Source organism: Streptomyces sp. NPDC053474, from assembly GCF_044544845.1.
Lineage (GTDB): Bacteria > Actinomycetota > Actinomycetes > Streptomycetales > Streptomycetaceae > Streptomyces.
In genome coordinates, this window is the sequence record NZ_JBITXV010000006.1 from 450272 (window position 1) to 504730 (window position 54459).

Genomic DNA, 54459 nt, shown 5'->3' on the forward strand with positions numbered 1-54459 from the left:
GTTCGCGCTTCTCGACGGCGGCGCGGAAGCGGTCGACGGCGGACGCGGCAGGGTGCGCGGTCACGGTGGAACCTCCTGAGGGACGGTGGGCGGCGCCGGGGCCGGGCCCCGGTCTCCATAGTCAAGAATCTGACTAGTCAGATCGATGACTATGATGGGGGAGCCGACCGGCAAAGGGAAGAGGCGACGAGGAGAAGGGGAGGCGGTGGCTCATGGCCCTGCGGCACGCGGTGCTCGCGGCGCTGCTCGACGGCGAGTTCAGCGGCTATCAGCTCGCCAAGGGGTTCGACATCGGCGTCGCCAACTTCTGGCACGCGCTGCCGCAGCAGCTGTACGCCGAGCTGTCGCGCCTGGAGGGCGAAGGCCTGGTCGCCGGGCGCGAGGTGGTGCAGGAAGGGCGTCCGAACAAGCGGCTGTTCACAGTCACGGACGCGGGCGTCGCCGAGCTGGAGCGGTTCGCGGCGGACACCGCCAAGCCCTCGTTCATCCGCGACGACCTGCTGGTCAAGGTGCAGGCCGTGGACGGGGTCGACGCGACCCCGGTGATCGCGCAGCTCCGGGAGCGCGCGGCGGTCGCCGAGGCCAAGACCGAGGTCCTCACCGCGCTCCTGCGACGGCTGCGCGGCGACCTGGACGAGGAGGAGTTCCTGCGCACCGGACGGCGGATCGGACCGTATCTGACGTGTCTGCGCGGGCTCGCCTTCGAGCGGGAGACGCGGGAGTGGTGCGAGCGGTCGGCGGACCTGCTGGCGGCGCGGGGCGAGGGGGCCGTGCGGCGGGGGAGCGGCCGGGCGGAGGCCTGAGCGGCCGCCCGGGACCCCGCGCTCCTTGCCCGGGAGTACGGCCCGCGATGCCCTTGCGCGGGCCCTTCGCCGTGTAGTCGGCTAGGCCTCATGAGGAGCACGCGAAGCACGAGGCGTACGAGAAGCACACGAGGCGCAGGAACGACAGGGGCCGCAAAGGGCGTGCGGAGGACCGGCGTTGCCACCGTGGCCGCCGCGCTCGTCGCGGGCACGCTCTGGGCGGGGACGCCCGCCGTGCACGCCGAGGACGGCGCCGGGGGACGGGCGTCGGCCGCGGGCCTCGGCGTCGACCTCGACACGGTGACGATCCCGCAGCTCCAGGCGCGGATGACGAAGGGCTCGCTGACCTCGAAGGCGCTGACCTCCGCCTATCTGCGGCGCATCGACACGGTCGACCCCAAGGTCAACGCGGTGCTGCGCACCGACCCGACGGCCCTGCGCCAGGCGGCCGCGAGCGACGAGCGGCACCGCGCGGGCCGCGCCCTCGGCCCGCTCGACGGCATCCCCGTCCTGCTCAAGGACAACGTGGACACCCGCGGCATGCCCACGACGGCCGGGTCGCTCGCCCTCGCCGGAAGCCCGCCGGACGCCGACGCGCCGCTGGTGCAGCGGCTGCGGAAGGCCGGGGCGGTGATCCTCGGCAAGACCAATCTGTCCGAGTGGGCCAACTTCCGCGCGGCCAAGCCGACCTCGGGCTGGTCGGCGGTGGGCGGCCAGACCCACAACCCGTACGTCCTGGACCGCAACCCGTGCGGGTCGTCCGCCGGTTCGGGCGCGGCCCTCGCGGCGTCCCTCGCCCAGGTGGCCATCGGCACCGAGACGGACGGCTCCATCGTGTGCCCGGCCGGGATGAACGGCGTGGTCGGGCTCAAGCCCAGCCTGGGCGTGGTCAGCCAGTCCGGCGTGGTCCCGATCTCCGCCGAGCAGGACACCGCGGGGCCGATGGCGCGCAACGTCGTCGACACCGCGCTCACGCTCGCCGTCCTCAGCGGCGGCGACGGCGCCCGCCCGGCCGTGTCCCAGGGCCTTCCGGACGCGCGGCCGCGCCCGGGCGGCCTGCGCGGCAAGCGCATCGGCCTGTGGCGGCTGCCCGAGCTCGGCCCGGACGTGGACGCCGTGATGACGCGCACCGCCCGGAAGCTGCGGACCGCCGGGGCCGAGGTCGTCGAGGTGACGCCCCCGTACCAGAAGCGGCTCGCGGAGCTCGAATTCCCGGCGCTGCTCAGCGAGTTCCACCGTGACATCGACGCCTACCTCGGCACCCGCAAGGGCCCGCGCGACCTCGCCGGGCTGATCGAGTTCAACCGCACCCACCCCGCGGAGCAGACCTGCTTCGCCGGGCAGGAGCTGTTCGAGCAGGCGCTCGCCGCGCCGCCCACCACCGACCCCGCCTACCGGGCCATGCGCGCCGAGCTGAAGGACCTCTCCCGGCGCTCGATCGACGAGACCCTGGCCGCCCACGACCTCGACGCCATCGCCGCGCCGACCAACCCGCCGGCCTGGACCACCGACTGCAAGCGGGGCGACAACGACGTCATCCCGTCCTCCACCCCGGCGGCCGTCGCCGGATACCCGTCCCTTTCGGTGCCCGCCGGGTTCGTGAAGGAGCTGCCCGTCGGCGTGCTCCTGACCGCGGGCGACCACCAGGACGCGCGACTCCTGTCGCTGGGCGCCGCGGTGGAACAGCGCCTGCGGGCCTGGCGCGCCCCGCGCTACCTGCCGACGATCGACTCCGGCAGCACCCGCTGAGGCCGTGCGGTCGCCACCCGCGTGCGTGGCGACCGCACGCCCCTCACCGCGTGGTGACCGTGCGCCGCGCCGAGAAGGCGCCCCAGGTGCCGTCGGGCAGCTTGGCGCGCAGCCGCACGCGGTGCGTCTCGCCGGGCTTCTTGCCCACGTAGAAGCTGTGCTTCATCCGGCCCCGCGGGACCGTGCCGCCGAAGACGAGCGAGGTGGCGCTCTCCCCGTCCAGATGGATCTGATACTCCGTCACCGAGCCGCCGGTGTGCGGCGGCTTCCAGGACAGGTCGATGTAGTACGCCCCGTCCTTGAGGTGCGTCGCCGCGCGGAGGTCGGCGGGCGCGGTGCCGCGCCCGCTGTCCTTGCTGCCCGAGGTGGTCACGCGCGCGGAGGGGCTCGCGGGCGAGAAGTTGTCGGCGGCGTCCCGCGCCTTCACGCTGAACGTGTACGTCCGGCCCGGCCGCAGCCCCGTGATGAGCGTGTCCGTGGTGCCGCCGCCCACACTGTGGATCTTCGTCCCGCCCTGGTAGATCTCGTACGAGGCGACGCTCCGGTTGTCCTTCGAGGCGCCCCACGACAGGGTCGCGGCGTGCCCGCCCTCGGCCTCGCCGCGCAGGGTGCGCGGGCGCGAGGGCGCCTTGGTGTCGGCGGCGACCGCGGCGGGCGTGGTGACCGTCAGCTTCTTGCTGTCCGCGCTGAGGTTCCCGTCGGCGTCGCGGGCCCGGACGGAGAAGGTGTACGTGGCGGACGGCCGGAGCCCGGTGATGTCGACCATGTGCTGCGCGGCCGGGACGCGTTTGACGCGGGTGGCGCCCCGGTACACCTCGTACCCGTTGATCTCGGCGCGGCCGGTGGACCGGTTCCACATCACGTGCACGGAGGTGGCGCTGCCCGCCTGCACGGTGACCCCGCGCGGCGCGTCCGGCGGCGCCGCGCCCCCGCCCTCCTCGCCGCCCCAGGCGCAGGCGCTCAGCAGACAGGCGACGGTGACGGTGAGACAGACGGGCGGCAGATGACGTGTGTGGGGGGTCCGTCGCACGGGTGTGCCTTCCACTCGACGGCAATTGGTCCGGACCAATGTGGCAGGCGTGACCGGGGCACATCAAGAGGTGCGGCGGATCAACCGCCCCGCCGGACGTCAGAGGCAGCCCGGGGGCAGGACGGCCCCGGCGGCGCGGAGGTGCCGGAGAGCCGCCGCGAAGGAGTAGCAGTCGAAGAGCGCCGCATGCTCCTGCCCGGCAGCGGGCTTGGGCAGCCCGAGCACCTGCCACAGCCGCCCCACGTTCACGCCGGTCGTCGTCGGCGCCAGGGCGTTGATCCAGGGCCGCACGTTCAGGAAGGGGGTGTCGAAGTAGCTGCCGCCGATCCGCTCGCCGCGCGCCCGCGCCCATCCCACGTTCTCCCCGATGACGACCATGTCGTTGCCGTACGAGAGCGTGGTCCGGCCCTTGCAGAACCCCAGGAAGTCACCGATCGCCCGGGCGGGGGAGAGGCCCTCCCGGTCGACCTCCTCCTGCTCGATCCCGGTGAGTTCGGTGAAGAACGACGAGAGCCGCGGATGGACCACCGGCCGCACCAACGCCTCGTACTCCTCGACGACCGAGAGGTCCGCGTCCAGGCGCAGCGCCCCGATCTGCACGATCTCCCGCAACTGCCCGGGACCCGACCAGTCCTCCTCAAGCGCTCCAGGCCACGTGGTGAACTCCAGGTCGAAAACCACGAAGGTGGACACCGTGCCGTTCTCCTTGCCCTGCGGGGAGGCCGCGCGCCGTTCGGGGAGCGGCCGGGTGCCCATCATCGCGCCCGGCGAAGGTGACCGGTTCGGCGGAAACGGCCTTCTCCGAAGCCTCGCTGTGATGATCTGGGCGTCCGCGTCCGAGCCCAGGGAGGCCGTCATGTCCCCCACGCCGCAGGAGATCTTTGAGCGGTACGTCTACGCCGGAAGCATGACCCACAACGCCGACGCCGTCGCCGAGACCTTCACCGAGGACGGCGTCTTCGAGGCGCCGCTCGTGCCTGCCGACGCCGCCTTCCCCAGGAGGCTGGTGGGCCGCGCGGAGATCCGTACCGCGCTGGCGGCGTACTACGAACGGCAGCAGCAGGGCGGCCGCGCGCCGAACCTGGAGAAGTCCGGATACGTGCTGCACACCACCGCCGACCCCGACGTGTTCATCGCCGAGATCGACACGGTCTTCGACGGGCCCGCGGGGGAGGACGACATCAGCGTGTCGCTGGTGCAGATCTTCCGCGTCCGCGACGGCAAGATCGCCCGGCTGCGGGACTACTTCGCACCCGACCTGGTGAGCTGAGGCCGCCCGCCGGACCGGCGGGCGGCGAGGCCGAAGGCCAGCCCTCCGGCGATGAACCACGGGTTCCACAGGGCCAGCGTCCAGGCCCGCTGCTCCTGGCTCACCGAGGCGTCCAGGTGCGCCGCGCCGGTCAGGAGCAGCACCTCGACGCCGACGCCGCGCATCAGCAGGAGGGCGCTGACGGCCCACCCCAGCCGCCGCGCCACCCGGGCGGGAGCGCCCCGCGGTTCGGGCCGGGCGAGCAGCCGCGCCAGCAGGGCGCCGAGGAGGCAGAGCCCGCCCACACCCCACAGACCGCCCACGACGAACCACAGCGGGCGCTCGGTGGCCAGCGGCCCCGCGGAGACACTCAGCCCGACGTCACCACCGACGGCCCAGTACAAGTGCAGCGCGGCGAACGCGACCGCCCAGAGGCAGGCGACCCACCCCCAGCACGTGGACGACTCCGCGCCCGTCGCCTCTGGCTGCCGCCTCACCGCCCACGCCCACCGGCATCTCTAGAGGGCTCGGCCCCCTGGCCCTGTGGCACCACGATGAACGCGGTGCCCTTGGACAGGTCGATGCTGGACCGAGGCGGCGCCCCGTCACTCTCATCGTCCCGCAGCAGCAGCTCGACCCGCCGCTCCTCCAGCTCCATCGTCTTGTTCCCGTTCACGACCGCCGTGAATTCATCGAAGGCGATGTTCGACAACGACCGCCCCGAGCGCCTGCGCAGCCACGGGGTCAGACCGAGCCCCGTGAACCACCGCCAGAAGCTCTCCACCAGGGCGAACAAGGCCAACACACACGCGAACGCCGGGAACGACATGAGCCAGATCGTCACGAACGGCTCCCCGGCCCACGCGCGACAGCCGCCCCCCGGAAAGCGACACCCCCCTGCCGAAGCAACCCGGGCCACTCGCTCCCCTCAGCCACCGCCGCCCTCGCCTCGCTGATCGCCATGGGGCCACTCTTCTGGCTCCCGCCGCCCGCGGGGATCGGCCCGCCGGATGATCCGCCTCCCCCGCGCGGCGGAGGCGGGTTCCCGGTCGAACCGCCAGGTCCCCCGGTCACGGCTCGCCGCGCCGATCGGAGGCGTAAACCGCTGGACAGCCCTGTGGCGCTCAGCGAGCATCACCGCGATGAACAGCGAACTTCTCTCCACCCCCCGCCGCGTGCGCTTTGTCGAGCTCAGCGTGGTGGCGCTGCGGGCGCTTGCCGACGGGGACCTCGCAGGGGGCAGCGCCGAGGCCGGGGTCGCCCTCGACGCGCACTTCGTCGGCGACCGGGCCCGGTCGATCTTCGCCTATCGCGCGGACCAGGTCGCCCGCGACCCGTCGGCCGCGCCGTGGATCACGCGGGCCGCGGTGTCCGAGCCGGACGGCACCGTCGTCGGCGACGCCGGGTTCCACGGGCCCCCGGACGCGGCCGGTGTGGTCGAGGTCGGCTACACCGTCGTGCCGGGGCACCGACGCCGGGGCTACGCCCGCGCCATGCTGAAGGCGCTGCTCGTCAGGGCCGCCGCCGAACCCGGTGTCAGGACCGTGCGGGCCACCATCAGGTCCGACAACAGCGCGTCCCTGGCCACCATCGCGGGCTTCGGCTTCACCCGTGTCGGCGAGCGGGACGACGGACACGGCGGGCTCGTGCTCGTCTTCGAGGTCCCGGCGGACGCGGTCCGGGCCGCGTAGCCGCACGACCTCGGCGCCGTCGCTTCACCTGGGCAGCGCGGCCAGCCAGTCGGTCAGGATCTCGTTGACCTCGGTGGGGCGTTCCTGCTGGATCCAGTGGCCGCAGCCGTCGATGAGGTGGGAGGCGACCAGGCCCGGGAGCGTGACCGGGTAGGCGTCGATCGCGTCGGCCAGCCAGGTCGTGGAGGCGTCCAGGGCGCCGCCGACGAACAGCGAGGGCTGGGGTATGGGCGCGCCCTCGAACGCGCTGAGGTCCTCCCAGTCGCGGTCCATGTTCCGGTAGCGGTTGAGCGCGCCGGTCAGGCCGGTGCGTTCGAACTCCGCGGCGTAGAAGTCGAGGTCGCGCCCGGTGAGCCAGCCGGGCAGGGGGCCGGTGGGGAACCGGTCGCGCAGGGTCCCGCCCTTGCTGACGAAGTGCGGGTCCGGGGCGTCGGCCGGGGGCATGGTGTCGGCGGACAGCGCCGCGTAGAAGCCCGCGAGCCAGCCGCGTACGTCGGGTTCGATCTCGGCTTCGGCGCGGCCGGGCTCCTGGAAGTACGAGACGTAGAACTCCTCGTCCCCGCCCATCTGGGCGAAGACGCTGCTCGGGCGGGGGCCGCCGGGCGGGGTGTAGGGAACGCTCAGGAGTCCCACCGCGCGGAAGACCTCCGGCCTGAGCAGGGCGGAGTGCGCGGCGATGGTCGCACCCCAGTCGTGGCCGACGACCACGGCCGACTCCTCGCCCAGGGCGCGGACCACCGCGACGTTGTCCTCGACGAGGTCGAGCATCCGGTACGCGTGCGGCGCGGCGGGCTTGGCGGAGCGGCCGTAGCCGCGGACGTCCAGGGCGACGGCTCGGTAGCCCGCCGCCGCGAGGGCGGGCAGCTGGTGGCGCCAGGAGTACCAGGACTCGGGGAAGCCGTGGACGAGCAGCACCAGCGGCCCGGTTCCCTGCTCGACGACGTGCATCCGGCCTGCCGGTGCGGAAACCGACCGGTGCGTGAACTGCGGACTGGGCTGCGTCATGCGTTCCCTCCAGTTCCGGCCGCCGAGGGCGGGTCGGATCGTGGTGTCACGGTGGTTCGTACCGATCATGAGCGAGGTGCCGCTGGCGGGACGAACTTGTTTGCCGGTTCGGCAAATCGGGCCCGGCGCTCATCAGTTGGTGTGCAGGGCGGGGACGATGCGCCAGTCCCGTTGGAAGACGAGGTTGTGCAGGTCGGCGGCGATGATGGCGCGGAAGGTGGGGAGGAGTTCGGCAGCCTGGGCGGGGGTGAAGACGTTGAGGGGCCACTCGGCGACGGTGGCGCCGCGCAGGTGGGGGTGGTGGAAGCCCGCGTCGTAGTGGGCGTGGAGGGCGAGGGCGGGAAGGTCGGCGCGGACTTGCTCGGGCCAGGTCAGGCGCCAGGTGGCGTAGCTGCCGCCGTGCCGGTCGCGGCGCAGGCCGGTGGCGTGGAGGGTGCCGGTGCCGAGCAGCAGATGGGTGTCGTACTCGGTGAGGGCCTGGCGGGCGGGGCCGTCGAGCAGGTCGGTCGTGGTGGCGAAGACGGCTTCCTTGGCGGGGCGTTCGGTGCGCCCGGCGTGGGTGCCGTCGCGCAGGTCGGTGAAGTGGCGGACGAGGGCCTCGATGGGGGCGGGCGGTGCGGTCATGGTGGGGCGTCCGTTCCGGGAGAGTCGGTCAGGGGAGGCGGCGCAGGGCGTCGGCCAGGTGGGGCAGGAGGCGGCTTCGCGGGCGGAGGAGGTCGGCGTGCGCGGTGTCGGGCGCGTGGATGAGGCGGGCGGGGACGCTCGCTGCCCGCAGGAGGTCGGCGTAGGCGAGGACGTCGTCGGCGACGGGGTCCAGGGCGCCGACGGCGAGCACCGCGGGGGCAAGACCCCGTAGGTCGGGGGCGTCGAGCGGCGTGCTGTGCAGGGCCGTGCCGTCGGGCGCGACAGCCGTGGCGGGCCCGGTGCCGCGCCAGGTGCGCCAGGCCCGGCGCAGCGCGGCGGGTTGGGGGAAGGCGGCGGGGTCCCGCAGGTGACTGGGCGTGGCGCAGTCCGGGTCGAGGGGTGGGTAGGCCAACAGCTGGGCGTCCAGGCGGCGGCCGCGGTCGCGTCGCGCGAGGGCGGCGCCCGCGGCCAGGGTGGCACCCGCGCTGTCCCCGCCGACCGCGACGCGGGCATCGGTCTGCTCGGCCGCCCAGTCCAGTACGGCGAGGACGTCTTCGAGCGCGGCCGGGTGGCGGTGCGCGGGGGCGAGCCGGTAGTCGACGCTCACCACGTTCCAGCCGCTCAGGGCGGCGAGGCGGTGGGTGACCGGGTGCCAGTCGGCGGCGGAGCCGTACTGCCAGCTCCCGCCGTGCGCCCAGACGAGCCAGCCGCCGGGGCGGCCCCCGGGCTCGTACACGCGGACGGGGACGGGGTGCGGCGCCGGGACGGTCCGGTGCCGCCAGGCGAGGTCGCCCGCGCGGACTGCGCTACTCGTGATCATGCGGAGGGTCCTCTCGGCATCCGTGCGTGTCCATGTATGCCCATGTATGTCTGGTCGTGTGCGGGTCACAGCTGGCGGAGGGCCCCGCCGTCGACGCTCCACTCGGCGCCGGTGACCTGGGCGGCGCGCGGCGAGAGGAGGTAGGCGATCAGATCGGCGACCTGCTCGGGGGCGCCGATGCGGCCGGTGGGCAGGCGGCGCTCGTGGCGGATGAAGTGGTCGACGGCCTGGTCCGCGGGCAGGGAGAAGCGGTCGGCGAGCTGTTCGGCGAAGCCGCCGGGGGCGTCGAAGAGGGCGGTGCGGGTGGGGCCGGGCGAGACGACGTTGGAGCGGACGCCGCAGGCGCCGAGGCTCGTGGCGAGGGACTTGGAGACGGAGAGCAGGGCGGCCTTGGAGGCGGCGTAGTCGGCGATGGTGGCGTCGGGCAGCCGGGCGGCCTCGCTGGCGACGTGCACGACGCTCGCGCCGCGCGGGTTGTCCTGGAGCAGGGGCAGCGCGGCGCGGGTGAGGCGGACGGCGGCGTGCAGGTTGAGTTCGAAGGTGGTGTGCCACTGGTCGTCGTCGATGGCGGCGAAGGACGGCTGGGAGACCAGGGCGGCGGCGTTGTTGACCAGGCCGTCCAGGCGGCCGTGGGCGGAGCGTGCGTGCTCGACGATCCGCTCGGCGGCCGCCGGGTCTGTGAGGTCGGCGGCGAGGAAGTCGGCTTTCGCGGGCACGGCGGCGGTGCCGGTGGTGCCGCGGGCCACGGCGATGACGTGGGCGCCCTCTTCGGCGAGCAGGCGGGCGGTGGCGTGGCCGATGCCGCTGGTGGCGCCGGTGACGACGATGACCTTGTCGGTGAGCTGGAGGTCCATGAACTGCTCCTTCGGTGAGTGGATGTGGAGGTGGGTGTGGGGGCCCTCGGGCCGCCACGCCGCTCTGCGCGCGCGGGGGCCGTACCGGGTGCCCGCCGCCGGGTGATACGTGCCCGCCGTGCCGCCAGGCGTTCCGCGCTTGCGGCCCGGCCCCGCGCCGAGAGGCGCGGGCCTCAGGCCCGCACGCCCCCGGCCCCGCGCCGCGGCCGGAGGAACACCGCCGCGAACACGACTCCGAGGAGCACGAGAGCGGCGTTGACGGCGATGGCGACCGTGACGCCGTGGTGGACGGCGGAGGCGGTGGCCGCGCCCGTGGTGGTGGCGGTGACGACCGCGGACATGATCGGGGTGCCCATGGTGATGCCGACCTGCTGGGACATCGAGGCGAGACCGGTGGCGAGGCCCTGTTCGGCGTCCGGGAGCCCGCTGGTGGCGGTCACCATGAAGCCGACGATGACGAGCATGTTGCCGATGCCGCCGAAGAAGGTGGCGGGCAGCAGCAGGGCGAGGGACGCCCCCGTCGTCGTCCCGAGGAAGAGGAGCGCGGCGGTGAACACCGTCTGGACGACACCGCCCGCCACCAGGGCCGTCAGGGTCGAGCGGCGCGCGATCACCTTGGGCGCGAGGAGCCCGCCGACGACGGTGCCCGCGCCCAGGACGCCGAAGGTGACACCGGCGGCGAGCGGGGTGAAGCCGAGGGTCTTCTGGAGGTAGAGGGTGAGGAGGTAGACCAGCGAGGTCTCGGTGACGAAGGCGAGCAGACCGAGGACGTTGCCCCAGGCGACGGTGCGGCGGCCCAGCGTCTGGAGCGGGACGAGCGGCTCGGCGACCTTGCGCTCGACGGCGAAGAACGCGGCGAGCAGGGCGGCGCCCACGGCGAGGCCGGTCAGGGCGTGGGCGTCGGTCCAGCCGTGTTCGCCCGCCTGGGTCAGGCCGTAGACGAGGGCGAGCAGGCCGAGGGTGACGGTGAGGGCGCCGGGCAGGTCGAGCTTCGGCCGGACCGCGGGCTTGGACTCCTTGATGACGGCGGGGGCGATCACGATCACGGCCAGGGCGACGGGCACGTTGATGAAGAAGGCCCAGCGCCAGGAGAGCAGGTCGGTCAGGACGCCGCCGAGGATCGCGCCGGTGGTGAACCCGGCGGACATCAGGGCGCCGTTGATGCCCAGCGCCTTCTGCCGCAGGGGCCCTTCGGGGAAGGAGGTGGTGAGCAGCGAGAGCCCGGCCGGGGTGGCGGCGGCCGTGGCGAGACCCTGGGCGACGCGGGCGGCGAGCAGCACCTCCGGGCTCGTGGCAAGGCCGCCGACGAGCGAGGCGAGGCCCAGCAGGGCCAGGCTGCCGATGAAGATCTTCTTCCGGCCGATCAGGTCGCCGATGCGGCCGAAGAAGAGGGTGAAGCCCGCCGCGCTCAGGGCGAAGGTGGTGGCGATCCACTGCAGGTTGGAGAGCGAGAAGCCGAGGCCGTCGCCGATGGCGGGCAGGGCCACGTTCAGGATCGAGAAGTCGACGGCCAGCATGAACTGGGCGACCAGCAGCACGGCCAGGGTCAGCTTCAACTCGCCGGTGAGCCGCTGGGGTTGAGGCGCGGGCTGGTGCGCGGGCGCGGTGGTGTCGGCGCGGCGCGGCGCCGGGCGCGCCGCGAGCTTCGGTGCGGACATGGGAGGGCTTCCTTTCGGCTTCACCGCGACAGCGCGGGAAGTCTTCCTTTCGGCTTCACCGCGGCGGTGCGGGAAGTGCCTGCCCGGCGGCGAGCGCGCCGGGGCAGGGCGGGGGATCCCGGAGCGATCCGCCCTAATGGGTCTGTCGTTCCGTTACGGCTGAGAAGTTAGCACGCCGAATGCGGTAAGGGAACTGGAGTCCCGATACGATGGGGCGCACGCCGTGAAGCACTGCTCGACACCCTTAGGAGGGGACCCATGCCCGACGCCCCGGCCCCCGGCACCGTCCGGCCGGGCGGACGCACCGCCCGCGTACGCGAGGCCGTCCTGCGGGCGGCCGGTGACGCGCTGGCCGCCGACGGGTTCGACGCGCTCGACCTCGCCGAGATCGCGCACCGCGCGGGCGTCGGCAAGACCACGGTCTACCGCCGCTGGGGCACCCCCGGCGCGCTCGCCGCCGACCTGCTGGCCGACATGGCCGAGCAGTCGCTGCGGCGCGCCGACACCGGCAGCCTGGACGGGGACCTCGGGGCGAACGCCCGGCTCGTCGTGAAGACCCTCACCGACCCCCGGCAGGGCCGCCTGTTCACGGCGTTGATCGCCGCGTCCCTCTGCGACGAGCAGGCCGCGCAGGCCCTGCACCGCTTCTACGAGGTACGCGTCGAGGAGTGGTCCGGCTGCGTCCGCGACGCGATCGCGCGCGGCGAACTCCCCACCGGCACCGACCCGCACGCCGTCGTCGCCGCCGTCTCGGCACCGCTGTACTACGCCCTGCTCAACCAGGGCCGCGCCCTGACCGAGGCCGACGCGGACGCGGCCGCGCGGGCGGCGGCCACCGCGGCGCGGGCGGGGGTCTGGGCCCCGTCGCCGGAGTGACGACGGGGCCGGGTACGGCGTACGGCTAACGGCCCGTCAGCCAGTCGATCAGCGAGCGGACGGCAGCGGACAGGACCGCCCCCGCCACCAGACGGACGACGGGCTTCGACGCGCGTTCGCTGCGGGGTGTGTGGGGCATGGTGTCCTCCGGTGCTCCGTGGGCGAAGAGGGGCCTGTTCCGGCCCGCCGACGGCTACGCTCGCAAGGGGCCCCGACGGGGGTCCCGGTTCTGGAACGGACCCGAACGGCCCGGCCGTATCCCCTGGTGGACGCCAGGCGCGGAACGCGGAAGGCCGAACGATCCCGAAGGACCCGGACCGGTGCGTACGCGCGGTGGCGGTGAGGAGTGCATCCGGCCGATGGTGGTGACGCCTCAGGAGAGGTTCGCCGACTGGCTCGTCCAGCTGCGCGTGGCGGTCGGGAACCCGAGCTACGGCGACCTGGTGACGCACAACGCGACCGCCGCGCCCGGCCGGCTGCGCGGACAGCTCAACCGCGCGGGCCTGAGCGCTCTGCTGAACGCCACCTTCGTACGCCCGCCGAGGTGGGAGGTCATCGAGGCGTTCGTCGACGCCTGCCGCGCGGCCGCCGTCGAACGGTACGGCGACCTCACGCCGGAGGCCGCGCCGCAGCTGCGCCGGTCCCTGTGGCGCGAACGGCACGCCGATCTCGTGCGGGCCGTCGGCCCCCGGCGCCCCCGCGCCGCCGCCGCGCCCCAGGAGCCCGCCGCCAAGGAAGCGGACCCGGGCGGCCCAGGGCCTGTGCCGGAAAGCGTCCACGACCGCTACGGCGCCACCCGCAGCGCCTTCGAGAGCTACCACTCCGTCGTCCTCGACCGCGAGGAGGACCTGGCGCGGCTGCTCGCGGCCCTCCAGGGGCCGGGCGCGTACCACGTCATCGAGGCCCCCGCGTTCGCAGGGAAGACGGCCTTCACCGTCGAGCTGTACCGCCGTCTGCGCGCGCAGGGCTGCCCCACCGCCGTGTTCTACGTCGTGGACCGCTACGCGCACCGGTCGCAGGACTTCCTGGAAGCGGCCATCGGGCAGCTCCTGACCGCCCTGCGCTCGCGGGAACCCCTCGCGCAGCCCGAGGAGCGGCCCGCCCAGTTCGCCCGTCTGTGGACGGGCTTCGCCGCCCTCGGCACGGCCGGGCGTCCGGCGGTGCTCCTGGTGGACGGCCTCGACGAGCAGCTCACCGCGGACGGCGTCAGCCCGCTGCTGCCCGTGCACGTCCACGGCCACGCCCACGTCGTCGTCGCGACCCGGAACCTGCCCGACTTCCGCGCGGCGGTGCCCCGCCACCACGCCCTGGCGGCTACCCCGGTGCACATCGTCCCGCTCAAGACCAGCCCGCACGCCGAGTCCAGGCACGACGACGCGAAGCGGCACCTTGAGCACTGGCTGTCCTCGGCGGAGCCGCTGCCGGAGCGCATCGCCACGCTGCTGCGGGTCGCGGCCGCGCCCCTGACGCGGCACGACCTCGCCGATCTGCTGGACATCGGAGTCGGCCGCGTCGCCCGGCACCTGCACGGCATCGAGCGCTGTCTGCTGCCGCTGGCCCTGGAGTGCGGCGGGACCGGCTACCAGTGGGCGCACGCCACGTACGGCGAGTTCGTCGACGACTGGGTGGGCACAGCGCGCTGCGCGCAGGAGGTCCACCAGGTCATCGCGTGGGCGGACCGGTACGCGGACGACGGCTGGCCCGGGGCGACACCGCCCTTCCTGCTGCACGGCCTCCACCACTTCGTCCGCGCGCACCGCGAACTCGTGGGCGGCACGCGCCTGGTGGACCTGGTGAACACCGCGCGCCGCCGACGCCTCCTCGCCGCGTACGGCCACGAAGCGACGTTCCTGGAGACCATCGCGTTCGCGCGCGAAGCACTGCGCGCGCCGGACGGGCCCGCGTCCGACCGCGACCTGGAACTCCAGTTCAGACTCGACCTGCACCATCTGACGGCCACCGCGAGCACGGCCGGTCTGCCCTCGGGGCTGCTCGGGCTCCTCGTGCGCTCCGGGCAGGCGCGGCAGGCGGAGGGCATCGCCCTGTGCGTCGAGGAGACCCATCGCGCGGAGGCGCTCGCTGAGGTGGCCGAGGCGCGTCTCGACACCGGGGCCGCCGAGCGGGCGCGGGAACTCGCCGACCGGGCCTGGGCGTTCGCCCCGGCCCGCGGCGATGCGTACTGGCAGCTCGTCGCCCTCGGCGCCTGCGCGCGTGCCGCGCGCGGGACCGGAGCGGGGATCCTGCCGTTCGCACCCGGTGACTGGCTCGAAGGCGCCGACCAACGGGTGCGCTGCGCCTGTGCGCAGTACCTCCTGGAGGCCGGTGAGCCGGAGGCGGCCCGCTCGGTCCTCGTGGAACTCCTCGCGCACGCGCCCGCGTACGGCCCGTTCTATGCGTGGGTGCTCGCCGACGCGGCCGCGGCGCTGAGCCGCCTGGGTGACCTGGACGCCGCCGTGGACCTGGCACGGAGAGCCAGTTCGCGGCAGCGCGGCGACTTCCTGCTGGGGAGCAACGGAACCGTGCGGGTCGGCCAGGTCGTCGGTGACCTGGTGCGCGCCGCGCGTGTCGAGGACGCGTGTGCCCTCGCCTCCATGGCCACGAGCGACGCGGACTACCTGCGCGCCGGGCTCCACGCCGCGCTGGCCGAGGCCCTCGCCGCGGCGGGCCACCGCGCGCGGGCCGCCGCCGTGCTGGAGCGGGAGCTGAGCCGGGCCGCGGCGCTGCGGCACGAGTCGATGCGCTTCGTCTCCCTGGCCTATCTGCGGGCTGCGCAGGCGAAGTGCGGCGACGGGGACGTACCGGCCATGCGCCGCCTCGTCCGGAGCGCCGACGCCGTCGCATTCCCGGACCGGTACGTCAGCCTGGGCCTGACGAAGTTGGGCGAGGGCCTGCTGGCGGCCGGTGACCGCGACGGCGCGGTCCGGGCGGCGCGGCACGCCCTCGCCTTCAGCGGGCGCTCCAGCCACCCTTTCACCGACGACCTCATGCACCAGGTGGTCGAGGCGTCGATCGAGGTGGGCGACCGGGCGGGGGCGCGCCGCGTGGCCGAGGCCAATCCCAACCTCGCCTGGCGCGGCCGCTCCGTCCGGGCGGTCGAGATCGCGGAGGCGGCCGCCGGACACCTGGCCGCGGCCGACGGGTGCGCGACCTGGGACGCGGAGCACCGCGCCGAGCTGGCCCTGGCGTGGGCAAACACCGGGAGGACCGCCGCGGCGCGGGACCTCGCGCACGGCGTCATCGACGAGTGGAACGGGCGGCACCGACCGGCAGGACAGCCCGACGGGACGCTGTGGGCCGCCGTCCTGCGCGCGGTGGAGGCGCTCCACCGCAGCGACGGCGCCGCCCACTGCACGACCACGCTGGCCCGGCTGCGGCCCGTCGCCCGCCGCGCCGAGTCACTCGCGAAGCTGTCGGCGTGCTGCCGTACGACGCGGGCGGAGGCGGCCGACGCGTTGCTCGACAAGGCCGTCGGCCTGGCCCTCCGCCTGCGGGACGACCTCCAGTGCCTGGCCGCGCTCGGCGCGGTGGTGGGTGCCGCCGGGCCCCTGCGGGGCCACCCGGCGGCCGCCGACCGGGCGATCGCCGCCTTCCTGCGCAGGGCCGCGCAGGTGACGGACGGGGCCGCCGCGGGGCTGCACGCGGCGATGGCGGTCGCGCTGAGCCGCGCCGGTCTGGACGAGGAAGCGCGCGGGTTCGCGGGCGAGGCCTACGAGTTCGCGCGGAGCGTCGGTGCCGAGCGGGACGTCAGCGCCGGTGCCGATCGGGACGTCGAGGACGCGTACCGCGTCGGCGAGGCCCTGACCCGGGTGGGCATGAACGACCACGCGCTGCGCCTCGCCGAGGACCTCGGCCTGCCCTTCGCGCTGCCCGACATCGTGCAGAGCTATGCCGCGGCGGGCGACACGGCGACCGCGGGGCGCGTGGCGGAGAAGGCCGTTGCGGCGTGGGCGGAGGTGGGCCGCGGCGACGCCTTCACGACGGAGATGTTCCTCGGGCCGCTGCTCCGGGCCGGGCGCGTGGACCTGGCCGAGCCCATGCTCCGGGCGTCCTTGGCCGAGAGCCTCGACTTCGGTGGCGTCGCCCGCGCCTACTTCACCGGCATGGTGGCGCAGGGCCTCGCGGGCACCGCCCTGTCCCAGGCGCGCGGCCTGGAGTCGCGCTACTGGAAGGCCGCGGCCCTCGTCGCCTGGGGCACCGCGGCCGCCTGGCCCCTCGACGTGCGCCGCCGCCACGTACGCCTGCTGCGGGAGCACGTCGTCGAGGGGCCGTGGGGCGGTGGCACCGACCTGTAGGCCTCAGCGCGGTGTGTGCGGGAAGACGACCTCGGGGTTGGCCGCGCTCGGCCCGTCGAACAGGCGCGTGTGCCGGTGGCGCAGCCACGCGTCGAAGAACGCCCTCGTGTAGTCCCGCGTGATCTCCGCGGCCCGCCTGCCCGGCAGGCCCTCGGGGTCGTCCTCGCCCAACTGCCCGGCCAGCGGCGCCAGATCGGTGAACGCGAAGTGGTCCGCGCCGGACAGGGTGAGCCACCGCTTCCAGCCGTCGAGGCGCTTCCAGATCACGTCCCAACTGCCGTCCTCGCCGCCGGGGCTGTGGTCGGCCTCGGTGCCCATCATCAGGAAGGGGCGGCCGGACAGGCCGGACTCCTCACCGCTGTCGACGAAGGGGCCGTCCATGTTCACTCCGGCCCGTACGCGGGGGTCGCGCGCCATGGTGGCCGCGGCCGCGGCACCGCCCAGGGAGTGCCCGCCGAGGGCGACCCTGCCCTTGTCCACGAGGTCCGCGTGCTTCCACGGCGAGGTCTTCCCGATCAACCGGTCCAGGACGAAGCGCAGGTCCTTGGCGCGCCCCTCCGCGGCGGGCCGGAAGGTGGTGGGGCCGATCCTCCCGCACGCCGCGCACGGCAGGACGCCCTTGCCGGGGAAGGTGACCCCCGCGGCCTCGTAGGCGTGGTCGACCACCGCGACGACGTAACCGCGGCTGGTCAGGTCCTCGGCCAGGCCGGTGAGGACGGCACCCGGCGTCCTGAAGCCCGGTGAGAGGACGACCAGCGGGTACGTCCCGGACCTGGCCCTGGCGCCCGCGAACACATGGGTGCGGGTGGTGCTCAGGACCTCGGCGGGGAGCTCCACCTTCATCTCCTTCAGAAAGGCCCGGGCGCCCTCGGTGCTCATGTACGGGGCCGGTGTGCCGGTGGCCTTCCGCGCCGGGTAGTACAGCGACACCATCAGCTCACGGGCGCCCGCCTCGGGCACCCACGGGTCGCGGCGGGCCTTGTCGACGAGGTGCAGCGCGTCCCGGCCCACCGCGTACGCACCGGTGGGAGCGGGAAGCGCGAGCCGCGTGTCCCGCTTCCCGCCCCGGTCGGCCGGTCCGGACGCCGCGACCGCGGTTCCGGAGCCACAGGCGGTCAGCGCCACCGCACCGGCCAGCAGGACGGCAACGGCTCCACGACGACGTGTGGACATGTCCACGACCCTTCTCTCGGCGGCCGCGCACAGGCGTGTCGGCCTCGGTGCAACCACCGTAGGAACGTCGGGTCCGCAGGGAATCACGCCGCGGAGCCACCCCGCGAAGTAGCCCTGGAGAGCCAGGCCGTGGCCCGGCGAAAACCAGGTGCGGACCGCCCGGGCGGCGGGATGTGATGAGGAGCATGACGATCGTGATGGCGAAGCCGGAGCCCGACGGACTCGGCGGGGCTGCGGACGCGCTGCGGGAGTGGCAGGCCGAGGGAGCGCCGACGCAGCTCCACCCGGGGGACCTCGGCTGGTACCGGCGCACGGGTGCACAGACGACGGCCGCGGCCGTCCGGACGTGGAGCCGCGACGGACGGATCCTCGCCGTCGGGCTGCTCGACGGCCCCCGCCTGCTGCGGCTGACGACCGCGCCCGACGCCCTGCGGGACGCGGAACTGGCACGGCGGATGGCCGAGGACGCGAGCGCGCCGGAGCGCGGCGTGCTGCCCGCGGGCCGGGTGAGCGTCGAGGCGCCGCCGGGCGCCCTGGTCGACGACCTGCTGGGCGAGATCGGCTGGCCGACCGACGAGCCGTGGACGCCGCTCCGCCGCGACCTGACCCGGCCGGTCGAGGACCCCGGCGTACGCGTCGAGGAGATCGGCCCGGAGCGGGCGCACCTGCGGGCCGCCCTGCACCGGGCCGCGTTCGACGGGTCGACGTTCACGGCCGAGCACTGGCACGCGATGGCGGCCGGGTCGGCGTACGGCGCCGCCCGGTGCCTGGTCGCGTACGACGACCGGGGCGAGGCGGTGGCGGCGGTGACGGTGTGGTCGGCGGGCCCCGGCAGGCCGGGGCTGCTGGAGCCGCTGGGCGTGCACCGGGACCACCGCGGGCGCGGCCACGGGAAGGCGATCAGCGTCGCCGCGGCGGCCGCGCTCCAGAGGCTCGGCTCGTCGAGCGCGGTCGTCTGCACCCCGAGCTCCAACACCGGGGCCGTCGCCACCTACGCGTCGGCCGGGTACCGGCGCCTGCCGGAGGTCCGGGACCGGTACCGGGACGCCTAGGCCGGGCGGGCCCGCGACCCACCCCACGGGCCGAGCAGGCCTCCCACCCCTACAGGAGGTACAACCCGCCCCCCTACCGGAGGTACAGCGCCGCCAACACCACCGCCAGGACTCCCGCGAGCACCGCGATCAGCGCCGACGACGTCAGCACATAGGCTCCGCCCACGCCCATCGCCGTGCCGTTGACGAGCTTCACGACCTCGGCGGGGGAGGGGCGGCGGGAGCGCCGGTCCGCGTTGTCGTCCTCGTGCCGTGTACGGGTCTTCCACTTCATGAGTGCCCTGCCTCCTTCACGCTTGTCACAAGGGGGCGATGTCGAGCCGTCGGCGTGCAACTCCCGCCGCGCGGAGGAAACGTGACGCCTTCCTTGCACGCGAACGGCCTCCGGAGGGACCTATAGGGAGACCGACCCGAGGAGGTGGCCGCGTGAGCCCTCTAGGTGTCCACGGGGCCGTCCCCCCGGAGTTCTCCGAGTTCTTCCGAGCGGAATACCCCCGCCTCGTCCGCGGCCTGGCCGCGACCGGGGCCACCGTGGAGGAGGCCAAGGACGTCGCGCAGGAGGCCATGCTCGAACTCGCGGGCATATGGCCGAACTGCCGCCGCCCGTACGGCTGGGTCCGCAAGGTGGCCTGGCACAAGTACCTGAAGATCGCGGAACGCGACCGCAAACGGACCAACGGCGAGTGGCAGGCCTGCCTGCACCCCCCGGCCGTCCACGACTACGACGACCCGGACGAGAAGGAATGGGTGCGGCAGCGGCTGCTCGAACTGCCCCCGCGGCAGCGGGCCGTGGTGGCCCTCTACGTGGACGGCTACTCCACGGACGAGATCGGCGCGCTGCTCAAGAGGGAAGTGAGCACGGTACGCAGCCACTTGAGGCACGCCCGGACCGCGCTGCGGCGCAGCATCGAGGGCGACCGGCCGGACGGCGGACCGTGACCGCCGTGCCCATGAGGAACGAGAAGGAGGAGGCGCACATGCGCAGGGGGGACAGCCGGAATCCCACGTCGATCCGTGTCAGCCCGCCGCCTAGGACGGGCGCCGAATTGAAGGTGCACCCCGCGTTCGAACGGTATCTCCAGGGGATCCGGTCCGACGTCGACGCGGACCTCACGTCGGACGAGGTGGAGGCCCGGCTGCGGACGGTCCTCGACGCGCACGCGCGCGGCCGGGGCGGGACACGCGAACTGGAGGCCTACGCCTGCGACTTCGGCGCCCGCGCCGACTGGGTGGTCTACGGCCTCCAGGTCGTCCAGCTCTGGCTCGCGGCGATCGCGACGTCCGGGTACGCGGGGGCCGGGCCGCGCCGCGACGAGGTCGACGACCTCGTCGTGGAGACGGTGGCGCGGGCGGTGAACACCTTCCGCGACCAGCTGGAACGGCCGGAGAGCGCGCTCCCGCCCCGCACGGCGGGCACGGAGGCGAAGACCGCGTTCCTCACGGAGTGCGTGCGGCACCTGCCCTACGCCTACCGGGCGAGCAGGCTCATCGACATCGGCGCGCCGGACGACGCGTTCCAGGACACGGGCGAGCCGCGCCTCGTCCAGCGGGTGGGGGCGGCCGCGACCGCCGAGGGCGGAGCGCGACTGCGCCGCGTCGGAGGCGTCGAGGAGTACGACATGGACGAGGTGGTCGCCCTGACCCGGCGCGCGGTCCGCACCGCGGTCGAGCGCCACCCCGACATCGTCGGCCCCGGCTTCCCGCCCTGACCCGCCCGCACACGACAGCGACCACCCGGGGGAGGGATCGGACCATGGACGGATACGACGCGAAGGTGCGGCGGGTCCTTCGGCGGTCGTACGAACTCGACCACGGCCACTACGCGATAGGGATCGAGGTGCTCCCGTACAAACTCGCCGGTGTCATCGTCACCAGCGAGGGAGTGGTGACCGCCCGGTCCCGGACGGACCTGTCCGACATGGAGCCCGAGGCGGTCGTCCAGCGCGCGGCCGCGCTGATCCGCTCCCTCGCCGACATCAAGCTGGGGCGCTCCTTCCCCAGGAACCGGGTGTGCGTCGGCGTCCAGGTCGGCGGGCCCGTCGACGCGGACACGGGCCTGGTGCGGCACCTGGTCAACGGGCCCGACGACCACGGGACGGAGAAGCCGCCCCCCTACGAGTGGGTGGAGTTCCCGCTCGGCCCCCGGCTCATGGCCGCCACCGGCTGGGACACCGTCGTCGAGAACGACGCGCACGCCTTCGCCGCCTACGAACAGACCCTGGGCGTGGGGCGCCGCGCGGACACCTTCGGCGTCGTGCTCGTGCGCGACGGCGTGGGCGCGGGCATGGTGGTGCGGCGCGAACGCCTCAGCGTGCCCATGGAGTTCGGACACCTCCGCGTGTGGCCGCAGGGGCGCGTCTGCGACTGCGGCATGCGCGGCTGCGTCGAGAGCCAGGTCGGCAACCGGGCGCTGGCCGGGGCGATCAAGGACCTCACGGGCCGTGAACTGGACGGCCTGGAAGCGGCGGTGGACCTCGCCGACGGCGACGACCCGCACGCCCTGGCGGCGGTCGCCGCCTTCCGCAAGGCGGGCACCTCGGTCGCCCGCGGACTCGCGCACCTGCTGACCCTGTTCGGCCCGAGCCACGTCGTCCTGTACGCCGCCGACAGCCTGCTCATCAGCGGCCGCGGCCACCGCGCGGCGAACGCGTTCCTGAGCGCGGTCGGTACGTACCGCTCGTACGCCTTCCACGACAACCGCGACTGTCACCTCGTCACCAAGCCACTGGTCGCCGACCGGGGCGCGCACGGCGCGGCCCTCATCGCGCTGCAGAACTGCTTCGGAGTGCGGCTCCAACCCCACTGAGCGCCGCCCCACCCCCTGAGGAGAAGACCCCATGGATCCCTTTCCCTCCCTTGCCTCCCGCGGGCCGTCCGCCCCGCTCTTCGTCGGGCTCGACGTCGGCGGTACGAAGATCGCCGCCGGAGTCGTCGACGCCGACGGGCACGTCGTGGAACGCGTGCCCGTGGTGCCGTGCCCCGCGGCCGACCAGGAAGCGATGCTGAAGACGGCCGTACGGCTGGTCGAGGCGCTGCGCTCCTGCCACCCCGGTGTCGCGGGTGTCGGGGTGGGCGTGGCCGGGCTCGTCGACTGGCCCGACGGCCGCGTCCGCACGGCCCCCAACAGCGCGTTCCGCGACGCGCCGCTGCGCGGACTGCTGGCGGCCGCGACCGGCCTGCCGACCGTGGTCGACAACGACGCGAACACCGCGTGCTGGGCCGAGTACCACCTCGGGCACAGCGCCTCCTACATGGCGTTCGTCACCGTCGGCACCGGCGTGGGCGGCGGCCTCGTCCTCGACGACCGGCTCTTCCGCGGCAGGACCGGCATCGGCACCGAGATCGGGCACATGATCGTCGACCCGCACGGGAGCGAGCGCTGCGGCTGCGGCACCGTCGGCTGCCTGGAACCCCTGGCCTCCGGCCCGGCCCTGGCGCGCTACGCCGCACCGGCGGCGGGGCACACCACGGGTCGGCCCCAGGTCACGGGCGAGGACGTCACCGCCGCCGCCCAGGCCGGGGACCCCGCGGCGCGGGCGCACCTCGCCCGGGTCGGCCACTGGCTCGGCATCGGCATCGCGACCCTCGTGAACCTCTTCGACGTCGAGCTGGTCGTCCTCGGCGGCGGCGTGGCCGATGCCGGTGAACCCCTGCTCACCCCGGTGCGCGAGAGCTTCGAGCGGTACGTCACCGCGCGCGCCCACCGCGCCCTGCCGGACGTCAGGCTGACCCGCTGCGGCCCGGGGGCGGGATGGGTCGGCGCCGCGCTCCTCGCCCGCGACGGCTGCTGCCCGCACCGCCTGGAGGCCGCGCGCACGGCGGTCGGCTGAGCCCCGCCGGGCGTCACGCCTTTCGGTAGCCGTACGCCTCCTCGGCCGCCGCCGCCACGGCGGTGAGGTCCGCTCCCGCCGACGCCGCCACGACCGCCGCGACGGCGCCCTCGACGAAGGGCGCGTCCACCAGGCGGATCGGGGCGGGGAGTTCGTCCCCTTCGGCGATGAGGGCCTTCACGGTGAGGACGGCGCTGCCCAGGTCGGCGAGGACCGCGACGCCCGCGCCCCGGTCGACCCGGTGGGCGGCGGCCGCGACGAGGTCGGAGCTGGTGCCGAGGCCACCGTCGGCGGTGCCGCCCGCCGGGGCGACGGGAGCGGTGCCGCCGCCGCTCGCGAGGCCCCGGGCGAGGGCCGCGACGGACTCGGCCACGGCGGCGCTGTGGGAGACGAGCACGATGCCCACGCGCCGGTCCGCGTGCTGGCCCGAGTCCCGGGCGGCGTCACTCACCGGGCGCCTCCCCGGTGGCGGCGGCTTCGGCGGTGTCGGCGAGGGCCTCGAACAGCAGGGCTGACGAGGCCGCCCCCGGGTCCTGGTGGCCGACGCTGCGCGCGCCCAGATAGCTCGCCCTGCCCTTGCGGGCCTGGAGCGGGACCGTCGCCAACGCCCCCAGGCGCGCCGCCTCCCGGGCCGCCGCGAACGACGTGAGCAGGGCGTCGGCCCCCGGGACCAGCGCGTCCAGCATCGTCTTGTCACCGGGCGCGGCGCCGCCGAGCGTGGCCACCGCGGCCACCCCCGCACGCAGCGCGGCGGCGAACTCCGCCTCGCTGACCTGCGGCGCCTCGCCGAGCACCGTGCCCGTGCGGCGCAGCAGCGTGCCGTACAGCGGGCCGGACGCGCCGCCCACTGTCGAGATCAACCGCCGCCCCGCGAGGGTCAGGACGGCGCCCGGGGCGGCGGGCGCCTCCGTCTCAAGGACGGCGACGACGGCGGTGAAGCCGCGGCGCAGATTGCCGCCGTGGTCGGCGTCGCCGATCGGCGAGTCCAGCGCGGTGAGCCGGTCCGCCTCCCGGTCCACGGCCGCCGCGACCGAGGCCAGCCAGCGGCGGAAGAAGTCGGCGTCGAGCACGGGGCCTCCTCGCGTCGGGGTTGCGCAGGACGTTTCCGCGGCGGGCGGCAGGGACCGCACGTACGCCGGTACGGGTGTGTCACATGCCCCAGCGCAGCGCCGCCGTGCGCACCGGCGCGTCCCACAGGCGCAGCAGCTCCTCATCGACCCGGCACAGCGTCACCGAGGCGCCCGCCATGTCGAGGGACGTCACGTAGTCGCCGACGAGGGTGCGCGCCACGGCCACGCCGCGCTCGCGGAGCACGCGGTGCACCTCCGCCGTGAAGCCGTACAGCTCCAAGAGCGGGGTGGCGCCCAGGCCGTTGACGAGGACGAGCACCGGGTCGCGCGGGCCGAGGTCCTCCACGACGGCGTTCACGGCGAAGTCGGCGATCTCGCCGGACGTCATCATCGGCCGCCGCTCGCGGCCCGGCTCGCCGTGGATGCCGACGCCCAACTCCAGTTCGCCCGCGGGCAGGTCGAAGGTGGGGGAGCCCTTCGCCGGTGTGGAGCAGGCGCTGAGCGCGACGCCGAAACTGCGGGAGTTGTCGTTGACGCGCCGGGCTATCGCCTCGACGCGCGCCAGCGGCATGCCCTCCTCGGCCGCCGCGCCCGCGAGCTTCTCCACGAACAGGGTCGCCCCGGTGCCGCGCCGCCCCGCGGTGTAGAGGCTGTCGGTGACCGCCACGTCGTCGTTCACCAGGACCTTGGCGACCTGGACGCCCTCGTCCTGGGCGAGTTCGGCGGCCATGTCGAAGTTCAGTACGTCACCGGTGTAGTTCTTCACCACGAACAGCACGCCCGCACCGCTGTCCACCGCTGCCGCCGCCCGCACCATCTGGTCCGGCACGGGCGAGGTGAACACCTCGCCGGGACACGCGGCCGAGAGCATCCCGGGCCCCACGAACCCACCGTGCAACGGCTCGTGCCCCGAGCCCCCGCCGGAGACCACCGCGACCTTCCCCGCGACGGGCGCGTCCCCCCGCACGACCACCCGGTTCTCCACGTCCACGGCCAGCTCCGGATGCGCGGCCGCCATCCCCCTGAGCGCGTCCGCGACCACGGTCTCCGCCACGTTGATGAGCATCTTCATGGGTACCTCCTGGAGGTGGGCGGGTTGAGAGCAGTATCGGCCTTGGGTCGGTGAAGGTCACGGGTCGGTGCTCTGAGGCTGAGCCGCCCCGTGGGTCGGCGCGCCCCGTCGGGGGACTACGTCCACGCGACGGCCACGACGGCCGCAGCCGCCGTGAACACCCCCACGGCGTAGAAGGCCCACGGCTGCTTGGTGCGCATGCCCGCCAGGGCTGTCACCGCCACCAGGACGTCCAGGGCCAGTTTCACGCCCATCTTCGCCTGAAGCACCGGCAGATCCAGGGATGTTCGGGTCCATATGAGTCCCACACCGGTGACCAGTTGGACGACCGCGCTGCTCACCATGTAGCCGCCCGTCACCGGGTTCTTCTCGCGCAGTTGGAAGAAGAGGCCGCCGAGGAGCGCGGCGAAGCCGAAGAGATGGAAGACGAGGAACACGTTCCGAAGGATCTCCATGGCGGTGATCGTTCCATAGGGATGGAACAGAGCCGTGTTGGGGGTGAATCCTTTCGCGGTGCTCGTGCCTCTCTCATGTGTGCGGACAGGAGCGTCGGCACAGAAAGCGGAGGTTTGTCGTGATCATTGGTGCCGTCATCGTCGCGGCTGTACTCATCTGCGCGTGCGGTGTCCTCGTGCGGCGTCGGCGGGGGCGTTCGCGTGGCTGACTTCACATGGCCCGGCGATCAGTTGATCGCCGCGGCACAGGAGGGCGACGTCGAAGCCACGGCCGCTCTGGTGACCGGCTCGCACCCGCACGTACAGCGGTTCGCCCATTCGCTGTGCGCCACTCCCCAGGACGCCGAGGACGCCGCGCAGGAAGCCCTGATCATCCTGTATCGCAAGATCGGAATGCTGCGGGCCTCCGGTGCGCTGGCGTCGTGGATGTTCCGCATCGTCCGCAACGAGTGCCTGCGGCGGGCACGGCTGACACTGCGCGGCCACGGACCGGTCCCGGACACCGCCGTGCCGTCGTTCGAGGACGAGGTGCTGCACCGCCTGGAAGCCGAACGGGTGGCGAAGGCGATCGCCGCCCTGCCCGCCGACCAACGACGTGTACTGATCCTGCGGGACATCCAGGGCTACAGCGGCCGCGTGGTCGCCGACGCGCTCGGCCTCAGCACCGCCGCGATGAAGTCGAGGCTGCATCGCGCCCGCTCGGCGGTTCGCCAGGCACTGCAGGAAACACCCGATCCCCTACCAGGAGCTGGCCATGGCTGACCGACAGAACTTCGCCAGTACGTCGTTGCCCAGGCACCTGGCGCGCGGCGCGCTGGGATTCGGCGCCTTGGCCGGTTCGGTCCTGCTCATTCCCGTAGTGGGGCTGGTCGGCCTCTTGCTGGCGCCCCTGGGGCTGCTCGCCTTGCGCGGATGCCCCATGTGCTGGACGGTCGGCCTGTTGCAGACCCTCTCGAACGGTCGGCTGCGGCGTTCGTGCGGGGACGGTAGCTGCCACCTGTCCGTCGCCCGGCCGCCGGGCCCTTCCACGTGAAAGCCCGCGATCGGCGGGGCAGGCCGGTCGCGGGCTGGGGTGTTGCGGGGAGGGGGCTTGCGGTCAGGCGGCGTAGCCGAGGACGAGGGCGGCCACGACCGGTGCGAGGTAGAGGATGGGGAAGGTGACGGCCTTCCGGCCTCGCTGGCGTCGCCGTCATGGGTCTGACGCGGCTGCGCAGCCGAATGTGACAGGTCAACGGCCCGGAACGCCCGGCGTCCGGCGGCTTCCGGCTTCCGCGACGAGGCGGACGTTCAGGCCACAGGGCGGATCCGGTCACCGATCGTCCGCCGCAGCGCGGCTTGGAGCCGGTCGCGGGCCTCGGTCTGGGCGGCGATCCGTTCGTTGAGGACCGCCAGCCGGTCCAGCGCGACCCGCAGGCCCTTGTCCGAGGGCGGTGCGGCGGCCACGTCGCCGTCCAGGCAGGGCAGGAACACCCGTACGTCGTCCAGAGTGAGCCCGGCGGCCAGCAGGTAGCGGATGTTGCGGACCCGCACCACCGCCCGCTCGTCGTAGACGCGGTAGCCGTTGGCGGCCCGCTGGGAGGAGATCAGTCCGGCCTGTTCGTAGTGCCGCACCGCACGAGCGGTCGTCCCCGTCGCCCCGGCCAACTCACCGATCCGCACCCGCCCCACCTCCGGCGCCACTTGTATCACGCCACGACCGCTCCGCCGTCGACGGGGAGCACCACTCCGGTGACGAACGACGCGCCCGGTGCGGCAAGCTGGGTGACGGCCCACGCCACCTCCTCGGGGCGGCCGATCCGGGCCAGGGGGGTGTGCGCCAGCTGCCACTCCCGCACCGCTGCCCTCCGCTCCGGCGTCAGGCCCTGGTGCTCGCCGATGGGGGTGTCGATCGCGCCGGGGGCGACCGCCACCACCCGGATCCCGCGAGGTGCCAGCTCGACCGCCCAGCTGCGGGTCAGCAGCTCCAGGGCGGTCTTGGTGGCCGCGTAGACCGAGCTGCCGGGCCAGGCCCGCTGCCCCACCGACGTACTGACGTTGACGATCACTCCGCCCGACTCCTCCAGGAGCGGCAGCGCGGCCTGGGCCAGCAGGATGGGGGCGACGAGGTTGGTGGCGAGCTGAGCCGTGATCGTCTCCGGCGTGATCGTGCCGAGGGCGCCGCTGCGCACGATGCCCGCGTTGTTGACCAGTACGTCCAGTCGGCCGTGGGTCTCAAGGACGGTCCGGATGATCCGGTCCGGCTCGGCCTCGGCGGTGATGTCGGCGGCCAGCGGAGTGATCCGGTCGCGCCCGGCCGCGGTCTCTTCGAGGGGCTCGGCCCGTCGTCCGATCGCGACCACGTGCGCGCCCTCGGCGGCGAAGGCGCGGGCGGTGGCCCGGCCGATCCCGGTGCCTGCTCCGGTGACGGCGACGATCCTGCTGCTCTGCGGTGCGGTGCTGTTCATGCCGGTCATCGTGCAACCCTGCCGCCAACGGCAAGGTCAACAAGCCGCCCGCAGGCGGTCGCCCCGTGGGAGCCCCAAGAGGTCTCCCACGGGGAGCACGGAAGCGGCCGTGATGGTGTGTCAGTAGCCGATGGTGAATCGGCGCTGGACGAAGCGGGGCAGTTCGACCTCGTCGATCAGGGCGACGGCGGCGTCCTCCGCGGAGACGCGGTTGCGGCCGTCGGCGTCCCGGAGCACCTGATCGCCGCCGACCCGGAAGCGGCCGGTGCGCTCGCCGGGGGCGATCTCCTCGGCGGGGCTGAAGTAGGTCCAGAGCCGGTTCGAGGTGCGGAAGACGTTCAGGCCGTCCCGGGCCCCGCGCGCCGCGGCCGCGTACGCGCGGGGGAGCCCGAGCTGGTCGAGGGTCTCGTGGATCCGCTCGACGTCGTCGACGAGAGCCACTCCGGGCGCCGTCTCCAGGCTTCCGGCCCCGCCGATCACGATGAGGCGGGTCCGAGGGTGGCTCTCCAAGGCCTTGATCAGCGCCCGGGCCGCGGTGGTGTGCACCGTGGGGTCGGCGATGGAGCGCCGCACGGTGTCCGCGAGGTCCTTGGCCGCGTTGCCCGGCTGGAACCCGCTGATCAGCACGTCCAGGCCGGGCAGGACCGCGGAGACGCTCGCGGGGTCGAGGACGTCCACGCTCTTCCAGGTGACGTTCGCGCGGCTCTCGTCGATCTGCGAGGCGTCGCGGCTGAGCGCCGTGACGTGGTGCCCGCGGCCGAGTGCCTCCGTGACGACCCGGCTGCCGATGGTGCCGGTGGCACCGATCACTCCGATGTGCATGGTTCTCCCCTTGTTCATGCTCAGACGCGCTGGCGGCGTGTTCATGCCCAGACGTGCTGGCGGCCGCCACTCGGCTGGACGCCATAAGGAAACTATATGCCGTGAAGTTTTAGTACGGCAATCAGTGTTGTGACGCTGTAGAGTGGCCGCATGGCAGGGACGGGGACCACTGGGCGGCGTGCGCGACTGCGAGCCGAGACGACGGCCGAAATCAAGAGCGTGGCCCTGGAGTTGATGGCCTCGGGCGGCCCCGGCGCGATCACGCTGCGCGCCATCGCCCGCGAGATGGGCATGACGCCCAACGCCATCTACGGCTACTTCGCGACCCGCGACGATCTGGTCACCACGCTCATCGACGACGTGTACACCTCGCTCGCCGACACCGTCGAGGCCGCGGGGGACGCCGCCCCTGCGGCATCCCCGGCCGACCGGATCCGGGCCTGGGCGCAGGCCTTCCGCGGCTGGGCGCTGGCCAACCCCGAAGGTTTCCGCCTCGTCTACGGCGATCCGGTACCCGGCTACGTCGCCCCCGAGGGCGGTGCCGCCCCGGACGCGGCGCAGCGCGTCTGCACGGCCCTGACCGGCCTCGCCGCCACCGCCTGGCCGCACGCCGAACACCTCTACGCCGACAGCGACTTCCAGTGGTCCGACTTCGACCCCGGCCTCCTCGACAAGGTCCGCCCCGCCTTTCCCGACCTGCCCCCGGCCGGAGTGGCCCTCGCGCTGCGCATGTGGGGCCACCTGCACGGACTGGTGACGCTGGAGATCTACGGCCATCTGCGCACCCAGACCACGAACCCGGAGAAGCTCTTCCAGGAGGAACTGACCCAGCTCGTCCGGTCATTGGGCATCTGAACGGAGCCATCTGATGACAGCGAACGCGATCGTGCTGCACATCGATCGTGACAGGGTCCATGCCGGGGATGACGACGTCCCTCCGTACCGCATGATCCGTGAGACCCGTGCCCTGCGCGGGGACATCACCGTCGGCGGAGCCATCGACGCCCTCACGCGTGGCAGTGACCGCTACCCCCTGGCCTCCGTGGCGGGCGGGGCGACCTGGGCCCTGTACGGGGGCCCGGGCGTGGAGAAGCCGTATGCGGCCCGTGCTGTCGCGCTCGCTGTCATTGCGGAGGGGCCGCAGGGGTTCGGCGAGCCGCGTTCGCTGATCGACCCGGACCTGGCGCTGTCACGCCTGGCGGGTGCGGACGGGAGCGTGGAGTTCCATTTCCACTACCTTCGCGGCGCCGATCCCCAGGAGACATGGCGCCGCCTGCGCGAAGACCGAGGAGGCCGGGCGACCTGAGCATCCGTGCGGGCACCGGCCCCGTGGGCGTGGCGTGCCGTGGCCGCAGGTGTCACGACGTGCGCGGGACGGCTTCGCTCACGGCGTGGAGGTGGATCAGGACGTCGTAGGCGCGGCCGAGCGCCAGGTCGTGGTGGAGGTGGTCCTCGCTGAACTCCGTACCGATGAAGCGGGTGGGGCGGGCGGTGTGCAGCCAGTCGCCAGCGGCGGGCGGGGCGGCGCGCAGATCGGCGTAGAAGTCGCGGTGGTGGACGCGGTCGAGGGTGTGTTCATTGGTGCCGGGGGCGGCGGCGCCGACGGTGAACTTCTTCCAGTCGCCGCCGATGGCGGTGTCCTTGGACAGGAAGGAGCCCCGGTCGAAGGTCATCCCGACGGGCAGGTAGTTCCGGCCCAGCGCGTCGCGGAGGAAGGACCCCTGCGTCTTGGGGAACAGCGCGGCCTGGGAGGCGACGAGGCCGAGGTGGTCGTCGTGCGCGGAGACCAGCACCTTGTGGCCGGTGCGCTCCCGCCACCACAGGACGTTCCGGGCCATGACCCGGTCGCGGAAGCGCTGGAAGTCGGGCAGCGTGGCGGGGTCATCGGGGTCCGCGGTCAGGAACTCGGTGGTGTCCGCGAGGGAGCGGGCGTTCTGCACGGCCCAGGCGTGGGCGTCCCGGTCCCGGCCGCCCGCCGCACTGATCAGATCGGGGGCGCGCCGCGCCTGACCGGCGAGCCGCCGACGCTCGGCGAGCGGCCTCTTCCAGTACGCGAAGACGTCGTCGAGGGGGCGCAGCCCGGTGTAGAGCGCGTCGACGCGGGGCGCAAGGGCGGGGTGGTGCCGGTGGACGTAGCGGGTGATCCGGGCGAAGAACTCGTCGGTGACGGCGGGGGCGCCGATGTCGTTGCCGACGAAGTGGACGGTGCGGGTGGGGTTGCGGCGGTTGTGGTCGCGCATCCACGCGATGAGGTGCACGAACTCCTCGCGGTCCCAGGGAGAGCCCGGGAAGGTCTCCTCGGCGATCTGCCGGGCGTCGCCGCGGCCGGTCTGGAGGAAGTCGTTGATCCGCAGCCCGGCGGGCCAGCTGAACTCCAGGGAGAAGGCGCGGAATCCCCTCTCCCGGACGAGATGGCGGAAGACCCGCTCCTTCATGGTGAAGAACTCGTGGGAGCCGTGGGTGGCCTCGCCCAGGCCGACGACCTCGGCACCGCCGACCATCGCGCCGAGCGCCCGTAGATCGGTGCTCCTCCCGCCGGGCTCGGTGGCGCGCAGCGGGTGGGCGATCCGGTCCAGCGCGCGGACCACGGGGTCCTGGGCCCGAGCCGTCCCGCCCGCGGCCGGGGCCGCCCGCGCCACCTCGGGAGCGAGGGCCGCTCCTAGGGCGATCCCCGTCGTGGAGAGCAGTGCCCTGCGGCTGATGCGCTGGTGGTGATACCTCGTCATGCCGGTGAGCTCCTCGTGTTCGTGGCCGACGGCCTGAAGAGATCCTCACCTGCGACGAGCCGGTGGCGCACGGGTGCAGCCCCCTTGATTCCCTGGAGGTTATCCCCCGGGAGAAACGCGCCCGACCGCCAACGGCATCACCGGACCTGGCGCAGAGCGCTCCCGCGACCTTGAGTGCCCGTGCCCCTACGAAGCCGTCGTGGGGCACGGACCGTACGAGGCGCGCATCGGCGCGGGCCCTCAAAGGAGCTTCGGCAGTCCGAGGTTGTTGATCAGGGGGCCCTCGACCGAGATGCCCTCGGTGATCAGTGACTCGGGTGCGGGGAGCAGGGGTGAGGGGTTCGCCGGGGCGTGCCGCGCCGTGGGAGCGGGCCCGACGGCCGCCGCGGTGGCGGTGGACATGCCGGTCAAGGCCAGGCCTCCGAGGAGGGCTGCGGTCAGGCGTCGGCGCATGGGTTCCCTTTCTGCTGGTCGGGGCCCCTCCCGGGCGAGGGCGGAGCCGCCGACATGGCTGCCCGGGCCGAGGCCTGTGGATGCGCCCTGTCCCTCGTACGAGGGGCGGTGGGCGGACCGGACATCGCCCCAGGGGAGGGGCGGACCGGGCCTCGCCCGGAGCGAGAGCGGCGACGTGTGGCTAGCCGACGCGTTGCAACGCCCTCTCCCGGCGCTCCGCCACGCGCGACCCCGACTCGCGGCGCGCCATGCGCCGCAGGACGACCGGGGCCACGAGCAGCCCGAGCACGGCCCACGCCCCGAGGACCCCGGCGGTCTCCCAGTGCCGCCAGGAGTCGCCGATCTCCACCTCGGCCGCCGCGCCGGGCAGCAGCGCCGAGCGCATGCCGAGGCCGAGCCAGTAGACGGGCGTGACCTGGGCGATCGCCTGGAGCCAGCCGGGGAGCGACGTGACGGGGTAGAAGACGCCGGAGATCGCGATCATGCCCAGGACCGGCAGCTGGATCAGGCCCTGGCTGCGGGCGCTCGGGAACAGCGAGCCCAGGACCGCGCCGATCGGCAGCGTCGCGACCAGGCCGAGGACGAGCACCCAGGCGAGCGTCAGCCAGCCGCCGGGGCGGTCCGTGGCGAGGCCGTCGACGAGGAGCATGCCGGGCACCAGCAGGATCGCGAGGTCGGCGACGAGGCCGCCCGCCACCGCGATGACCTTGCCGGTGAGATAGCTCCGCATGCCGTTCGGTGTCGCCTTGGCGCGCAGCAGCGTGCCGTCCTCGCGCTCGGCGGTGAGGATCTGGCTCATGCTGACCATGCCCATCGCCGCGTTCATGCCGAGGATGCCGGGCAGCGCCAGGGTGCCGAGGCCCAGGCCGCTCGCCGCGAACTCCCGCTCCCGCAGGAAGAACAGGGCGATCAGCATCAGGACCGGCCACAGCAGATGCGAGACCAAGTCGCCGCCGTTGGTGAACGACTGCCGCAGCTCGACGGCGCCGCGCTGGACCCCGGCCCGCAGTGCCGCGCGGGCCGGGCTCGTCGGGCGCGGCGCGCGTAGGGTGGGGGCGCTCATCGGGTCGAGGCCTCCTGCCTGCGCACCAGCGCCATGTACGTGTCCTCCAGGGACGCCCGGCGCACCTCCAGCGCGCCGATGGCCTCGCCGTGCTCGCGCAGCAACTCCCGTACGAACGCCGTCGAATCGGTGGTGGCCCGGGTGAACCGCCGCCCGGCGCGGGTCCAGCGGACCTCGTCCTCGCCCACGATGCGGCGGGCGAGCTCGTCGGCGGTGCCGTCCGCGACGATCCGGCCGCCCGCGAGGATCAGGATGCGGTCGGCGAGCTTGTCCGCCTCGGCGAGGTCGTGCGTGGTGAGCAGGACGGTGGTGCGCCGGCCCGCGGCGAGGCGCTGGACGAGGCCGTGGAACTCGTGGCGGGCCCGCGGGTCGAGCCCGGCGGTGGGCTCGTCGAGGAAGAGCAGTTCGGGGCGGCCCACCAGGCCGATGGCCACGTCGAGGCGGCGCCGCTGTCCGCCGGAGAGCGTCCTCACCTTGTGGTCGGCCTGCTCGGTCAGGCCGACGGCCGCGAGGACCCCGGCGGTGTCCCAGGGGCGGGGGATGGCCGCGGTGGCGTACGGGGCGTAGTGTGCGCCGAGGTGCGTGAGCAGTTCGCGTACGCGCCACTTGCCGTGGTCGCGCCACGACTGCAGGACGACCCCGAGGCGGGCGCGCCAGCGTTCGTCGCCGTGCGCGGGATCCGTGCCGAGCACCCGGACCCGGCCCGCCGAGCGGGCCCGGAAGCCCTCCAGGATCTCGATCGTGGTCGTCTTGCCCGCGCCGTTCGGGCCGAGCAGGGCGAGCACTTCGCCGTGCCGGGCGCGGAAGGTCACCTCGCGCAGCACGTCGGTCGTGCCGTAGCGCATGCGGAGTCCGTCGACATCGAGTGCGACGTCGGCTTCGCCGGTTTTCGTCATCAGTCCACCGTGGCGTTGAGGAAGTTCGGAGACCTCGAAAGCTACGTTGCGTTTACAAGAGCATCAATCAAAAGTGTGGTTGTGCCGGTGAGTAAATGCGTATCAAGGGCGGATCATTGCAACTGGCGTGAGCCTGAACGCAATTCCCGTGCCTGACCGTTGCAATGAGCTGACGGTCAACGCATACTGGCCGGGCCGCCCGCGCGGAGAAGCGGGCCGGTGGCGAGGACCGGCAAGTGGAAGGCGGGCGCGGTGCCTGGAGGCAGGCTGACCCACGAGGACCGACGGCAGGTGGCGTCCGGGCTCGCCGACGGGCTCGGCTATGCCGAGATCGCCCGGCGGCTCGGCAGGCCGACGTCGACCGTCAGCAGGGAGGTCGCCCGCAACGGCGGGCCCGGCCGCTACCGCGCCGAGCACGCCCAGCACGCCACCGCGCGCCGGGCCCGCAGATCCGCGGCGAGCGCCCCGGAAGCGGCGGCGCCCGACGTCGGACACGGGCGCGACGCCGAGGTCGTGCGCGGCTTCGTGACCCAGTTCGCGGAGGTGCTGGCCCACACCGGGGTGCCGCGGATGGCGGCCCGGGTGCTCGCGAGCCTCGTCACCACCGACTCGGGCACGCTGACCGCCGCCGAGCTCGTGGCCCTGTTGCGGGTGAGCCCCGCCTCGGTGTCCAAGGCCGTCGGCTATCTCGAACGGCTCGACCTGCTGCGGCGCGAGCGCGTACCCACGGGACGGCGCGAGCGGTACGTCATCGACGACGACATGTGGCTGCGGACCTGGCTGGCGAGCGCCCGCGCCCACGCGATGATGGCCGACACCGCCCAGGCGGGCGTGGAGATCCTCGACGCCGCGACCCCCGCGGGAGCCCGCCTCGACCACATGCGGCGCTTCTTCACCAGCCTCAGCGACGACATGGCCGGGGGTTCCACGGCGGCCGCGTTCGCCGACGCGCTGACCGTGCTCGCCGCCCTCGCCCACGCCGGGGTGCCGCTGGACAGCGGCCGGTTGGCGGGGGCGCTCGGCTGGTCGCCGGAGCGCGTCACGACCGCCCTGTACGACGCCGAGCAGCACCCCGACGTCGCCGACCCGCTGGAGCTGCGGCACACCCCGGACGGCGCGTACACCGTCGTCGCCCGGGCCGAACGGCTCACCCCGGAACAGCGCGCGGCGCTCGACCGCGCGCAGTGAGCGGCCCCGGGCTGAGCGCGTGCGGCACCAGCCGCCCCTCGAACTGGGCGGCGGGGTCGTGCGGATGGCTGCCGAACACCTCGCCGGGCTGGCGCAGCCGAGAGCCACGGCGCCGACTTGCACGAACAGGCCGCCGTTCACCGGCTGCTCGACTTCGGACGCCCGCGCCCCGCGTTGACCATCACGTACCCGTTGCACGAGACGGCCGAGGCCACCCGCCTGGTCCCGCATACACACATTCATACGGCGTACGTACGTCATCTGGAGGCCGACCATGCGCATCTTCGTCACCGGAGCCACCGGCTACATCGGCGGTTCGCTCGCCGACCGGCTGAGGGGGACGGGCCACGACGTGAGCGGCCTCGCCCGCACCGAGGAGAAGGCGCGGGCACTGCGGGAGCGCGGCATCGCACCGGTCCTCGGCGACCTCGACGACGCGTCGGTCCTCGACGCGGCGGCGCGCTCCGCCGACGCCGTGGTCAACGCGGCGGACAGTGACCACCGGCCCGCCGTCGAAGCCCTCGTTGCCGCGCTTGAGGGCACCGGCAAGCCCCTGTTGCACACCAGCGGCTCCAGCATCGTCGCCGACGACGCGCGCGGCGCGGTGTCGCAGCGCGTCTTCACCGAGACCGACGTCGAGCCGGGCAGCCCGTGGCGGGCCGAGCCGGACAAGGCGCCGCGCGTCGACCTCGACCGGTTCGTCCTCGCCGCGGCCGAGCGCGGCGTGCGGTCCGTGGTGCTGTGCAACTCCCTGATCTACGGCCACGGTTACGGCCTGTCGCGCGACAGCGTGCAGCTGCCCCGGCTGACCCGCCAGGCCGAGGCGAGCGGCGTGGCCCGGCACATCGGCCCGGGACACAACATCTGGTCGAACGTCCACATCGACGACGTCGCCGACCTGTACGAGCTGGCCCTGGCGTCGGCGCCCGCCGGAGCCTTCTACTTCGTGGAGAACGGCGAGGCCCCCTTCGGCGAGCTGACGCAGGCCATCGCCGACGTCCTGGGCTGCGGCGCCGCGCAGCCGTGGAGCATCGAGGCGGCGATCGAGGAGTGGGGCCACGAACCGGCCGTGTACGCCCTCGGCTCCAACAGCCGGGTGCGAGGTGCGCGCGCCCGCGCGGAGCTCGGCTGGACGCCGCGGTACGACTCCGCCGTGGAGTGGATCCGCAAGCGCCTGACGTCGGCGGAGAGCGGCTGAGACAGCCGGGGCCGGACGCTGGGCCCGGTCCGGGGCCGTGAGCCCGAGCCCGCGTCAGGCCGTCCAGCCGCTCCACTTGGGCCCCGTGCGCCGCCACTCCCGCTCCCAGGCGGCGAGGCGGCGCCGGTCGAGGACGTGGCCCACCGCGTGCCGCGCCAGGAGCGCGACCAGGGCGGTGGCCGAGCCCGCGGCCAGGGCCGCGCTCGCCGTGCGCAGGGCCACGTCCTCCGCGTCCGGCGGCGCCCCGGCCACCCGGCCGCGCCGGTCCAGCCACACGGCCGCGTGCTCACCGCGCCGACTGCCCGCGGCCACGCGCGCGTGGCCGCTGCGCTCGGTTCCGTCCGGGGTGGTCCAGCGCGCCGGGACGTCGTACAGAGGCACCGTGCCGACGGCCGGGACCGGCGAGGGCGCGTCCGCGGTGAGCGTCGCGGTCACGCGGTGCCGGGTGGCCGTGGCGGTCCGCGCCGTCTCCTCGGCCCGCGCGTGCACGGCGAGCCCGGCGGCGGCCCCCGCCGCGGGCACGCCCAGGAGCAGGACGAGGCCCACCACGAGCACCGTCCACGCCTCGACCACGTCCGAGCGGCGGCGCAGCGGACCGCGTCGCCAGCGCCAGCACAGAACCCGAGAGCGCATCGCGTCAACCTCCGCACCACGCGAGGGGTGCGCGTCTTCGAGCGTAGCGGTCCCGGCCGCCCCTCGGCAGCGGGCCGCACGGCCCTCGCGGGGTCCGGAGGGCGAACGGGACGCCGGGCCCCGCGGCCACGTGTCACCCCGGCCGTACGGCCCCGTACGGCCCGGCCCCACGGACGGGCGGGTCTCGGCCACAGGGCCGTTCGGCCTCCCCGTACAGGCCTGTTCGCCACTCGCGCCCGCGTCGCCGCGGTGTCAGCGTCATGCGGGAAGGCCCTGAAATCCTCCCGGACGTCACCTCGAAGCAGCCCCCGGGAGGCTTCGCCGCGGCCTTCTCCGATGAGTTCGCGACCAGACGAGAGGGGCGATGGCCCGTGGAGCATCCGTTGATCGTGGGCGTCGACGGCTCCGAGTCGAGCCTGCGGGCGCTGGACTGGGCGGTCGACGAGGCCGACCGCCAGGCGGTGCCGCTGCGGATCGTGCACGCGTCGAGCTGGGAGTGGTACGAGGGGCGCGAGCCCTCCTTCGGCATCAACCGCGCCTTGGTGCGGGCACAGGCGGACCGCGTCGTCGCGGACGCGACCGAGCGCGCCCACTGCCGCAGCTCCTCGGTCAAGGTGACGAGTCAGACGCTCGACGAGGACCCGGCGTCCGCGCTGATACGCGAGAGCCGCCGGGCGAGCGGGATCGTCGTCGGCAGCCGGGGCCGCGGCCGGCTCGCGGGCCTGCTGCTCGGCTCGGTCGGCCTGGCCGTGGCCGCCCGCGCCGCCTGCCCGGTCACCGTGGTGCGCGGCACGGAGGACCACCGCGGCGGTTCCCACCGGCGGGTCGTCGTCGGCGTCGACGAAGCCGCCGACGCGCGGCCCGCGCTCGAGCACGCCGTCCGCTGCGCGCAGCGGCGCGGCGCCACCCTCGACGTCGTGCACGCCTGGCGCTGCCCCGCGCACGAGGCCCCCGAGCGGCCGCGCCCGGCCGACGCCGCGGACACCCACCAGGAGCGCGCCGAGCACCGGGTCGAGGAGGCCATCGGCGGCCTGGCCCGCACCCACAGCGCCGTACCCGTGCACCGCAGGGTCGTCGAGGGCAGCCCGCGCGCGGCGCTGCTCGACGCGGCCGAGGGCGCCGACCTGCTCGTCGTCGGCGCCCGCCGCCGCACGGGCCAGGCGGGCATGCAGCTCGGCCCGGTGAACCACGCGGTGCTGCACCACGCGGCGTGCCCGGTCGTGGTGGTGCCGCATGCCTGAGCGCGGACCGCACGCCTGAGCGGCAGGTGGTGCGGCCCTCTCGGGAGGGGGAGGGCCGCACCACTCCGGGGCCCGAAGGGGCCGCCCCGCCCTCGCCCCCTCCCCGCCGACCCCCGACCAGGCCGCCCCCAAGTGGGGCACGCCCCCGCCGCGGGGCAGGCCATCCGGCGTGGGTGACTCACCCGGCCTGAACCGCACCTGCCGTGGAACCCGGCCACCCCGCCCCCGGACACTCCGACGGAATCGAGGCTTCCCATGGCCAAGGACCAGCTCTCCGTCCTGGACGCGCACTGGCGTGCCGCCAACTACCTCGCGGCGGGCCAGATCTATCTGCTCGCCAACCCGCTGCTGACCGAGCCGCTCAGGCCCGAGCACATCAAGCCCCGCCTCCTGGGCCACTGGGGCACCTCACCCGGGCTCAACCTGGTGCACACCCACCTCAACCGGATCGTGCGCGAACGCGGCCTGGACGCGCTGTGCGTCTGGGGACCCGGCCACGGCGGCCCCGCCGTGCTCGCCAACTCCTGGCTGGACGGCAGCTACAGCGACGTCTACCCCGACGTCACGCGCGACGCCACCGGCATGGCGCGGCTCTTCCGCCAGTTCTCCTTCCCCGGCGGCGTGCCCAGCCACGTCGCCCCCGAGACGCCCGGCTCCCTCCACGAGGGCGGCGAACTGGGCTACTCGCTCGCGCATGCCTACGGCGCCGCCTTCGACAACCCGCACCTGCTTGTGGCCTGCGTCATCGGCGACGGCGAGGCCGAGACCGGACCGCTGGCCACCTCCTGGCACTCCAGCCGCTTCCTCGACCCCGTCCACGACGGCGCGGTCCTGCCCGTCCTGCACCTCAACGGCTACAAGATCGCCAACCCGACCGTGCTCTCCCGCATCCCCGAGCCCGAACTCGACTCCCTCCTGCGCGGATACGGCCACGAACCGCTCCACGTCAGCGGCGACGACCCCAGCGCCGTCCACCGCGACCTGGCCGCCGCCCTCGACCGGGCCGTCGACCGCATCACCCACATCCAGCAAGCGGCCCGCGACAACGGCACGACCGAGCGCCCTGCCTGGCCCATGATCGTGCTGCGCACCCCCAAGGGCTGGACGGGCCCTGCCGAAGTCGACGGCCACCCCGTCGAAGGCACCTGGCGCTCCCACCAGGTGCCCCTCGCCGGAGTCCGCGACAACCCCGAGCACCTGCGGCAGCTGGAGGCCTGGCTGCGCTCCTACCGGCCCGAGGAACTCTTCGACGCCCAAGGACGCCCCACCGCACAAGTCCTCGCCTGCGTCCCCGAAGGCACCCGGCGCCTCGGCGCGAGCCCCCACGCCAACGGCGGCCAGCTCACCCGCAGCCTCCCCCTGCGCCCCCTGGAGGACTTCGCCGTCCCCGTCGACAAGCCCGGCACCGCCCTGCACGAGCCGACCCGGGTGCTCGGCGGGCTGCTCGCCAAGGTCGTCGCCGACACCGCCGAACGCCGTGACTTCCGCGTCGTCGGGCCCGACGAGACCGAGTCCAACCGCCTGGGCGCACTCTTCTCCGTCACCGGCAAGGCCTGGCAGGAGCGCACGCTGCCGACCGACGAACACCTCGCCGCCGACGGCCGCGTCATGGAGGTCCTGTCCGAACACCTCTGCCAGGGCTGGCTGGAGGGCTACCTCCTCACCGGCCGCCACGGCCTGTTCTCCTGCTACGAGGCGTTCGTGCACATCGTCGACTCCATGGTCAACCAGCACATCAAATGGCTCAAGACAGCACGCGCCCTGCCCTGGCGCGCCCCCATCCCCTCCCTCAACTACCTGCTCACCTCGCACGTCTGGCGCCAGGACCACAACGGCTTCTCGCACCAGGACCCCGGCTTCGTCGACCACGTCCTCAACAAGAGCCCCGAGGTCGTACGCGTCTACCTGCCACCGGACGCCAACACGCTGCTGTCCGTCGCCGAACACGCCCTGCTCAGCCGCGACTACGTCAACGTCATCGTCGCGGGCAAACAGCCCTGCTTCGACTGGCTGTCGCTGGACGCGGCCCGCGCCCACTGCGCGCGCGGCGCGGGCGTCTGGGAGTGGGCGGGCACCGACGACGGCCTGCGCGACCCGGACGTCGTCCTCGCCTGCGCGGGCGACGTGCCCACCCAGGAGGTCCTCGCCGCCACCGCCCTGCTCCGCGAGCACCTGCCGGACCTCGCGGTCCGCGTCGTGAACGTCGTCGACATCGCCCGCCTCATGCCGCGCGAGGAACACCCGCACGGCATGGCCGACTTCGAGTACGACGCGCTCTTCACCCGCGACAAGCCGGTCATCTTCGCCTACCACGGCTACCCGTGGCTCATCCACCGACTCGCCTACCGCCGCGCGGGCCACGCCCACCTGCACGTGCGCGGCTACAAGGAGACCGGTTCGACCACCACGCCCTTCGACATGGTCGTCCGCAACGACCTCGACCGGTACCGCCTGGTCATGGACGTCATCGACCGCGTCGCCGACCTGTCCGTGCGCGCCACGGGCCTGCGCCAGCTCATGGCCGACGCCCGGACGCGCCACCACGCCTGGATCCGCGAGCACGGCACGGACCTGCCGGAGGTCGCGGACTGGGCGTGGCCCTACTGACCGGCCCGCCCGGCCGGGGGCCGCGCCCGGTCCCACGGGCCCGATCGACCCGGTCGGGCCCGCCCGGAACCGCCCGTGCCGACCCGCACCGACCGTTCACCCTCCCACCCCGCTGGGGCACGACATGAAACACGACCGCACTCCGTCCCCCTTGGGCACTCCTCGCACCACCCCCTTCGGCAGTGCCCGGACCGCCGTCCCCCACGTCGTCACTGTGGGCATCGACGGCTCCTACGCCAGCATGGACGCCGCCGACTGGGCGGCCCGCGAGGCCCTGCGCCACCGCGCCCCGCTGCGCCTGGTGCACGCCGGGACCCCGCCCGCGCACCCGGCCCGGGGCCGCCGCGTCCTGCGGCCCGCCGACCGGGCCCGCGGGGTCCTCGACCGGGCCGCGATCACGCTGGCGTACGTCCACCCGGCCCTGGAGATCCACGCCCAGCAGCCCCGCGGACCCGCGGTGCCCGCGCTCCTCGCCGCGTCCGCGGAGGCCGAGTCCCTGGTCCTCGGCTCCCGGGGGCTCTCGGGCCCGACCGGGTTCGCGGGCTTCCTGGTCGGCTCGGTGGCGGCGGGCGTCGCCGCCCGCGCCGAGCGTCCCGTGGTCCTGGTCCGCGCGGGGGAGCGGCCCGAGGACGCGCACGTCCCCGACGCCGCCGGGGCGCCCTCGCGCGGCACGCCGTACCGTCCGGTCGTGCTGGGCGTCGACCTCGAACACCCCGGCGACCCCGCGTTCGCGTACGCCTTCGCCGCGGCGAAGGCCCGGGGCGCGCCCCTGCACGCGGTGCACGCCTGGACGGTACGGCGGCCCGCCACCACCACGCCGCCGTCCGCCGCCGAACCGACGGACCTGACCGGCCTCCTCGGCGCGGAGGCGGACGCACGGGACCGGCTCGGCACCCTCCTCGCCCCGTGGCGGCGCGCGTTCCCCCAGGTCGAGGTCGTGGCGCAGGTGGTGTTCGGGCGCCCGGGCCACCACCTCCTGAAGGCCTCGCTCGGGGCCTCGCTCCTGGTCATCGGCCGCCGCGTCACGACGGGCCCGCACCTGGGCCGCACGGCGCACTCGGCGGTGCACCGCGTGTCCTGCCCCGTCGCGGTCGTGCCGTACGCGTGAGCGATGAGTTCCGGGTGCGCCGCGAGTCCCCCTGACAGAACCTGTGATCGAGCGGAGGAACTGTCATGAAGGACGACGTCTGGACGCTGGTGCACGCGGAGCGCGCGGCACTGATCGACGACCTCGCGCACCTCGACGACGAGCGGTGGAGCACGCCGTCCCTGTGCGCGGGCTGGAGCGTGCACGACGTGGCCGCCCACCTGGTCGACACGGCCCGCACGACGCGCCTCGGCTTCCTGGCCGGTCTCGTACGGGCGCGCTTCGACTGCGACCGCCAGAACGCCCGCGGGGTGGAGCGCGAGCGCGGCGCCACACCGGGGGAGACGCTGGAGCGGCTGCGCCGGGTGGCGGCGCGGACCTCGACGCCTCCGGCGCCCCTCGACAGCAGGCTCGTCGAGGAGGTCGTCCACGGCGAGGACATCCGCCGTCCCCTGGGCCTCACCCGCTCCTACCCGCACCAGGCCGTGGTCAGGGCACTGCGCCTGCAGACCCGCACACCGGCCTCCTTCGGCGGGGCCAAGGAGCTGACGACCCGCGTCCGGCTCACGGCCACGGACACCGACCTGGCCATCGGCACGGGCCCGGAGGCCAAGGGCCCCGCGCTCGCCCTGCTCCTGGCCGTCTCCGGGCGACGGACCGCACTGGACGAGCTCGAAGGGCAGGGAGCCGCCACCCTGGCCGAGGCATCGCCGCTGTCATGACCGCCCGCCGCAGCGCCGGACTGCTCCTCTTCCGCGCTCCCGGTCCGGACCCGGAGGTGCTCGTCGGCCACATGGGCGGGCCGTTCTGGGCGCGCCGCGACGCCGCCGCCTGGTCCATCCCGAAGGGGGAGTACGGCGACGACGAGGAGCCGCTGGCCGCCGCGGTGCGCGAGTTCGAGGAGGAACTGGGGCTCCCGGCCCCGCCCGGCCCCTACCTCCCGCTGGGCGAGGCGCGCCAGGCGGGCGGCAAGGAGGTGACCGTCTGGGCCGTCGAGGCCGACCTGAACCCGGCGTCCGTCGTGCCGGGCACCTTCACGATGGAGTGGCCGCCCCGCTCGGGCCGCCTCCAGGAGTTCCCCGAGCTCGACCGAGTGGCCTGGCTGTCCCTGTCCGAGGCCCACGACCGGCTCGTCGCGGGCCAGCGTCCCTTCCTGGACCGCCTCACCGCGCTCCTGACGAGCTGAGCGGCCTCCGGGGTGTGCTGCCCCGCCCGGTGGCGATGAGTTCCGGCCTGGGTGAGGGTCAACAGAGGGAGCGGAGCGGCGGTTCGCGGGCCGCCGCCGACGACCAGGCGACAGGAGAGTGCCATGCCCAAGATCACCCCCAACCTGTGGTTCGACACGAAGGCCCTGGAGGCCGCGGAGTTCTACGTCTCGGTCTTCCCGAACTCGAAGGTCAACAACGTGTCGTACTACGGAGAGGCCGGGCCGCGCCCTGCGGGCACCGTCCTCACCGTCGACTTCGAGCTGGACGGACAGGCGTACACGGCCCTCAACGGCGGCCCCGAGTTCACCTTCGACGAGGCCGTCTCCTTCCTGATCAACTGCGCGGACCAGGACGAGGTCGACCACTACTGGTCCCGGCTCACCGCGGACGGCGGCGCGGCGGGCCAGTGCGGCTGGCTGAAGGACAAGTACGGCCTGTCCTGGCAGGTCATTCCCGCCGCGCTCGAAGAGCTGATGACCGACCCGGACGCGGGCCGCGCCCAGCGGGCGATGGAGGCCATGCTGAAGATGCAGAAGATCGACGTGGCGGCGCTGCGGGCCGCCGCCGACAGCGCCTGAGGGCGGCGCGGGCCCGGGCGCTCACCGCCGCCCGGGCCCCAGCAGCAGGTCGAGCCCGTGGTCGAACCGGCCCTCGAAGGAGGTGTCCCCGAAGTGCCGCGAAAGCCGGTCGAGTGACGGGTAGTCACCCGCCGCGAGCGCCTCGGTGAAGCGGCGGTCCCCCTCGACCGGCACGGACTGCTCCTCCTGCGTCAGGCCCAGGACGAAGTACTGGAGGTTCCACGCCGTCCAGGCGGCCTCGCGGTCGGGCAGGCCGCCGTCGAGCAGCGCCGCGGTGAGCGTCTCGGCGAACCGCAGCGTCGCGGGCTCGGCCGCGTACGTGCCGGTGACGATCCGGGCGCCGTCCCGGTGGGCGAGCAGCGCCCGGCGGAAGCGGGCCATCAGCTCGCGCACGCGCTCCCGCCACTCGGTGGGGAGCCCTTCCAGCGAGACCTCGTCGACGATCGCGTCGGCCATCAGCTCCAGGAGCCGGGTCTTGGTCTTGGCGTGCCACAGCACGGTGTTCATCCGCACGCCGAGGCGCTCGGCCGTGCCGCGCACGGAGACGCCGTCGGCGCCCTTCTCGGCCAGCATGCCGAGGGCGGCACGGGCGACGGCCCGGGGGCTCAGGCCCGCACGGTAGCTGCTCTCCGCCCGCACGGGCGGCTCTTGCCTTTTGGTCACTGACCTAGTCTACTGAGGTCATCCTGAATTGGTCAGTGACCAAATGCGGGGCGGGGCGTGACGCATGCCTCCGTCGGCGACGACCGCCGCCCGCAGGACCCTGGAGACCACCGGCAGAGGAGCGCCCGTGCGCACACACCACCCCGACCCCCACGTCGTCATCGCCGGGGCAGGCCCGGTCGGCCTGTGGCTGGCCGCCGAACTGCGCCTGGGCGGCGTGCGGGTGACCGTCCTGGAGGCGCGGCCCGAGCCCTCCCCGCACTCCAGGGCGCTCACCGTGCACCCGCGCACGCTGGAGGTCCTGGCCTTCCGCGGCGCCGTCGAGCCGTTCCTCGCCGAGGGCCTGCGCATCCCCGACGGGCACTACGGGGCGCTCGATGAGCGCCTCGACTTCAGCGTCCTCGACACCCCGTACCCCTTCACGCTCGCGCTGCCGCAGGCCCGCACCGAAGCCCTCCTCGAAGAGCGCGCGCGGGCCGCGGGCGCCGCCGTCCGGCGCGGCCACCGCCTCACCGGCCTGGCCGAGCACGCGTCCGGCGTCCGCGTCGACGCCGCGTCCCCCGAGGGCGCGTACACCATCGAGGCCGCGTACGTCGTGGGCTGCGACGGCACCCGCAGCACCGTGCGCGCCGCCGCGGACATCGCCTTCCCCGGCACCGACGCCACGGTCTGGGGCTGGCTCGGCGACGTCGTCCTCGACCGGCCCTTCGCCCGGCCCGTCCTGAGCGTGGCCACGCCCCGGGGCGGCCTGATGTGCGTCCGCCTGCCCGACGGGGCCCACCGCTTCGTCGGGCACACACCCGAGGGGCAACGGCCCGACTGGCCCGGCGAGTTCACCTTCGAGGAGCTGCGCGCCACCGTCCTGCGCATCGCCGGGGACGACTTCGGGATGCGCGACCCGCGCTGGCTCTCCCGGTTCGGCAACGCGACGCGCCAGGCGGCGGCCTACCGCAAGGGCCGGGTCCTGCTCGCGGGCGACGCGGCCCACATGCACTTCCCGGCGGGCGGCGTCGGCCTCAACGTCGGCGTGCAGGACGCCACCAACCTCGGCTGGAAGCTCGCCGCCGTCCTGCGCGGCGCGGCCCCGGACGCGCTGCTCGACACCTACCACGCCGAACGGCACCCCGTCGGCGCCGAGTTGCTCACCAGCACCCGCGCCCAGACGGCACTGATGGCCGCCTACTCCGCCGAGGGCCGCGCCCTGCGCGAGGTGCTCGGCGCGGCCGTCGTCACCGTGCCCGCGTTCTCCCGCCGTCTCGCCGAGGGCCTCTCGGGCCTCGGGGTCGCGTACGACACGGCGTACACGGAGGCGTACGAGATCCGCGACGGCGGTCCGGGGACCGGCGGCGGTGGCCATCCGCTCACCGGCCGCCGCGCGCCGAACCTCCGACTCGGCCCGGACGTGCGGCTCTTCGACCTGCTGCGCGCGGGCCGCCCCGTGCTGCTCGACTTCGCCGGACAGGCCGACGGCCCCTCGGCGGACGTGATCGTCCACCAGGGGCCGCCGGTCGGGGACCGTGCCGACTGGGAAGGCGTGGGCTCCGCGCTGATCCGGCCGGACGGGCACGTGGGGTGGGCGCGGGAGGCCGCCGCCCGGCCGGGGCGTACGCGGGAGGCCGCCTGAGGCCTGCCCGGTCAGCCGAACGCGATCGAGCTCACCTTGTTGTCGAAGCCGACCCTGCCCAGGTCCGCGACGTCCCCGGAGACCACCTTGGACTCGCCCTTGCAGCCGGGGCGCGACCACAGCTTCAGGGAGCCGTCGGCGGACAGGGACGAGGCGACCTTGGGGCGCGCCACGTTCTGGCAGCCCGGTCCCGCCACGCCCTGCGCCGGGTCCTGGAAGTTCACGTTGTCGAACAGGATCACGCTGCTCGCCGGGTCGGCCTGGCCCTGGCCGCCGCCCTGGCCCGCGTCGCCCCCGGCGGGCTGCCCGGCCTTCTGGCCGCTCGGCGTCACGCCGAACCAGGTGCCGCCCACGCCCTGGCCGTTGGTGTCACCGGGCTTGAGGTCCTTGCTGAAGCGGTAGACCGGCCAGCCGCCGATCGTCACCTGGCGGGTGCCGTCGGCGCGCTTGATGACGCCGACGTCCGAGGTCTTCACGCCGTCCACGAAGATCTTGCTGCCCGGGTCCACGAGCACGGGGGGCCAGGTGGTGGCGCAGGCGCCGGAGCAGTTCGACACGGAGGGCCGCGCGGTGTCCTTGTCGAAGCGGTAGAGGGTGAAGCCGGAGCCGTTGACGACCACGGGGTCGAGCTTGCCCGCGCGGCTCGCCGAGAGCTGGACCCACTTGCGCTGCACGGGCTCGGCGGCGGGCTTGCCGGGCGGGTTGGCCCAATCGCCGGTCCGCCGGGGCGCGTTGTTCTCGCGGGCGGTGCCCGACCGCAGGGAGAGGTCGTAGCCGGAGCCCTGGCCTTCGGCGCGGTCGGCGTTGGCGGCGGGGGCGTTGCCCGAGGACTTCTTGGCGTCGTCGTCGCTGCCGCCGCCCCCACAGGCGGTCAGGGCGAGGGCCCCGACGGTGACGAAGGAGGCGAGGAACAGGGCGGGCTTGGTCTTCTTGAGCATCGCGGTCTCCTGAGGTTCGGTCGGCCGGTGCGCCGCGGCACCGGCCCGATCGTGGACGCTGAGCTGTCGAGTGCCTTCGTGGCGTGAGTACGAGCGCCTCGACCGGCGGCGTTCAGGCCCTTCATGCCTCGTGACCAAACCGAGACAATGTCTAAATCAAGGTGCTGTCCGAAACTGAGGCTTGCGCGGAGAAGTGGTCCGCGCTCGCGCCGCGTCGACGCGACCGCGGTCAACTCGTCTGCTTCCTCAGGCGTGTTCGCTAGGAATGGGCTGGAGGACGGTAGGGCTCCGGGTGATCTGACCGGCTATCAGGTCGTGCGAAAGGAATGATTGGCCCATGGTGGACGATCAGAGGTCAGCCGATGAGCAGCCCACCGCCGACGAGGTCCGGCAGCGCGTCGTGGAGGTGTTCGCCCGGTCCGGAGTCGACTTCTCGCCCCATGTGCATGAGGCCGTCCTGGACTACGAGACCGCCGCACAGGTCAGGGAGCGCTTCCAGCTGACCGGGACGGAGACCAAGTCGCTGTTCCTGCGCGGCAAGAGCGGACGCCACACGATGTTCGTCTCCGTGGAGGGGTAGCGGCTCGACACCGCCAGGGCTCGGGCGGCCCTGGGGGAGAAGTTCTCCATCGCCTCCGGGGACGAACTGCAGGCCGTCACGGGCTGCGAGCCCGGCTGCGCCGTTCCCCTCGGCCTGCCACCGCAGGTCACCCTGCTGATCGACAGCGCCATCGAGCAAGAGCCGCGCCTGATCCTCTCGCCCGGCCCACCGACCGAGACCATCGAGGTCAGCGCGTCGGAATGGGCGGCGCTCCTGTCCGAGACGGACAATCGCGTGGTGAAGTACTGAGGCCTGTCCGCCGAGCGCGGGGCCGTGTCCGTGGGGTACTGGCCCTGTTACCGGTATCGAGGGCCGGGAAGGGGGCCGGGACGAGCGCGGCGCCGCGCTCGTCCCCCGTGCCGCCCCCTCGCTGTCTTCGCCGTCTGTCTGGTCCCGCCCGGCGCGGGCATGGTCGCCGGGGTGCGCTGGGCGCGGGAGGCGACGGGCTTGGTCACCCCACTTGCCGACTGGACGTCGTCTACCAGGGCAGTTCCGCGCAGAGCCAGGTCCTTGCCGCGGACATGGCGCCGGGGAACCCGCCTGGCGCGGTGGTCCTGCCGGGGCCGGGCGAGCTGCCGGAGCACACCGTGGTGGACGGTTCCGTCATCGCTCTTCCCCCTTACTGGAACACGTTCTACTGTGACCGCCGTCAAGCCGGGCCGCCGCCGTGCGGTGGCGCCGGGGGCGGCGCCAGGGCCGCCCCGGCAACGGACCGCCAGGAGGGGCCGTGCACCTCGCATACACGCCCGAGCAGCAGCGGCTGCGCGCCGAACTGCGTACGTACTTCGCCGAGCTCGTGCCCGACCGCGCGACCGCCCGGTTCGGCGACCGCGCCGCGCAGAAGCGGTTCTACCGCGAGACGATCCGCCGCCTCGGCGCCGACCGCTGGCTCGGCGTGGGCTGGCCCGAGGAGTACGGCGGGCGCGGACTCACGCCCATGGAGCAGTTCATCTTCTTCGACGAGGCCGCCCAGGCCGGTGTCCCGCTGCCGCTGATGGCGCTCAACACCGTCGGCCCGACCCTCATGCGGTACGGCACCGACGAGCAGAAGGCGTACTTCCTGCCGAGGATCCTCTCCGGCGAGATCGACTTCGCCATCGGCTACAGCGAGCCCGACGCGGGCACCGACCTCGCCTCCCTCAGGACGCGGGCGGTGCGCGAGGGCGACGAGACCACCGGCCACTACACGGTCAACGGGCAGAAGATCTGGACGACCAACGGCGACACCGCCGACTGGGTGTGGCTCGCCGTGCGCACCGACCCCGACGCGCCCCCGCACCACGGCATCTCCATGCTCCTCGTACCGACGACCGACCCCGGCTACTCCTGCACCGTCATCAGCACCCTCGCCGGGCACGACACCACGGCCAGCTATTACGAGGACGTCCGGGTGCCCGCGAGTCGCCGCGTCGGCGAGGAGAACAAGGGCTGGCGGCTCATCACCAACCAGCTCAACCACGAGCGCGTCACCCTCGCCGCGCACGGCACCATGGCGATCCGCGCCCTGCACGACGTGCGCCACTGGGCCGCGGGCACCAAGCTCGCCGACGGCCGCCGCGTCATCGACCTGCCCTGGGTGCGCCGCCGCCTGGCCCGGACCCATCTGAAGCTGGACGCGATGAAGCTCCTCAACTGGCAGATGGTGCACGCCGTCCAGGACGGCACGCTCACTCCCCAGGACGCCTCCGCCGTCAAGGTCTACGGCTCGGAGGCGCGCCGCGACGCCTACGCCTGGCTGATGGAGGTCGTGGGCGCCGCGGGCGCCCTGAAGGAGGGCTCCGCGGGCGCGGTCCTCCACGGCGAACTGGAGCGCGGCTACCGCTCCGCGGTCATCTTCACCTTCGGCGGCGGCAACAACGAGATCCAGCGCGAGATCATCTCGTGGATCGGCCTGGGCATGCCCCGGGTACGCCGCTGAGAGGATGGCGACTTGGGCGGAGCTCCCGGCTGAGGCAAGGCCGAAGCGGCGGCACCCGGCGACGAGCGGTCGCGTGGGGGTATCAGCTGCCGGACGCCCCTCGTGCGAGCACCGCGCAGCCGCCGGGCGGCAGCTCGTGGATCACGGAACCGGTCAGCAGGTCGTGGGCGGGCTCCGGCAGGGGCAGGGTGTCGGTGCGGTGGTTGATCAGGGCGTGCCAGCGGCGGCCGTCGGGCGCGTGCCGGGTGACGGCTTCGACACCGGGCGGCAGACCCGGTAGCTCGGGTTCGACGTCGGCTTCCTTCAGCAGTCGGCGGACCAGGGCGCCGTAGTCCGCCTCCTCCAGGCGGGTCGAGAGGTACCAGCCCTGCCCGGTGCCGTAGCGGCGCCGGGTGAGCGCGGGGCTGTCCGTGAGCATGCCGTGGGTGTAGGCGGCGAGCGTCTCCGCGCCCTCGGCGCGCACGGACTCGCTCCAGCTGACACCGTACGAGCCGTCCGACAGGGCGATCCGCTCCTCGCGCCGCAGCGGTCGGTACTCCTCGACGCGGACGCCCAGCGTCTCGCGCAGCGGCCCGGCGGGATAGCCGCCCAGCCGGGCGTGCAGGCGTTCGTCGACGTATCCGCTCGCGTGCTGGACGAGCAGTGTCCCACCCTCCTCGACGTAACGGCGCAGGTTCTCGGCGCACGCGTCGGACATCAGGAACAGGGCAGGCGCGATGACGAGCCGGTAACGGCCCAACTCGTGTTCGGGCTGGGCGAAGTCGACCGTGACGCCCGCGTCCCACAGAGCTCGGTGTGCTCGGCCCAGTGCCTCGTGGTAGCTGAGGTCGGGGGAGGGCAGGCCGTCCGTACTCAGCGCCCACCAGGCGTCCGCGTCGTGGAGGACGGCCACCTGCGCGGTGACGGTCGAGCCCGCCAGCTCCCCGAGCCGGGCGACCGCCTCGCCGACCCGCGTGACCTCGCGGAAGATCCGGCTGTCGGGGCCCGCGTGCGGGACCATCGCCGAGTGCCACATCTCGGCGCCCGCCCGGGACTGCCGCCACTGGAAGAAGAGGGCGCCCTCCGAACCGCGAGCGATGTGCCCGAGGGTGTGACGCATGATCTCCCCGGGCTCCTTGGCGAGGACCCGGTCGCCGTCGTAGACGGTGTTGGTGCCCTGCTCCATCAGCAGCCAGGGGCTGCCGTCGGCCAGGGAGCGGGTGCGGTCGGCGTGGAACGCGGCGTCGGCGGCGGCGTCCAGACCGGGTGAGCTGGGGTACTGGTCGGATGTGACGACGTCGAGTTCGCGGGCGAGGGCCCAGAGGTCGACGTTCTGGTAGGCGGGGAGCATCAGGTTGGTCGTCACCGGCCGGTCGCTGTGTGCGCGGATCGCGTCGCGCTGCTCGCCATAGGCGGCGATGATCTCGTCCGACCAGAAGCGGTGGAAGTCCAGTGCCTGGCCGGGGTTCTTGTGCCACTGCGTCGCACGCGGCGGCAGCACCTGCTCCCAGGAGGCGTAGCGCTGGCTCCAGAACGCTGTCCCCCAGGCCTCGTTGAGGACGTCCAACGAGCCGTGGCGGGCGCGCAGCCACACCCTGAAGGCCGCGGCCGTGTGGTCGCAGTAGCAGAGCGTGCCGTACTCGTTGTGCACGTGCCACAGCGCGAGGGCGGGGTGGTCGCCGTACCGCTCGGCCAGGGCGGAGGCGATCCGGCGGGCCGCAGCGCGGTAGGCGGGCGCGGTGAGGCAGTAGGTGTCGCGGCTGCCGTGGGTGAGGCGGGTGCCGTCCGGGGTGACCGGCAGCGCGTCGGGGTGCGCGAGGCTGAACCAGGGCGGCGGGGAGGCCGTCGGGGTGGCGAGGTCGACGGCCACGCCGTTCGCGTGCAGGCGGTCGATGTGGGCGTCGAGCCAGGCGAAGTCGTAGCGTCCCTCCTCCGGTTCCAGCAGGGCCCAGGAGAAGACACCCATGGTGGCCAGGTTGACCCTGGCCTGGCGCATGAGCGTGTCGTCCTCCTTCCAGACCGGTCCGTCCCACTGCTCGGGGTTGTAGTCCCCGCCGAAGGCGAGCCCGCCCAGGCGGTCGGTGATGCTGCGTGTGGTCATGTCGGTGCCTTCGTACGGGCGTTGGCCAGCGGATTGGCGTAGGACCAGGGGAGTGTGGTCACCGGGGACGTGGTGCCCCAGTCCTCGCCGTCAGGACGACTCGGCGGTTCATCTCAAGGCTCATGTCGTTGCGGCCCTTCGTCTTCGTGGACCCGACCGGCGGGCGGGCCGACGCTGAGCCGTCCGGCGGCCTGACGTCGGGAGGGCGGAGGAAATCCGAATCGATGCGCTTCGACGTTGGGTGACAGTAGGGCCGCGTTACCGGACACGACAACAGGCCGTCAGGTCACGTTCCGGTAACAGGAGTGCTCGAATCGGCTGGAGACAAGGTCTCCACGTCACCTTCCCGCGCCTGGGCTGCCCTTCAGGGCGACGCCAATGCCGACCAAGCGACTTGCGACAACTGAACGACATGTGATTGACGCACGACTCAGCGCCATGCCAATGTCGAAGCGCTTCGACAACGTGACTGTGCGACCGTGCGACCGAGGAAAGCTGTACGCCACCAGGGCCCCGAGCTGCCCACGCTTTCCACGCCTTCTCATTCGGCCTCCTACAAGGGACCTCTCAGGTGAGTACCGCCGCCACGCACCCCGAGCCGCCCGTCGCCGACCTGCCCGTCAACCCCGATGGAGGAAAGCGTGCGGCACGTTCGACGACAAGCAACAGCAACCCGTTGGCGGTTCGCCGCAGGCACGGCCAGCGTGATCCTTCTCGTCAGCACGGTCCTGGGTGCGGGTACGCTGCCCGCCGACGCGTCGGCCGCGGCCGACAGCACCAGGCGAGACGCCGTCCTGCCCGCACCCCGCAACCCGGCGATGGACGCGGTCGCGGCCATGCAGCCCAGCTTCAACGTGGGCAACACGATGGACGCCATTCCGGACGAGACCTCGTGGGACCAGCCGCTGATCACCAAGCAGCTCTTCGACACCCTGAAGGCGCAGGGCTTCCGCAGCGTGCGCATACCGGTGACCTGGAGCGGCCACCAGTCCGCCACCGCGCCATACACCATCGACCCGAAGTGGATGTCCAGAGTCAAGCAGGTGGTCGACTGGGCCGTCGAGGACGGGCTCTCCGTCGATCTGAACGTGCATCACGACTCGTGGCAGTGGATCGAGAAGATGGCCACCGATCACGACGACGTGGTGGCGCGGTTCAAGGCGACCTGGAGCCAGATCGCGACCGCGTTCAAGGACGCGCCGCGCAAGCTGCTGTTCGAGGGCGTCAACGAGCCGCAGTTCAAGAACGCCACGCCCGCCCAGAGCAGCAAGCTCCTGGACGAGCTGCAAACGGAGTTCTTCGACGTCGTACGCCACTCCGGCGGCCGCAACGCCACCCGTCTGCTCGTCCTGTTCCCGATCAACAACGACCAGGACGGAATGGACGCCCTGGCCGCCGAGATCGCGTCCCTGCACGACGCGAACCTGGTCGCCACCGTGCACAACTACGGCTTCTGGCCGTTCACCGTGAACATCGCCGGATACGACACCTTCGACGCCCGGGTGCAGCAGGACATGCTCGACCTGTACTCCCGCATCTACAAGACGTTCGTCGCCAAGGGCGTCCCGGTGTACATGGGCGAGTGGGGCACCTTCAAGTACCCGATCTGGTGGAACGACTACAACGCCATCAACCCGGGCGAAGGCAAGAAGTTCTTCGAGATGTTCGCCTACGAGGCGCGGATCCACCACGTGACCACCGCGCTGTGGGACGTCGGCAACTTCATCAACCGCAGCACGTTCCAGCCCCGCGACCCGGCCCTGTGGGCGCTGATCCGGTCGAGCTGGAGGACACGCTCCGGCACGGCGTCCTCGGACCAGCTGTTCGTGCCCAAGTCCGGCCCGATCACGTCACGGAAGATCGGCCTCAACCTCCACGGCACCAGGTTCAAGGGACTGAGCTCGGGCGACTGGATGCTGGTCAAGGGCAAGGACTACACCGTCGACGGCGACCAGCTGACGCTGACGGCCGCGACGGTCGCCCGGCTGGTCGGCAACCGCGAGTACGGCGTCGACTCGACGCTGACGGTCCGGTTCTCCGCGGGAGTGCCCTGGACCATCGACGTCATCACGCACGGCCCGGTGACCCAGGCGAAGGCGACCGGAGACACCGACAAGGGCCTGGTCATCCCCACCCGGTTCAACGGCGACGTACTGGCGGAGATGGAAGCCAAGTACGCCGACGGCAGCGGCGCAGGCCCGGCGCCCTGGACGACGTACCAGGAGTACGGAACCTCGTTCGTTCCGGACGCCGCGGGCAACACCCTCACCATGACGCCCGAGTTCCTCAAAGCGATCAACGACGGCGTGCCCGTGACGCTCACCTTCTACTACAGGAGCGGCGCCAAGACGACCTACACCGTCACCAAGTCGGGCACCACGGTCACCGGCTCGACCGCCTGACCCCAACCACCTCATCTCAGCAGCAATCGACTGAAGGTGAACCGATGTTCCTGCGGAGAGGTTCCTCGCTCGAATGGCACACGCAGAACGAAGTCCTCCGCGTCGAGCCCTGGGGCGAGCACGCGGTGCGGGTGCGCGCCGCGCCCGACGCGCTCGTCCAGGACCTCGACTGGGCCCTTGACTCACCCCCAGAGGCTCAGCCGGTGCGTATCACCGTGCACGACGACGGCACGGCCCGCCTCGTCAACGGACGGATCACCGTCGAGGCCGACGCGGACGGTCGGCTGCGCTTCCTGCGGAGGGCGGATCCCGCAGGCACCGCAGCGGACGCCCACACCGCCGTCGGCACCCCGGCGCGCGAGCTGCTGGCCGAGAAGCGTCCGTACACCGCCAGTCCCGGGCCGCGGGTCCACTCCCCACGCGGCGCCGGAACGTACCAGGTCGAGCAGGCATTCGAGGCCTACGACGGCGAGCGGATCTTCGGCCTCGGCCAGCACCTGCACGGCAAGCTCGACCAAAAGGGCTGCGTGATCGATCTGGTGCAGGGCAACACGGTCGCGACGATCCCGTTCCTGTACTCCTCGCGCGGCTACGGACTCCTGTGGAACAACCCCGCGATGGGCCGGGTGGAGCTCGGCGCCGACGCGACCCGCTGGGTGGCCGACCAGTCCCGGCAGATCGACTACTGGATCACCGCGGGTGACACCCCGGCCCAGGTCATGGCCGCGTACGCGGACGCCACCGGGCATCCACCCCTGCTGCCGGAGTGGGCCAGCGGGTTCTGGC

General features: G+C 73.6%; 56 protein-coding genes and 1 pseudogene (2 of these 57 only partly in view). 29 read left to right on the top strand and 28 right to left on the bottom strand.

Annotated elements, in window-relative coordinates:
* Positions 1 to 64: the beginning of a nuclear transport factor 2 family protein gene (locus tag ACIG3E_RS17375; RefSeq protein WP_399616594.1), read on the bottom strand. 389 nt of this gene lie to the left of the window's left edge; 64 of the gene's 453 nt are visible here — the first part of the coding sequence; it begins with the start codon at positions 62 to 64; the stop codon falls past the left edge of the window.
* A 148-nt stretch (positions 65 to 212) separates the two neighbouring features.
* Here ACIG3E_RS17375 and ACIG3E_RS17380 point away from each other — a divergent pair, with 148 nt between their 5' ends.
* Both ACIG3E_RS17380 and ACIG3E_RS17385 read left to right on the top strand, forming a co-directional pair.
* A complete protein-coding gene (locus ACIG3E_RS17380) occupies positions 213 to 803 on the top strand; it encodes a PadR family transcriptional regulator (protein WP_399616596.1) in 591 nt (196 codons plus the stop codon).
* 162 nt (positions 804 to 965) lie between these two features.
* A complete protein-coding gene (locus ACIG3E_RS17385; RefSeq protein WP_399616599.1) occupies positions 966 to 2552 on the top strand; it encodes an amidase in 1587 nt (528 codons plus the stop codon).
* Positions 2553 to 2595: 43 nt separating this feature from the next.
* On the opposite strand, the gene ACIG3E_RS17390 is transcribed toward ACIG3E_RS17385, so the two are convergent.
* Together ACIG3E_RS17390 and ACIG3E_RS17395 are read right to left on the bottom strand one after the other, a co-directional pair.
* Positions 2596 to 3582, bottom strand: coding sequence for a fibronectin type III domain-containing protein (locus ACIG3E_RS17390; protein WP_399616601.1), 987 nt, complete (start codon positions 3580 to 3582; stop codon positions 2596 to 2598).
* 99 nt (positions 3583 to 3681) lie between these two features.
* Positions 3682 to 4275: an exonuclease domain-containing protein gene (locus ACIG3E_RS17395; protein ID WP_399616786.1), complete on the bottom strand. Its 594-nt coding sequence runs from the start codon at positions 4273 to 4275 to the stop codon at positions 3682 to 3684.
* A 163-nt stretch (positions 4276 to 4438) separates the two neighbouring features.
* On the opposite strand from ACIG3E_RS17395, the gene ACIG3E_RS17400 reads away from it, so the two are divergent.
* Positions 4439 to 4852 (top strand): nuclear transport factor 2 family protein, encoded by a 414-nt coding sequence (locus ACIG3E_RS17400; RefSeq protein WP_399616604.1) that lies wholly within the window; start codon positions 4439 to 4441, stop codon positions 4850 to 4852.
* Here ACIG3E_RS17400 and ACIG3E_RS17405 read toward each other — a convergent pair.
* Entirely contained in the window at positions 4825 to 5328 is a 504-nt protein-coding gene (locus ACIG3E_RS17405) for a DUF3995 domain-containing protein (protein ID WP_399616607.1), read from the bottom strand. The genes ACIG3E_RS17400 and ACIG3E_RS17405 overlap by 28 nt on opposite strands.
* Complete coding sequence (locus ACIG3E_RS17410; protein WP_399616609.1) at positions 5325 to 5675, bottom strand: DUF6191 domain-containing protein; 351 nt, start codon at positions 5673 to 5675, stop codon at positions 5325 to 5327. Before ACIG3E_RS17410 ends, ACIG3E_RS17405 begins: the two co-directional genes overlap by 4 nt.
* A gap of 298 nt (positions 5676 to 5973) precedes the next feature.
* Between ACIG3E_RS17410 and ACIG3E_RS17415 the strand changes: the two genes are divergently transcribed.
* The gene (locus ACIG3E_RS17415; RefSeq protein ID WP_399616612.1) at positions 5974 to 6522 is read left to right on the top strand and encodes a GNAT family N-acetyltransferase; all 549 of its coding nucleotides are present in this window, start codon (positions 5974 to 5976) and stop codon (positions 6520 to 6522) included.
* A gap of 24 nt (positions 6523 to 6546) precedes the next feature.
* Here ACIG3E_RS17415 and ACIG3E_RS17420 read toward each other — a convergent pair whose 3' ends face one another.
* The 5 genes from ACIG3E_RS17420 to ACIG3E_RS17440 all read right to left on the bottom strand — a co-directional run bounded on the left by ACIG3E_RS17420 (position 6547) and on the right by ACIG3E_RS17440 (position 11483).
* The gene (locus tag ACIG3E_RS17420; protein ID WP_399616615.1) at positions 6547 to 7527 is read right to left on the bottom strand and encodes an alpha/beta fold hydrolase; all 981 of its coding nucleotides are present in this window, start codon (positions 7525 to 7527) and stop codon (positions 6547 to 6549) included.
* Positions 7528 to 7659: 132 nt separating this feature from the next.
* The gene (locus tag ACIG3E_RS17425; RefSeq protein WP_399616618.1) at positions 7660 to 8151 is read right to left on the bottom strand and encodes a hypothetical protein; all 492 of its coding nucleotides are present in this window, start codon (positions 8149 to 8151) and stop codon (positions 7660 to 7662) included.
* Between the two features lie 28 nt (positions 8152 to 8179).
* Positions 8180 to 8971, bottom strand: a complete 792-nt coding sequence (locus ACIG3E_RS17430; protein ID WP_399616620.1) for an alpha/beta hydrolase fold domain-containing protein — start codon at positions 8969 to 8971, stop codon at positions 8180 to 8182.
* Positions 8972 to 9036: 65 nt separating this feature from the next.
* Entirely contained in the window at positions 9037 to 9825 is a 789-nt protein-coding gene (locus ACIG3E_RS17435; protein ID WP_399616623.1) for an SDR family NAD(P)-dependent oxidoreductase, read from the bottom strand.
* Positions 9826 to 9998: 173 nt separating this feature from the next.
* Entirely contained in the window at positions 9999 to 11483 is a 1485-nt protein-coding gene (locus ACIG3E_RS17440; protein WP_399616625.1) for an MFS transporter, read from the bottom strand.
* Between the two features lie 258 nt (positions 11484 to 11741).
* Between ACIG3E_RS17440 and ACIG3E_RS17445 the strand changes: the two genes are divergently transcribed.
* Together ACIG3E_RS17445 and ACIG3E_RS17450 are read left to right on the top strand one after the other, a co-directional pair.
* Positions 11742 to 12359, top strand: coding sequence for a TetR-like C-terminal domain-containing protein (locus tag ACIG3E_RS17445; protein WP_399616628.1), 618 nt, complete (start codon positions 11742 to 11744; stop codon positions 12357 to 12359).
* Positions 12360 to 12679: 320 nt separating this feature from the next.
* The gene (locus ACIG3E_RS17450) at positions 12680 to 16651 is read left to right on the top strand and encodes a hypothetical protein (protein ID WP_399616631.1); all 3972 of its coding nucleotides are present in this window, start codon (positions 12680 to 12682) and stop codon (positions 16649 to 16651) included.
* A 3-nt stretch (positions 16652 to 16654) separates the two neighbouring features.
* Here the strand turns inward: ACIG3E_RS17450 and ACIG3E_RS17455 are convergent, their stop codons facing one another.
* Positions 16655 to 17824, bottom strand: a complete 1170-nt coding sequence (locus tag ACIG3E_RS17455; protein ID WP_399616633.1) for an alpha/beta hydrolase — start codon at positions 17822 to 17824, stop codon at positions 16655 to 16657.
* A gap of 185 nt (positions 17825 to 18009) precedes the next feature.
* Here ACIG3E_RS17455 and ACIG3E_RS17460 point away from each other — a divergent pair, with 185 nt between their 5' ends.
* Positions 18010 to 18876 carry a GNAT family N-acetyltransferase gene (locus ACIG3E_RS17460; protein WP_399616636.1) on the top strand — a complete coding sequence of 289 codons (867 nt, stop codon included), beginning with the start codon at positions 18010 to 18012 and terminating at the stop codon, positions 18874 to 18876.
* A gap of 73 nt (positions 18877 to 18949) precedes the next feature.
* Here ACIG3E_RS17460 and ACIG3E_RS17465 read toward each other — a convergent pair whose 3' ends face one another.
* A complete protein-coding gene (locus tag ACIG3E_RS17465; RefSeq protein ID WP_399616638.1) occupies positions 18950 to 19150 on the bottom strand; it encodes a hypothetical protein in 201 nt (66 codons plus the stop codon).
* 152 nt (positions 19151 to 19302) lie between these two features.
* On the opposite strand from ACIG3E_RS17465, the gene ACIG3E_RS17470 reads away from it, so the two are divergent.
* Genes ACIG3E_RS17470 through ACIG3E_RS17485 form a run of 4 tightly spaced genes read left to right on the top strand, consistent with a single transcriptional unit; the run spans position 19303 to position 22706 of the window.
* Positions 19303 to 19815 carry an RNA polymerase sigma factor gene (locus ACIG3E_RS17470; RefSeq protein WP_399616640.1) on the top strand — a complete coding sequence of 171 codons (513 nt, stop codon included), beginning with the start codon at positions 19303 to 19305 and terminating at the stop codon, positions 19813 to 19815.
* A gap of 38 nt (positions 19816 to 19853) precedes the next feature.
* Positions 19854 to 20585, top strand: a complete 732-nt coding sequence (locus tag ACIG3E_RS17475; RefSeq protein ID WP_399616641.1) for a hypothetical protein — start codon at positions 19854 to 19856, stop codon at positions 20583 to 20585.
* A 44-nt stretch (positions 20586 to 20629) separates the two neighbouring features.
* Complete coding sequence (locus tag ACIG3E_RS17480) at positions 20630 to 21682, top strand: ROK family protein (protein ID WP_399616643.1); 1053 nt, start codon at positions 20630 to 20632, stop codon at positions 21680 to 21682.
* 31 nt (positions 21683 to 21713) lie between these two features.
* Complete coding sequence (locus ACIG3E_RS17485) at positions 21714 to 22706, top strand: ROK family protein (RefSeq protein ID WP_399616646.1); 993 nt, start codon at positions 21714 to 21716, stop codon at positions 22704 to 22706.
* A gap of 13 nt (positions 22707 to 22719) precedes the next feature.
* Here ACIG3E_RS17485 and ACIG3E_RS17490 read toward each other — a convergent pair whose 3' ends face one another.
* From ACIG3E_RS17490 to ACIG3E_RS17505, 4 genes are all read right to left on the bottom strand, one after another.
* Positions 22720 to 23157: a PTS-dependent dihydroxyacetone kinase phosphotransferase subunit DhaM gene (locus ACIG3E_RS17490; RefSeq protein ID WP_399616649.1), complete on the bottom strand. Its 438-nt coding sequence runs from the start codon at positions 23155 to 23157 to the stop codon at positions 22720 to 22722.
* Entirely contained in the window at positions 23150 to 23776 is a 627-nt protein-coding gene (gene dhaL / locus ACIG3E_RS17495; RefSeq protein WP_399616652.1) for a dihydroxyacetone kinase subunit DhaL, read from the bottom strand. The genes ACIG3E_RS17490 and dhaL overlap by 8 nt, the downstream gene beginning before the upstream one ends.
* Before the next feature lie 79 nt (positions 23777 to 23855).
* Positions 23856 to 24848, bottom strand: a complete 993-nt coding sequence (dhaK, locus tag ACIG3E_RS17500) for a dihydroxyacetone kinase subunit DhaK (protein ID WP_399616656.1) — start codon at positions 24846 to 24848, stop codon at positions 23856 to 23858.
* Between the two features lie 116 nt (positions 24849 to 24964).
* On the bottom strand, positions 24965 to 25303 hold the full coding sequence (locus ACIG3E_RS17505; RefSeq protein WP_399616659.1) for a hypothetical protein: 339 nt from the start codon (positions 25301 to 25303) through the stop codon (positions 24965 to 24967).
* A gap of 201 nt (positions 25304 to 25504) precedes the next feature.
* Between ACIG3E_RS17505 and ACIG3E_RS17510 the strand changes: the two genes are divergently transcribed.
* Positions 25505 to 26065 carry an RNA polymerase sigma factor gene (locus ACIG3E_RS17510; protein WP_399616662.1) on the top strand — a complete coding sequence of 187 codons (561 nt, stop codon included), beginning with the start codon at positions 25505 to 25507 and terminating at the stop codon, positions 26063 to 26065.
* Positions 26058 to 26336, top strand: a complete 279-nt coding sequence (locus tag ACIG3E_RS17515; RefSeq protein WP_399616664.1) for a hypothetical protein — start codon at positions 26058 to 26060, stop codon at positions 26334 to 26336. Before ACIG3E_RS17510 ends, ACIG3E_RS17515 begins: the two co-directional genes overlap by 8 nt.
* Positions 26337 to 26590: 254 nt before the next feature.
* On the opposite strand, the gene ACIG3E_RS17520 is transcribed toward ACIG3E_RS17515, so the two are convergent.
* From ACIG3E_RS17520 to ACIG3E_RS17530, 3 genes are all read right to left on the bottom strand, one after another.
* Complete coding sequence (locus ACIG3E_RS17520) at positions 26591 to 26962, bottom strand: MerR family transcriptional regulator (protein WP_399616787.1); 372 nt, start codon at positions 26960 to 26962, stop codon at positions 26591 to 26593.
* Positions 26963 to 26988: 26 nt separating this feature from the next.
* The gene (locus ACIG3E_RS17525) at positions 26989 to 27756 is read right to left on the bottom strand and encodes an SDR family NAD(P)-dependent oxidoreductase (protein WP_399616667.1); all 768 of its coding nucleotides are present in this window, start codon (positions 27754 to 27756) and stop codon (positions 26989 to 26991) included.
* A 111-nt stretch (positions 27757 to 27867) separates the two neighbouring features.
* Positions 27868 to 28569: an NAD(P)-dependent oxidoreductase gene (locus tag ACIG3E_RS17530; RefSeq protein ID WP_399616670.1), complete on the bottom strand. Its 702-nt coding sequence runs from the start codon at positions 28567 to 28569 to the stop codon at positions 27868 to 27870.
* Between the two features lie 150 nt (positions 28570 to 28719).
* Between ACIG3E_RS17530 and ACIG3E_RS17535 the strand changes: the two genes are divergently transcribed.
* Positions 28720 to 29424 carry a TetR/AcrR family transcriptional regulator gene (locus tag ACIG3E_RS17535; protein ID WP_399616673.1) on the top strand — a complete coding sequence of 235 codons (705 nt, stop codon included), beginning with the start codon at positions 28720 to 28722 and terminating at the stop codon, positions 29422 to 29424.
* 13 nt (positions 29425 to 29437) lie between these two features.
* A complete protein-coding gene (locus ACIG3E_RS17540) occupies positions 29438 to 29875 on the top strand; it encodes a hypothetical protein (protein WP_399616676.1) in 438 nt (145 codons plus the stop codon).
* 52 nt (positions 29876 to 29927) lie between these two features.
* Here ACIG3E_RS17540 and ACIG3E_RS17545 read toward each other — a convergent pair whose 3' ends face one another.
* From ACIG3E_RS17545 to ACIG3E_RS17560, 4 genes are all read right to left on the bottom strand, one after another.
* Positions 29928 to 31295, bottom strand: coding sequence for an erythromycin esterase family protein (locus tag ACIG3E_RS17545; RefSeq protein WP_399616679.1), 1368 nt, complete (start codon positions 31293 to 31295; stop codon positions 29928 to 29930).
* Between the two features lie 240 nt (positions 31296 to 31535).
* Entirely contained in the window at positions 31536 to 31748 is a 213-nt protein-coding gene (locus ACIG3E_RS17550; protein WP_399616682.1) for a hypothetical protein, read from the bottom strand.
* Positions 31749 to 31929: 181 nt separating this feature from the next.
* On the bottom strand, positions 31930 to 32811 hold the full coding sequence (locus tag ACIG3E_RS17555) for an ABC transporter permease (protein ID WP_399616684.1): 882 nt from the start codon (positions 32809 to 32811) through the stop codon (positions 31930 to 31932).
* A complete protein-coding gene (locus tag ACIG3E_RS17560; RefSeq protein ID WP_399616687.1) occupies positions 32808 to 33707 on the bottom strand; it encodes an ABC transporter ATP-binding protein in 900 nt (299 codons plus the stop codon). Before ACIG3E_RS17560 ends, ACIG3E_RS17555 begins: the two co-directional genes overlap by 4 nt.
* Before the next feature lie 219 nt (positions 33708 to 33926).
* On the opposite strand from ACIG3E_RS17560, the gene ACIG3E_RS17565 reads away from it, so the two are divergent.
* Both ACIG3E_RS17565 and ACIG3E_RS17570 read left to right on the top strand, forming a co-directional pair.
* Entirely contained in the window at positions 33927 to 34895 is a 969-nt protein-coding gene (locus tag ACIG3E_RS17565) for a MarR family transcriptional regulator (RefSeq protein ID WP_399616690.1), read from the top strand.
* A gap of 274 nt (positions 34896 to 35169) precedes the next feature.
* Positions 35170 to 36093 carry an NAD-dependent epimerase/dehydratase family protein gene (locus ACIG3E_RS17570; protein WP_399616693.1) on the top strand — a complete coding sequence of 308 codons (924 nt, stop codon included), beginning with the start codon at positions 35170 to 35172 and terminating at the stop codon, positions 36091 to 36093.
* Between the two features lie 54 nt (positions 36094 to 36147).
* On the opposite strand, the gene ACIG3E_RS17575 is transcribed toward ACIG3E_RS17570, so the two are convergent.
* Positions 36148 to 36726 carry a hypothetical protein gene (locus ACIG3E_RS17575; RefSeq protein ID WP_399616695.1) on the bottom strand — a complete coding sequence of 193 codons (579 nt, stop codon included), beginning with the start codon at positions 36724 to 36726 and terminating at the stop codon, positions 36148 to 36150.
* A gap of 371 nt (positions 36727 to 37097) precedes the next feature.
* On the opposite strand from ACIG3E_RS17575, the gene ACIG3E_RS17580 reads away from it, so the two are divergent.
* From ACIG3E_RS17580 to ACIG3E_RS17605, 6 genes are all read left to right on the top strand, one after another.
* Positions 37098 to 37967, top strand: a complete 870-nt coding sequence (locus tag ACIG3E_RS17580) for a universal stress protein (RefSeq protein WP_399616698.1) — start codon at positions 37098 to 37100, stop codon at positions 37965 to 37967.
* Between the two features lie 198 nt (positions 37968 to 38165).
* On the top strand, positions 38166 to 40574 hold the full coding sequence (locus tag ACIG3E_RS17585) for a phosphoketolase (protein ID WP_399616790.1): 2409 nt from the start codon (positions 38166 to 38168) through the stop codon (positions 40572 to 40574).
* Between the two features lie 124 nt (positions 40575 to 40698).
* Positions 40699 to 41682, top strand: a complete 984-nt coding sequence (locus ACIG3E_RS17590) for a universal stress protein (RefSeq protein WP_399616701.1) — start codon at positions 40699 to 40701, stop codon at positions 41680 to 41682.
* Positions 41683 to 41747: 65 nt separating this feature from the next.
* Positions 41748 to 42383 (top strand): maleylpyruvate isomerase family mycothiol-dependent enzyme, encoded by a 636-nt coding sequence (locus ACIG3E_RS17595; RefSeq protein WP_399616704.1) that lies wholly within the window; start codon positions 41748 to 41750, stop codon positions 42381 to 42383.
* On the top strand, positions 42380 to 42847 hold the full coding sequence (locus tag ACIG3E_RS17600; protein ID WP_399616707.1) for an NUDIX domain-containing protein: 468 nt from the start codon (positions 42380 to 42382) through the stop codon (positions 42845 to 42847). The genes ACIG3E_RS17595 and ACIG3E_RS17600 overlap by 4 nt, the downstream gene beginning before the upstream one ends.
* A 123-nt stretch (positions 42848 to 42970) precedes the next feature.
* Positions 42971 to 43447 (top strand): VOC family protein, encoded by a 477-nt coding sequence (locus ACIG3E_RS17605; protein WP_399616709.1) that lies wholly within the window; start codon positions 42971 to 42973, stop codon positions 43445 to 43447.
* A 21-nt stretch (positions 43448 to 43468) separates the two neighbouring features.
* On the opposite strand, the gene ACIG3E_RS17610 is transcribed toward ACIG3E_RS17605, so the two are convergent.
* The gene (locus ACIG3E_RS17610; RefSeq protein ID WP_399616712.1) at positions 43469 to 44110 is read right to left on the bottom strand and encodes a TetR/AcrR family transcriptional regulator C-terminal domain-containing protein; all 642 of its coding nucleotides are present in this window, start codon (positions 44108 to 44110) and stop codon (positions 43469 to 43471) included.
* Between the two features lie 127 nt (positions 44111 to 44237).
* Between ACIG3E_RS17610 and ACIG3E_RS17615 the strand changes: the two genes are divergently transcribed.
* A complete protein-coding gene (locus tag ACIG3E_RS17615; RefSeq protein ID WP_399616715.1) occupies positions 44238 to 45734 on the top strand; it encodes an FAD-dependent monooxygenase in 1497 nt (498 codons plus the stop codon).
* Between the two features lie 11 nt (positions 45735 to 45745).
* Here ACIG3E_RS17615 and ACIG3E_RS17620 read toward each other — a convergent pair whose 3' ends face one another.
* Positions 45746 to 46672, bottom strand: coding sequence for a hypothetical protein (locus ACIG3E_RS17620; protein WP_399616718.1), 927 nt, complete (start codon positions 46670 to 46672; stop codon positions 45746 to 45748).
* A gap of 337 nt (positions 46673 to 47009) precedes the next feature.
* Between ACIG3E_RS17620 and ACIG3E_RS17625 the strand changes: the two genes are divergently transcribed.
* Both ACIG3E_RS17625 and ACIG3E_RS17630 read left to right on the top strand, forming a co-directional pair.
* Positions 47010 to 47252 (top strand): hypothetical protein, encoded by a 243-nt coding sequence (locus ACIG3E_RS17625; RefSeq protein WP_399616721.1) that lies wholly within the window; start codon positions 47010 to 47012, stop codon positions 47250 to 47252.
* A gap of 12 nt (positions 47253 to 47264) precedes the next feature.
* Positions 47265 to 47522, top strand: a pseudogene (locus tag ACIG3E_RS17630) (YbaK/EbsC family protein); the annotation flags it as partial.
* A 229-nt stretch (positions 47523 to 47751) separates the two neighbouring features.
* Here ACIG3E_RS17630 and ACIG3E_RS17635 read toward each other — a convergent pair.
* A complete protein-coding gene (locus ACIG3E_RS17635; protein ID WP_399616724.1) occupies positions 47752 to 47880 on the bottom strand; it encodes a hypothetical protein in 129 nt (42 codons plus the stop codon).
* Between the two features lie 120 nt (positions 47881 to 48000).
* On the opposite strand from ACIG3E_RS17635, the gene ACIG3E_RS17640 reads away from it, so the two are divergent.
* A complete protein-coding gene (locus ACIG3E_RS17640) occupies positions 48001 to 49191 on the top strand; it encodes an acyl-CoA dehydrogenase family protein (RefSeq protein ID WP_399616727.1) in 1191 nt (396 codons plus the stop codon).
* A gap of 82 nt (positions 49192 to 49273) precedes the next feature.
* Here ACIG3E_RS17640 and ACIG3E_RS17645 read toward each other — a convergent pair whose 3' ends face one another.
* Positions 49274 to 51271, bottom strand: a complete 1998-nt coding sequence (locus ACIG3E_RS17645) for a beta-galactosidase (protein ID WP_399616729.1) — start codon at positions 51269 to 51271, stop codon at positions 49274 to 49276.
* A 704-nt stretch (positions 51272 to 51975) separates the two neighbouring features.
* On the opposite strand from ACIG3E_RS17645, the gene ACIG3E_RS17650 reads away from it, so the two are divergent.
* Complete coding sequence (locus tag ACIG3E_RS17650; protein ID WP_399616731.1) at positions 51976 to 53673, top strand: cellulase family glycosylhydrolase; 1698 nt, start codon at positions 51976 to 51978, stop codon at positions 53671 to 53673.
* Between the two features lie 44 nt (positions 53674 to 53717).
* On the top strand, positions 53718 to 54459 hold the 5' end (the start) of the coding sequence (locus ACIG3E_RS17655; RefSeq protein WP_399616735.1) for a TIM-barrel domain-containing protein. 1292 nt of this gene lie beyond the right edge of the window; the window shows 742 of its 2034 coding nt (coding positions 1–742); it begins with the start codon at positions 53718 to 53720; its stop codon lies beyond the right edge, outside the window.

What these genes read in the sequence shown, in the direction of transcription:
- ACIG3E_RS17530 (WP_399616670.1), bottom strand. Translation starts at nt 28,569, where the DNA reads ATGCACATCGGAGTGATCGGTGCCACCGGCACCATCGGCAGCCGGGTC.
- ACIG3E_RS17425 (WP_399616618.1), bottom strand. Translation starts at nt 8,151, where the DNA reads ATGACCGCACCGCCCGCCCCCATCGAGGCCCTCGTCCGCCACTTCACC.
- ACIG3E_RS17505 (WP_399616659.1), bottom strand. Translation starts at nt 25,303, where the DNA reads ATGGAGATCCTTCGGAACGTGTTCCTCGTCTTCCATCTCTTCGGCTTC.
- ACIG3E_RS17435 (WP_399616623.1), bottom strand. Translation starts at nt 9,825, where the DNA reads ATGGACCTCCAGCTCACCGACAAGGTCATCGTCGTCACCGGCGCCACC.
- ACIG3E_RS17485 (WP_399616646.1), top strand. Translation starts at nt 21,714, where the DNA reads ATGGATCCCTTTCCCTCCCTTGCCTCCCGCGGGCCGTCCGCCCCGCTC.
- ACIG3E_RS17540 (WP_399616676.1), top strand. Translation starts at nt 29,438, where the DNA reads ATGACAGCGAACGCGATCGTGCTGCACATCGATCGTGACAGGGTCCAT.
- ACIG3E_RS17455 (WP_399616633.1), bottom strand. Translation starts at nt 17,824, where the DNA reads ATGTCCACACGTCGTCGTGGAGCCGTTGCCGTCCTGCTGGCCGGTGCG.
- ACIG3E_RS17555 (WP_399616684.1), bottom strand. Translation starts at nt 32,811, where the DNA reads ATGAGCGCCCCCACCCTACGCGCGCCGCGCCCGACGAGCCCGGCCCGC.
- ACIG3E_RS17590 (WP_399616701.1), top strand. Translation starts at nt 40,699, where the DNA reads ATGAAACACGACCGCACTCCGTCCCCCTTGGGCACTCCTCGCACCACC.
- ACIG3E_RS17525 (WP_399616667.1), bottom strand. Translation starts at nt 27,756, where the DNA reads ATGACCGGCATGAACAGCACCGCACCGCAGAGCAGCAGGATCGTCGCC.
- ACIG3E_RS17620 (WP_399616718.1), bottom strand. Translation starts at nt 46,672, where the DNA reads ATGCTCAAGAAGACCAAGCCCGCCCTGTTCCTCGCCTCCTTCGTCACC.
- ACIG3E_RS17475 (WP_399616641.1), top strand. Translation starts at nt 19,854, where the DNA reads ATGCGCAGGGGGGACAGCCGGAATCCCACGTCGATCCGTGTCAGCCCG.
- ACIG3E_RS17550 (WP_399616682.1), bottom strand. Translation starts at nt 31,748, where the DNA reads ATGCGCCGACGCCTGACCGCAGCCCTCCTCGGAGGCCTGGCCTTGACC.
- ACIG3E_RS17380 (WP_399616596.1), top strand. Translation starts at nt 213, where the DNA reads ATGGCCCTGCGGCACGCGGTGCTCGCGGCGCTGCTCGACGGCGAGTTC.
- ACIG3E_RS17430 (WP_399616620.1), bottom strand. Translation starts at nt 8,971, where the DNA reads ATGATCACGAGTAGCGCAGTCCGCGCGGGCGACCTCGCCTGGCGGCAC.
- ACIG3E_RS17560 (WP_399616687.1), bottom strand. Translation starts at nt 33,707, where the DNA reads ATGACGAAAACCGGCGAAGCCGACGTCGCACTCGATGTCGACGGACTC.
- ACIG3E_RS17400 (WP_399616604.1), top strand. Translation starts at nt 4,439, where the DNA reads ATGTCCCCCACGCCGCAGGAGATCTTTGAGCGGTACGTCTACGCCGGA.
- ACIG3E_RS17440 (WP_399616625.1), bottom strand. Translation starts at nt 11,483, where the DNA reads ATGTCCGCACCGAAGCTCGCGGCGCGCCCGGCGCCGCGCCGCGCCGAC.
- ACIG3E_RS17595 (WP_399616704.1), top strand. Translation starts at nt 41,748, where the DNA reads ATGAAGGACGACGTCTGGACGCTGGTGCACGCGGAGCGCGCGGCACTG.
- ACIG3E_RS17460 (WP_399616636.1), top strand. Translation starts at nt 18,010, where the DNA reads ATGACGATCGTGATGGCGAAGCCGGAGCCCGACGGACTCGGCGGGGCT.
- ACIG3E_RS17625 (WP_399616721.1), top strand. Translation starts at nt 47,010, where the DNA reads ATGGTGGACGATCAGAGGTCAGCCGATGAGCAGCCCACCGCCGACGAG.
- ACIG3E_RS17480 (WP_399616643.1), top strand. Translation starts at nt 20,630, where the DNA reads ATGGACGGATACGACGCGAAGGTGCGGCGGGTCCTTCGGCGGTCGTAC.
- ACIG3E_RS17600 (WP_399616707.1), top strand. Translation starts at nt 42,380, where the DNA reads ATGACCGCCCGCCGCAGCGCCGGACTGCTCCTCTTCCGCGCTCCCGGT.
- dhaK (WP_399616656.1), bottom strand. Translation starts at nt 24,848, where the DNA reads ATGAAGATGCTCATCAACGTGGCGGAGACCGTGGTCGCGGACGCGCTC.
- ACIG3E_RS17535 (WP_399616673.1), top strand. Translation starts at nt 28,720, where the DNA reads ATGGCAGGGACGGGGACCACTGGGCGGCGTGCGCGACTGCGAGCCGAG.
- ACIG3E_RS17415 (WP_399616612.1), top strand. Translation starts at nt 5,974, where the DNA reads ATGAACAGCGAACTTCTCTCCACCCCCCGCCGCGTGCGCTTTGTCGAG.
- ACIG3E_RS17645 (WP_399616729.1), bottom strand. Translation starts at nt 51,271, where the DNA reads ATGACCACACGCAGCATCACCGACCGCCTGGGCGGGCTCGCCTTCGGC.
- ACIG3E_RS17570 (WP_399616693.1), top strand. Translation starts at nt 35,170, where the DNA reads ATGCGCATCTTCGTCACCGGAGCCACCGGCTACATCGGCGGTTCGCTC.
- ACIG3E_RS17445 (WP_399616628.1), top strand. Translation starts at nt 11,742, where the DNA reads ATGCCCGACGCCCCGGCCCCCGGCACCGTCCGGCCGGGCGGACGCACC.
- ACIG3E_RS17515 (WP_399616664.1), top strand. Translation starts at nt 26,058, where the DNA reads ATGGCTGACCGACAGAACTTCGCCAGTACGTCGTTGCCCAGGCACCTG.
- ACIG3E_RS17575 (WP_399616695.1), bottom strand. Translation starts at nt 36,726, where the DNA reads ATGCGCTCTCGGGTTCTGTGCTGGCGCTGGCGACGCGGTCCGCTGCGC.
- ACIG3E_RS17420 (WP_399616615.1), bottom strand. Translation starts at nt 7,527, where the DNA reads ATGACGCAGCCCAGTCCGCAGTTCACGCACCGGTCGGTTTCCGCACCG.
- ACIG3E_RS17605 (WP_399616709.1), top strand. Translation starts at nt 42,971, where the DNA reads ATGCCCAAGATCACCCCCAACCTGTGGTTCGACACGAAGGCCCTGGAG.
- ACIG3E_RS17465 (WP_399616638.1), bottom strand. Translation starts at nt 19,150, where the DNA reads ATGAAGTGGAAGACCCGTACACGGCACGAGGACGACAACGCGGACCGG.
- ACIG3E_RS17545 (WP_399616679.1), bottom strand. Translation starts at nt 31,295, where the DNA reads ATGACGAGGTATCACCACCAGCGCATCAGCCGCAGGGCACTGCTCTCC.
- ACIG3E_RS17635 (WP_399616724.1), bottom strand. Translation starts at nt 47,880, where the DNA reads ATGACGGAACCGTCCACCACGGTGTGCTCCGGCAGCTCGCCCGGCCCC.